General features: G+C 68.5%; 55 protein-coding genes and 3 tRNA genes (1 of these 58 only partly in view). 26 read left to right on the top strand and 32 right to left on the bottom strand.

Going from position 1 to position 56949, the window contains the following annotated elements:
- The 7 genes from BM339_RS42305 to BM339_RS42275 form a co-directional block, all read right to left on the bottom strand.
- Positions 1-822: the 5' portion of a diacylglycerol/lipid kinase family protein gene (locus tag BM339_RS42305; protein ID WP_075024497.1), read on the bottom strand. The gene continues 60 nt to the left of window position 1, outside the view; 822 of the gene's 882 nt are visible here — the first part of the coding sequence; its start codon is at positions 820-822; its stop codon lies beyond the left edge, outside the window.
- 116 nt (positions 823-938) lie between these two features.
- Entirely contained in the window at positions 939-1490 is a 552-nt protein-coding gene (locus BM339_RS42300; protein ID WP_075024496.1) for a copper chaperone PCu(A)C domain-containing protein, read from the bottom strand.
- Positions 1491-1600: 110 nt separating this feature from the next.
- Complete coding sequence (locus tag BM339_RS42295; protein ID WP_033330282.1) at positions 1601-2386, bottom strand: class I SAM-dependent methyltransferase; 786 nt, start codon at positions 2384-2386, stop codon at positions 1601-1603.
- A gap of 43 nt (positions 2387-2429) precedes the next feature.
- Positions 2430-3608, bottom strand: coding sequence for a sulfotransferase family protein (locus tag BM339_RS42290; RefSeq protein WP_075024495.1), 1179 nt, complete (start codon positions 3606-3608; stop codon positions 2430-2432).
- 13 nt (positions 3609-3621) lie between these two features.
- Positions 3622-4407 carry an SDR family oxidoreductase gene (locus BM339_RS42285; RefSeq protein WP_075024494.1) on the bottom strand — a complete coding sequence of 262 codons (786 nt, stop codon included), beginning with the start codon at positions 4405-4407 and terminating at the stop codon, positions 3622-3624.
- The gene (locus BM339_RS42280) at positions 4407-5627 is read right to left on the bottom strand and encodes a hypothetical protein (protein ID WP_075024493.1); all 1221 of its coding nucleotides are present in this window, start codon (positions 5625-5627) and stop codon (positions 4407-4409) included. Before BM339_RS42280 ends, BM339_RS42285 begins: the two co-directional genes overlap by 1 nt.
- Positions 5628-5734: 107 nt before the next feature.
- Positions 5735-6196, bottom strand: coding sequence for a nuclear transport factor 2 family protein (locus tag BM339_RS42275; protein ID WP_021592665.1), 462 nt, complete (start codon positions 6194-6196; stop codon positions 5735-5737).
- A 77-nt stretch (positions 6197-6273) separates the two neighbouring features.
- Here BM339_RS42275 and BM339_RS52050 point away from each other — a divergent pair, with 77 nt between their 5' ends.
- On the top strand, positions 6274-6405 hold the full coding sequence (locus BM339_RS52050) for a hypothetical protein (protein WP_256255790.1): 132 nt from the start codon (positions 6274-6276) through the stop codon (positions 6403-6405).
- Here BM339_RS52050 and BM339_RS42270 read toward each other — a convergent pair.
- The 6 genes from BM339_RS42270 to BM339_RS42245 form a co-directional block, all read right to left on the bottom strand.
- Positions 6392-7267 carry an endonuclease/exonuclease/phosphatase family protein gene (locus BM339_RS42270; RefSeq protein WP_218163907.1) on the bottom strand — a complete coding sequence of 292 codons (876 nt, stop codon included), beginning with the start codon at positions 7265-7267 and terminating at the stop codon, positions 6392-6394. The genes BM339_RS52050 and BM339_RS42270 overlap by 14 nt on opposite strands.
- A 206-nt stretch (positions 7268-7473) precedes the next feature.
- The gene (locus BM339_RS42265; protein ID WP_143118818.1) at positions 7474-8169 is read right to left on the bottom strand and encodes a hypothetical protein; all 696 of its coding nucleotides are present in this window, start codon (positions 8167-8169) and stop codon (positions 7474-7476) included.
- Between the two features lie 49 nt (positions 8170-8218).
- A complete protein-coding gene (locus BM339_RS42260) occupies positions 8219-8590 on the bottom strand; it encodes a hypothetical protein (protein ID WP_075024491.1) in 372 nt (123 codons plus the stop codon).
- A gap of 330 nt (positions 8591-8920) precedes the next feature.
- Positions 8921-9301 carry a hypothetical protein gene (locus tag BM339_RS42255; protein WP_143118817.1) on the bottom strand — a complete coding sequence of 127 codons (381 nt, stop codon included), beginning with the start codon at positions 9299-9301 and terminating at the stop codon, positions 8921-8923.
- A gap of 201 nt (positions 9302-9502) precedes the next feature.
- Positions 9503-10045, bottom strand: a complete 543-nt coding sequence (locus tag BM339_RS42250) for a cupin domain-containing protein (protein WP_021592659.1) — start codon at positions 10043-10045, stop codon at positions 9503-9505.
- Between the two features lie 36 nt (positions 10046-10081).
- Complete coding sequence (locus BM339_RS42245) at positions 10082-11689, bottom strand: long-chain fatty acid--CoA ligase (protein WP_075024489.1); 1608 nt, start codon at positions 11687-11689, stop codon at positions 10082-10084.
- Between the two features lie 306 nt (positions 11690-11995).
- On the opposite strand from BM339_RS42245, the gene BM339_RS42240 reads away from it, so the two are divergent.
- On the top strand, positions 11996-12643 hold the full coding sequence (locus tag BM339_RS42240; RefSeq protein ID WP_021592656.1) for a TetR/AcrR family transcriptional regulator: 648 nt from the start codon (positions 11996-11998) through the stop codon (positions 12641-12643).
- A gap of 67 nt (positions 12644-12710) precedes the next feature.
- Here the strand turns inward: BM339_RS42240 and BM339_RS42235 are convergent, their stop codons facing one another.
- Genes BM339_RS42235 through BM339_RS42220 form a run of 4 tightly spaced genes read right to left on the bottom strand, consistent with a single transcriptional unit; the run spans position 12711 to position 17300 of the window.
- Positions 12711-13739 (bottom strand): ABC transporter permease, encoded by a 1029-nt coding sequence (locus BM339_RS42235; protein ID WP_075024488.1) that lies wholly within the window; start codon positions 13737-13739, stop codon positions 12711-12713.
- On the bottom strand, positions 13736-14767 hold the full coding sequence (locus BM339_RS42230) for an ABC transporter permease (protein ID WP_075024487.1): 1032 nt from the start codon (positions 14765-14767) through the stop codon (positions 13736-13738). The genes BM339_RS42235 and BM339_RS42230 overlap by 4 nt, the downstream gene beginning before the upstream one ends.
- Positions 14764-16290 carry a sugar ABC transporter ATP-binding protein gene (locus tag BM339_RS42225; RefSeq protein WP_177287909.1) on the bottom strand — a complete coding sequence of 509 codons (1527 nt, stop codon included), beginning with the start codon at positions 16288-16290 and terminating at the stop codon, positions 14764-14766. The genes BM339_RS42230 and BM339_RS42225 overlap by 4 nt, the downstream gene beginning before the upstream one ends.
- The gene (locus BM339_RS42220; protein ID WP_075024486.1) at positions 16287-17300 is read right to left on the bottom strand and encodes a sugar ABC transporter substrate-binding protein; all 1014 of its coding nucleotides are present in this window, start codon (positions 17298-17300) and stop codon (positions 16287-16289) included. Before BM339_RS42220 ends, BM339_RS42225 begins: the two co-directional genes overlap by 4 nt.
- 621 nt (positions 17301-17921) lie before the next feature.
- Here BM339_RS42220 and BM339_RS52795 point away from each other — a divergent pair.
- The 10 genes from BM339_RS52795 to BM339_RS42170 all read left to right on the top strand — a co-directional run bounded on the left by BM339_RS52795 (position 17922) and on the right by BM339_RS42170 (position 28928).
- Positions 17922-18101, top strand: coding sequence for a DUF397 domain-containing protein (locus tag BM339_RS52795; protein ID WP_083598484.1), 180 nt, complete (start codon positions 17922-17924; stop codon positions 18099-18101).
- A 219-nt stretch (positions 18102-18320) separates the two neighbouring features.
- Positions 18321-18668: a hypothetical protein gene (locus BM339_RS42210; protein ID WP_152563845.1), complete on the top strand. Its 348-nt coding sequence runs from the start codon at positions 18321-18323 to the stop codon at positions 18666-18668.
- Positions 18669-18811: 143 nt separating this feature from the next.
- A complete protein-coding gene (locus tag BM339_RS42205) occupies positions 18812-19474 on the top strand; it encodes a hypothetical protein (RefSeq protein ID WP_075024485.1) in 663 nt (220 codons plus the stop codon).
- Between the two features lie 146 nt (positions 19475-19620).
- Positions 19621-20397 (top strand): glutamate ABC transporter substrate-binding protein, encoded by a 777-nt coding sequence (locus BM339_RS42200; RefSeq protein WP_161790971.1) that lies wholly within the window; start codon positions 19621-19623, stop codon positions 20395-20397.
- Positions 20398-20437: 40 nt separating this feature from the next.
- On the top strand, positions 20438-21079 hold the full coding sequence (locus tag BM339_RS42195; RefSeq protein WP_075024535.1) for a hypothetical protein: 642 nt from the start codon (positions 20438-20440) through the stop codon (positions 21077-21079).
- Between the two features lie 16 nt (positions 21080-21095).
- A complete protein-coding gene (locus BM339_RS42190) occupies positions 21096-22133 on the top strand; it encodes a helix-turn-helix domain-containing protein (protein ID WP_021592646.1) in 1038 nt (345 codons plus the stop codon).
- Between the two features lie 193 nt (positions 22134-22326).
- A complete protein-coding gene (locus BM339_RS42185; RefSeq protein ID WP_021592645.1) occupies positions 22327-23193 on the top strand; it encodes a helix-turn-helix domain-containing protein in 867 nt (288 codons plus the stop codon).
- Between the two features lie 130 nt (positions 23194-23323).
- On the top strand, positions 23324-25258 hold the full coding sequence (locus BM339_RS42180) for an ABC1 kinase family protein (RefSeq protein WP_256255788.1): 1935 nt from the start codon (positions 23324-23326) through the stop codon (positions 25256-25258).
- A gap of 42 nt (positions 25259-25300) precedes the next feature.
- Positions 25301-25918 carry an alpha-ketoglutarate-dependent dioxygenase AlkB gene (locus BM339_RS42175; RefSeq protein ID WP_075024484.1) on the top strand — a complete coding sequence of 206 codons (618 nt, stop codon included), beginning with the start codon at positions 25301-25303 and terminating at the stop codon, positions 25916-25918.
- Positions 25919-25988: 70 nt separating this feature from the next.
- A complete protein-coding gene (locus BM339_RS42170; protein ID WP_075024483.1) occupies positions 25989-28928 on the top strand; it encodes a right-handed parallel beta-helix repeat-containing protein in 2940 nt (979 codons plus the stop codon).
- Here the strand turns inward: BM339_RS42170 and BM339_RS42165 are convergent.
- Positions 28918-29796: a LysR family transcriptional regulator gene (locus BM339_RS42165; RefSeq protein WP_021592641.1), complete on the bottom strand. Its 879-nt coding sequence runs from the start codon at positions 29794-29796 to the stop codon at positions 28918-28920. The two genes, BM339_RS42170 and BM339_RS42165, sit on opposite strands and share 11 nt — an antisense overlap.
- A 78-nt stretch (positions 29797-29874) precedes the next feature.
- On the opposite strand from BM339_RS42165, the gene BM339_RS42160 reads away from it, so the two are divergent.
- Both BM339_RS42160 and BM339_RS42155 read left to right on the top strand, forming a co-directional pair.
- Positions 29875-30540 (top strand): SDR family oxidoreductase, encoded by a 666-nt coding sequence (locus tag BM339_RS42160; protein ID WP_021592640.1) that lies wholly within the window; start codon positions 29875-29877, stop codon positions 30538-30540.
- A 12-nt stretch (positions 30541-30552) separates the two neighbouring features.
- Positions 30553-31380 carry an NAD(P)H-binding protein gene (locus BM339_RS42155; RefSeq protein WP_075024482.1) on the top strand — a complete coding sequence of 276 codons (828 nt, stop codon included), beginning with the start codon at positions 30553-30555 and terminating at the stop codon, positions 31378-31380.
- A 46-nt stretch (positions 31381-31426) separates the two neighbouring features.
- On the opposite strand, the gene BM339_RS42150 is transcribed toward BM339_RS42155, so the two are convergent.
- The 5 genes from BM339_RS42150 to BM339_RS42130 all read right to left on the bottom strand — a co-directional run bounded on the left by BM339_RS42150 (position 31427) and on the right by BM339_RS42130 (position 36344).
- Entirely contained in the window at positions 31427-32998 is a 1572-nt protein-coding gene (locus BM339_RS42150; protein WP_075024481.1) for a caspase, EACC1-associated type, read from the bottom strand.
- Positions 32962-33342: an effector-associated constant component EACC1 gene (locus tag BM339_RS49265; RefSeq protein WP_075024480.1), complete on the bottom strand. Its 381-nt coding sequence runs from the start codon at positions 33340-33342 to the stop codon at positions 32962-32964. Before BM339_RS49265 ends, BM339_RS42150 begins: the two co-directional genes overlap by 37 nt.
- 310 nt (positions 33343-33652) lie before the next feature.
- Positions 33653-34717, bottom strand: coding sequence for an alpha/beta fold hydrolase (locus tag BM339_RS42140; RefSeq protein ID WP_075024479.1), 1065 nt, complete (start codon positions 34715-34717; stop codon positions 33653-33655).
- 286 nt (positions 34718-35003) lie between these two features.
- Positions 35004-35216 (bottom strand): DUF397 domain-containing protein, encoded by a 213-nt coding sequence (locus tag BM339_RS42135; protein WP_021592635.1) that lies wholly within the window; start codon positions 35214-35216, stop codon positions 35004-35006.
- Between the two features lie 255 nt (positions 35217-35471).
- A complete protein-coding gene (locus BM339_RS42130; protein ID WP_021592634.1) occupies positions 35472-36344 on the bottom strand; it encodes a helix-turn-helix domain-containing protein in 873 nt (290 codons plus the stop codon).
- An 866-nt stretch (positions 36345-37210) separates the two neighbouring features.
- Between BM339_RS42130 and BM339_RS42125 the strand changes: the two genes are divergently transcribed.
- Positions 37211-38596, top strand: a complete 1386-nt coding sequence (locus BM339_RS42125; RefSeq protein ID WP_075024478.1) for a Crp/Fnr family transcriptional regulator — start codon at positions 37211-37213, stop codon at positions 38594-38596.
- A gap of 139 nt (positions 38597-38735) precedes the next feature.
- Here BM339_RS42125 and BM339_RS42120 read toward each other — a convergent pair whose 3' ends face one another.
- Positions 38736-40061, bottom strand: a complete 1326-nt coding sequence (locus BM339_RS42120; RefSeq protein WP_075024477.1) for a sensor histidine kinase — start codon at positions 40059-40061, stop codon at positions 38736-38738.
- A 192-nt stretch (positions 40062-40253) separates the two neighbouring features.
- Between BM339_RS42120 and BM339_RS42115 the strand changes: the two genes are divergently transcribed.
- The gene (locus BM339_RS42115; protein ID WP_075024476.1) at positions 40254-41135 is read left to right on the top strand and encodes a LysR family transcriptional regulator; all 882 of its coding nucleotides are present in this window, start codon (positions 40254-40256) and stop codon (positions 41133-41135) included.
- Here the strand turns inward: BM339_RS42115 and BM339_RS42110 are convergent, their stop codons facing one another.
- The 3 genes from BM339_RS42110 to BM339_RS42100 all read right to left on the bottom strand — a co-directional run bounded on the left by BM339_RS42110 (position 41136) and on the right by BM339_RS42100 (position 45354).
- Complete coding sequence (locus tag BM339_RS42110; RefSeq protein ID WP_075024475.1) at positions 41136-42065, bottom strand: glycerophosphodiester phosphodiesterase; 930 nt, start codon at positions 42063-42065, stop codon at positions 41136-41138.
- Positions 42066-42219: 154 nt separating this feature from the next.
- Entirely contained in the window at positions 42220-43863 is a 1644-nt protein-coding gene (locus BM339_RS42105) for an adenylate/guanylate cyclase domain-containing protein (protein ID WP_083598492.1), read from the bottom strand.
- Positions 43864-43938: 75 nt separating this feature from the next.
- A complete protein-coding gene (locus BM339_RS42100; RefSeq protein WP_075024474.1) occupies positions 43939-45354 on the bottom strand; it encodes an amino acid permease in 1416 nt (471 codons plus the stop codon).
- Positions 45355-45594: 240 nt separating this feature from the next.
- Here BM339_RS42100 and BM339_RS42095 point away from each other — a divergent pair.
- The 3 genes from BM339_RS42095 to BM339_RS42085 all read left to right on the top strand — a co-directional run bounded on the left by BM339_RS42095 (position 45595) and on the right by BM339_RS42085 (position 46796).
- Positions 45595-45672: transfer RNA gene (locus tag BM339_RS42095), tRNA-Asp, on the top strand.
- Positions 45673-45692: 20 nt separating this feature from the next.
- A tRNA-Phe gene (locus tag BM339_RS42090) sits at positions 45693-45766 on the top strand.
- Positions 45767-45851: 85 nt separating this feature from the next.
- On the top strand, positions 45852-46796 hold the full coding sequence (locus tag BM339_RS42085; RefSeq protein ID WP_083598481.1) for a tyrosine-type recombinase/integrase: 945 nt from the start codon (positions 45852-45854) through the stop codon (positions 46794-46796).
- Positions 46797-46851: 55 nt separating this feature from the next.
- Here the strand turns inward: BM339_RS42085 and BM339_RS42080 are convergent, their stop codons facing one another.
- Positions 46852-47082 carry a hypothetical protein gene (locus tag BM339_RS42080; protein WP_083598480.1) on the bottom strand — a complete coding sequence of 77 codons (231 nt, stop codon included), beginning with the start codon at positions 47080-47082 and terminating at the stop codon, positions 46852-46854.
- Positions 47083-48952: 1870 nt separating this feature from the next.
- Between BM339_RS42080 and BM339_RS42075 the strand changes: the two genes are divergently transcribed.
- From BM339_RS42075 to BM339_RS42065, 3 genes are all read left to right on the top strand, one after another.
- Positions 48953-50230 (top strand): hypothetical protein, encoded by a 1278-nt coding sequence (locus BM339_RS42075; protein WP_244938498.1) that lies wholly within the window; start codon positions 48953-48955, stop codon positions 50228-50230.
- Between the two features lie 178 nt (positions 50231-50408).
- Positions 50409-51836, top strand: coding sequence for a NucA/NucB deoxyribonuclease domain-containing protein (locus BM339_RS42070; protein WP_177287908.1), 1428 nt, complete (start codon positions 50409-50411; stop codon positions 51834-51836).
- 629 nt (positions 51837-52465) lie between these two features.
- Positions 52466-52663: a hypothetical protein gene (locus BM339_RS42065; RefSeq protein WP_075024471.1), complete on the top strand. Its 198-nt coding sequence runs from the start codon at positions 52466-52468 to the stop codon at positions 52661-52663.
- A 128-nt stretch (positions 52664-52791) separates the two neighbouring features.
- Here BM339_RS42065 and BM339_RS49255 read toward each other — a convergent pair whose 3' ends face one another.
- Entirely contained in the window at positions 52792-53031 is a 240-nt protein-coding gene (locus BM339_RS49255) for a hypothetical protein (protein ID WP_143118816.1), read from the bottom strand.
- A 126-nt stretch (positions 53032-53157) separates the two neighbouring features.
- Entirely contained in the window at positions 53158-53727 is a 570-nt protein-coding gene (locus BM339_RS49250; protein ID WP_143118815.1) for a DUF6461 domain-containing protein, read from the bottom strand.
- Positions 53728-54076: 349 nt separating this feature from the next.
- Between BM339_RS49250 and BM339_RS50420 the strand changes: the two genes are divergently transcribed.
- The 4 genes from BM339_RS50420 to BM339_RS42050 all read left to right on the top strand — a co-directional run bounded on the left by BM339_RS50420 (position 54077) and on the right by BM339_RS42050 (position 56004).
- Positions 54077-54214: transfer RNA gene (locus tag BM339_RS50420), tRNA-OTHER, on the top strand.
- 520 nt (positions 54215-54734) lie between these two features.
- A complete protein-coding gene (locus BM339_RS50975) occupies positions 54735-55043 on the top strand; it encodes an IS5/IS1182 family transposase (RefSeq protein ID WP_075024470.1) in 309 nt (102 codons plus the stop codon).
- 14 nt (positions 55044-55057) lie between these two features.
- Positions 55058-55483 (top strand): transposase, encoded by a 426-nt coding sequence (locus BM339_RS50970; RefSeq protein ID WP_218163901.1) that lies wholly within the window; start codon positions 55058-55060, stop codon positions 55481-55483.
- Between the two features lie 77 nt (positions 55484-55560).
- The gene (locus tag BM339_RS42050; RefSeq protein WP_218163900.1) at positions 55561-56004 is read left to right on the top strand and encodes a prefoldin domain-containing protein; all 444 of its coding nucleotides are present in this window, start codon (positions 55561-55563) and stop codon (positions 56002-56004) included.
- A 24-nt stretch (positions 56005-56028) separates the two neighbouring features.
- On the opposite strand, the gene BM339_RS42045 is transcribed toward BM339_RS42050, so the two are convergent.
- Entirely contained in the window at positions 56029-56529 is a 501-nt protein-coding gene (locus tag BM339_RS42045; RefSeq protein WP_075024469.1) for a hypothetical protein, read from the bottom strand.
- 133 nt (positions 56530-56662) lie between these two features.
- The coding region (locus BM339_RS42040) for a transposase (protein ID WP_143118814.1) at positions 56663-56949 on the bottom strand (287 nt) is incomplete at its 5' end.

Here is a 56949-nt window from a genome sequence, read left to right as displayed (position 1 = left end):
CCTCGTGTAGGGGCCGGACACCTCGCCGTCGCTGTTGATCCGGAAGTCCTCGCCGCTGAGGGTGACGCTGCACGCCGTGCTGTGCAGGACGTCGTCCCTGAACCGGTGGGTTCCCTTCCGCAGGTGCAGGGCGTAGGCGACCCGCGCGAACGGTCCGGTGGCGGCCGAGACGACCAGTTCGAGCTTGCCGTCCCCGGGGTGGCCGTCCGCGGCGAGCTGGGCCGTACCGCCGGCGATGCCGGACGCGTTGCTGAGCGCAACCATCAGGAACTTGCCCTCGGCGACGGGCTCGCCGTCCGCCTCGACCTTCAGCCGCCATCCGGAGTGGCGGAGGCCAGCCAGAGTCGCGCCCAGCGGGAAGGCGGCGGCCTTCAGGCGCGACTTGAACCGCGTGGCGCTCGCTGCGGCGGCCGCCCCGATGCCCGCGTGGACGGCGTTGAGCGTCGCGCGGCCGTCCTCGTCCACGATCAGGTCCAGCTCGCGCCGGCCGCCGTCCAGCAGGAGGCGGGCGGCGTCCTCGGGGTCGAGCGGGACGCCGAGGTTGCGGGCGAGGTCGTTCCCGGTGCCCATCGGCACCAGCCCCACCGTCCGGTCGAGCTCGCCGCGCCGGTACAGGGCGCCGACCAGGCGGTTGATGGACCCGTCGCCGCCGGCGGCCACGGCGACCGCGTCCCGGTCGCCGTCCAGAGCCTGGTCGAGGTCGCCGGACGACGCGGACGGGCAGACGGTCACGTCCCGCCCGGCGTCCCGGAGGAGGCCGGCGACCTTCTCCACGGTCTCAGCGTCATGGGTGCCGGCGTTGGCGTTGGTGAAGAGAAGCATGGTCCCTCTGGTCGGCGGACGGAAACCTCCGGGAGGCGTTGCGGGCCGGAGGTCGCGGGGGGTGCCCACGCCCCCGATGCCTTCCCCTTCAAGTCCGGAAAATTCCGGCACCGCCCTCAAGGGGCCGGGGAGTAGCTCTCCAGATCGCCCTCACGGGCCTGGACCGGGACGTTCAAGGACCCGCTGCCGGACCGCTCGAAACGGAAGGTGATCGGGACGAACTGCCCGGACTGCACGGCCTGCTTGAGCCCGCGCAGGACGATCGTGGGCTTGGGCCCGATTCGCACGTTCCCGCCCGCGGGGAGGCGGACCGTCCCGCCGACGATCTCCGCGGAGGCGGCCTGGGGCGACGAGACCGCCGTCAGCCGGTCGGTGCCCGCGCGGGGATCGGGGCTCCCGGACGCGTCGAGGCTCTCGGCGTCGCTGGGCGAGTCGACCAGCGTCATGTAGACGGGCACCGACCCGCCCCGCTGGATCGTCTCGCCCTCCTGGCCGCCAAGGACGAAGAGGTCGCGGATGTCGACCGCCCCGATCTGCCCCGAGATGCCGGCCGCGGGCGACACATCGGTCTCGGTCGGGTCGTCGCCGCATCCCGCGAGGAGCGCGCCGGCCAGCAGCGCCGCCACCGCCGGGGCGGCGAAGGCGCGGGCGAGCTGAGCGACGTCCATCGTTCCCCCGACCTCAGATCTCTCCGAACTGGCGAAGGATTCCTCGCCGCCGTGTCGATCAAACCCATGCGCGCGTAAAGGCGAATCCACGGGCGGCGGCGTCGCCGGCGTCAGGTTTCGCGGTGGGTGACGCGGATTTTCGACTGGCCGTGCGGGAGTTCTTCCCAGTCGTCCATGAAACGGGCGCTGAATCCATGGCGTTCGGCCAGCGCGAGGAGCGTTTCGGTGCGGTAGTAGAAGTCCTCACGCAGGACGTGGTGCTCGGTTCCCTCGGTCCGGTCGAAGGTGAAGTCGAAGAAGCCGTCGGGAGCCAGAACGCGTCCGACATGGGCGAGGCATTCGTCGATGACCTCGATGGGCGAATGGCTGAACACGCTGTGCGCGTGCACGATGGTGAAGTGCCGGGAAGGCAGGAACTTGAGCTTCAGGTCGTCGACGAGCATCAGGTGCGGGAGCTTCTCGCCCAGGTCGTGGCGGACGAGGGTGTTCTGCGCGGCGAGCAGGATGTCGGGCGAGATGTCGATGCCGTAGTAGTTCCCGGCGTCGAGGTGGTCGATGAAGCGCCAGCCGGCCCGCAGGTTCCCGCAACCGATCTCCAGGATCCGGTCGTCCGGCTTGAGGCCGTGTTTGAGCAGGTAGTCGAACTGCATCTGGCCGAGCGCGAGCCAGCGTTCGTGGGAGCGGCTGCCGACAGCGGCCTCCGGGTCCCGCGCCGTGTCGGACTTCATGACGGCCCGGTAGTAGGCGATGTGGTTCCGGCTGGAAACGCGGAATTTCAGATCGCGGGCGACCCGCGACAGATACGACCTGATCTTGTCCGGGTTCCGTGCGGCATATCGGATCTTGTAGGCCAGGCTCGCGCGATTCCTGCGGGTGGGCGGCAGCGGTCCGGTCATCAGGCTCATCCCCCATGAGCACCCTCGGTGAGTGCTGGGTGCCCTACCCCGGCGCCGCGTCCGGCAAGCGCGGGCTCGCGGAATAGTCGGCGAAACGGTCGTCGATCTGGGACGCGGTAAGGCCGAAGTCTTCCAGGGAGTACCGATGTGCCGGTTTTGCGGCGCCGGTGGCGCTCGCGTTGTGGAGCTCCGTCATGGCGGTCCGGGCCTCGTCGGTGAAGGGCAGGCCGAACCGGGTGTATACGCCTTCGACCGTTCCGATGGGATCGCGGACGAAATCGTCGTAGTGGACGTCCGCGAACTGCGCCGGATCGTGCCGGGCACGTTCGGCGCGGAACCGGTCGAGGCCCCGGCTCCACAGGTCGAGCTGGTCGCGGCCGATCGTGGCGCCGGTGAACACGTCCGACCATCCGGCGGTGGCGTGCGCGGCGAGGCTGCACATCGACGCCATCGCGGTGCGCGGAGAGCGGTGCGTCTGGACGATCAAGGCGTCGGGGTAGACGTCGAGCAGCGCGTCCAGCGCGAACAGGTGGCTGGGGTTCTTCAGCACCCAGCGGCGCCCCGCGTCGTTGAGGCCGATGAGCTGGAGGTTGCGCCGGTGGCGGCGGTAGGCGTCCGTCCAGTCCCGCCCGGCGAGCCACGCCGAGTAGGTGGGCAGGTGGGCGAGGCATTCGAACGAGATGGACAGCATGCTCTGGCGCAGGAGCTGCCAGCATTCCTCGACCGAGTCCGCCGAGATGTAGTGGACGCCCATGAACTCCGGGTTCTCGACGTGGTGCCGACGGTATCCGGCGTCGATCGCCTGGAAGACGGGATCGTCCGCCCAGGTCTCGCGCGGGGGGCGGGGCTGCGGCACCTCCGCGAGCCACAGATCGAGGCCCTGGTGGGCCGGGTCGGCGGTGAGCAGCCGGTGCAAGGCGGTGGTGCCGGTGCGGGGCAGGCCGGTCACGAAAACGGGCCGCTCGATGGGAACGCCGGCGTACTCGGGATGACGCCGCCAGGCCGCCTCGGAGAACTGGCGCGCCGCGAGAGCGCCGCGCAGCATCGCCCGCTGCGCCTTGTTGCCGAACGGGGTGAGCCCCGCGTCCTTGACGAGCGACTCCACGAGGACGCGCAGGCCCTCCATGTACTCGTCGCCGCCGAAGTCGTCCATGCCGGTGACTTTCCTGGCGGAGGCGTGCAGGTCCTCGACGGTCCCCACGCTGTCGCGGCCGTTCGCCATCGGTGCGCCCTTCCTAGTGGTGCCACTCGCCGGAATTGACGTCCAGGCATTGGCCGGTGACGGCGCGGGCCAGCGGCGACAGCATGAACACGACGGTGTCGGCGACCTCGTCGGGCTCGGGCAGTTTCCGCAGGTCGGTGGTCGCGGCGTTCTCGTCGTACACCTGCTGCGGCGGGACGCCGCGTTTCTCCGCGAGGTGGTTGAAGTACCACTTGAGGTTCGGAGCCCAGATGTAGCCCGGCGCGATCGTGTTGACGCGGATGCCGCGCGGGCCGAGCTCGGTGGACAGGTTCTGCGCCATGGCGAGCAGCGCGGCCTTGGCCATCTTGTAGGCGCCGAACGTCCGCCTCGAATGGCGCAGGACGGCCGAGTTGACCATCACGACCGAGCCGCCGGTCTCTTCCAGCGCCGGGACGAACAGCCGCGTGAGGTGCAGCGCGGCCAGGACGTTGGTCTCGAACCCGGCGCGGACCGCGTCGATGTCGACCGTGGTCAGATCGGTCAGCGGCGGCGTCGCGAAGGCGTTGTTGATGAGGCCGTCGACACGTCCGAACGCCTCCTTGGCCGTCTCGACGAGCCGTTCGCAGGCGTCCGCGTCCCTGATGTCGGTCGGGACGGTGACGGCGCGGCGGCCGATCTCCTCGACCTCTTTGGCGACCTCCAGGAGGCGCTTCTCCTTGCGGGCGGCGAGCACGACATCGGCGCCGGCGACCGCGCATTGGAGCGCGAGGCCGCGTCCCAGCCCGGGGCCGACCCCGGATACGACGACGACCTTGTCCTTCAGCAGGTCTGTGCCCATCAGCCGAGCATCCTCTTCGCGACGGCGGTCTGGCGCGCGGCTATCTTCTCCGCCCATTCGTCCTTGCCTATGCGCTGCCCGTCGTGGAAGGGCAGAACGTTCGGCAGCTCGTCGAACGGCACCACCTCGACGCTCGGGCCGTCTTCCGGTTTGAGGTCGCGGGTGAGGCGTTGCCAGCGGAATTGCAGATAACCGCGGCGATGACCTGTGCGTTCGATCCAGTTGGCGAGGCCGGGATCGCGCTCGCTGACCACGTATCGGATCATGCCGTCCTCGTCCACGCGGGCCTGGTCGGCGGTGAGGCTCGTCTGGTGGTTGATGTAGTCGAGCGAGATGTACCACATGCTGCCGAGCTGGAATCCCTGGTAGGGGGCCACGTCCTTGGCGGCGGCCGGAGCGGTGATGACCATGACCTCGTCGTCGTCCAGGTCGTAGTGGCCGACGGACGAGAACTGCGTGGCGAGCCCGCCGGGTGTCGGCCGCGGCTCGGTCAGCGTGTTGACCGGCAACTGCAGGTAGTGCCATTCGGGAAAGGCCAGGAAGGTGCGGATCCTCGACACCAGCATCTTCCCCGCGATCTCGTACCGCCGGGCCATCCGATCGGACGGCGTGGGCAGCGGGGACGTCCCGAGCGTGTCGGCCCGGTGGATGCGGATCTCGCCGGGCCTCTCGTTCGGCCAGTCGCTGAACACCTCCCGGACGATCAGCATCGCCGATCCGGGGGCGAGCGCGACGTAACCGGGGCCGGCGTCCTCCTTCGCCGGGCCGAAGCGGACCTGGAACGTCCCGTCCGCGGCGATGTCCAGCTCGCGGTCGTCGAAGGCGGTGAGGCTGTCGGGCGACTCGGTGGGCGAGTAGTCGCCGTTCATGATCTGGAAACTGAGATCGGCGGTCGTGCCGCGCCGACCCGTGACCACGTACTCGGCGTCGTCCCTGATGTACGCGTGGAAGTAGAGCGTGTCGGGATTGTCGAGCCCCAGCTTGGTGTAGGGGCCGGTGGACGACGCGAAGAACGGATAGTCCTGCTGGTAGGCGCCCACCATGTGCAGCGACGCCTTGATGCTGCCGGCCAGGTAGTCGAGGCCCTCGGCCAGGTCCTGGTCGGTCTTGACGTGCGGCGCGGTGCGGATGATCCGCTCGGCCTCCAGGACCGCGTCGGCGAACGAGCGCGCGGCGGCTGCGGAACGGTCGGTCGTGCCTGCGGCTGAGTCGGTGGCCACCGGGCTCTCCTGGGATCGCGGGTGAGGAGCTTAGCCGTGCTCGTGATCGCGACTGGCGTGACGCACGCTAGAACTCGTTCTAGGCGGAGGTCAACGCGAGGTCCCGGTCAATGGGAGGTGGTGAACTTCAGGCTCGGGGCGTCGTCCAGCGACACCATGTACTCGTAGGTCCGCCGGTGCCCGGTCTTCTCGACCCGCCACGTCCCGTCGTCCCCGCGCCGGTAGGTGTCGTAGTAGAACGCGGCACCCCGGATGAGCAGGTTGTGCCCGGGGATGATGATCGTGTCGTCCAGCGACCAGACGCCGGTGGCCCGGTCGCCGTCCAGGTCGATCTCCGGGCAGCCCGCCGTGTGCGTCGAGATCTTGTCCGGCCCGAGGTTCGAGCGCATGTAGTCGAGGATCGCGTCCCGCCCCTCCAGCCGGAGCGTCTTCTTCAGGACGGGCGTGTCGTACTCGGCGACGGCGTCCTCGGTGAACACCTCGGCGAACTCGTCCCACAGCTTGAGGTCGACGCAGCGCAGGTAGCGGTACTTCAGCCGCCGAATCTCTTCCAGGGCAACCAGATCCATGCGACACAGCCTGCTCGCTCCACCGCGATAAGACAAGAACAGGTTCTACCCCCGGCCGCCGCGAGTCAGTGCGTAACGTGAGCACCGGGGCGTCGCTCGTCATGACCGGCGACGACGAAGGCGAGGCCGACGACGGCACGAAGATCCTCGTGAAGCGCGGCACCCTGCCCGAGCCCGGCGAACGCCCCTGGCATGTCAATCCGGCGTGACCCGTGCGGCGATCGGCAGGTGATCGCTGCCGGTGGCGGGCAGGGTCCAAACGTGACGGACGGTCGCCGACCGCGCCATGACCTGGTCGATGCGAGCCACCGGCAAAGACACGGGGAAGCTGAAGGCCAACCCGCGCTCGGCCACGTTCATCCGCGATGTCAGCGGTCCTAGCCCACGATCATCGACCGTCCCGTTGAGGTCGCCCAGCAGGATCACCGCCTTTACCTCCTCCGCGGCAACGGCATTGCCCAGCAGTCCGGCACTCTCATCACGCCAGGCCGACGCCAGACCACTCGCCCTTACGCGGACGGACGGCAGATGCGCGACATACACGGCGAGTTCACCGTGCGGCGCGGAGACCACGGCCCGCAGCCCGCGGTTCCACTCCTCCGTGATCCCGTCGGGCTTGATGTCCAGCGCCCTGACACCGCTCAGCGGATGCCTCGACCAGAGCCCGACGGTGCCCTGAACCGCGTGATACGGGAAATCCGCCGCGAACGTCCTCTCGTAAACCGGCACCGCCGAAGGCACCAGCTCTTCCACCGCGATGAGATCGGGTTCGGCCTTGGCCAGTGCGCGAGCCGTCCCCGCCGGGTCGGTGTTCTCGTCGCTGACGTTGTGCTGCACGACGACCAGGTCGTGCCCGCCAGGCTCGCCCACGGGCAGCAACAACCCGCCGAAACCGTATATCCACGCCGCCACCGGCAGGACCAGGGCCACGAGCGCGGTAGCCGAACGGCGAACCACCGCCAAGATGAGCAGCACCACCACGGCCAGACCGAACCAAGGCAGAAACGCTTCGACCAGACTGCCCATCGAATCGGGCAGGACGCTGTGGAACGCGAACAGCCCGGCGGTCATCACCGCGAGCGCCGTGAGCACCCGCCCCCGCGCCCAGGTCGACCGGCCCTTCTCGTCCCCGTCCGACGCCGGACGTCGCGCCCACCGCGACACCGCCGCCTTCGCCGCCGCACCGCCCGCCACGCGAATCCGCTCCACCCAGGCTGCCCTCACCGTCCCTAGGACGCCCTAACAAGCGACCCGGTTTGCTCGGGGGCAATTCGGCTCTACCTCAAGACAAGGCGCTTACCTGCCCCGAACCGGTCGATGGCGCGCCCCAACTCATCAGGCGGCACGGCCAGCTCAATGACGTAACGCTTACCGCGCAACCTCGGCACAGGAGGCTGAGCCATGACGACCATGGCCGCCAACGGAGTCGCCGAGCCGGAATCGTCAATCGCCCTGGTCGGAAAGATCTCCACGAACGGCGGCGAAGCCTCCACCGCGGGCACCGTAGTGGGCGCGTTCTCCGCCACGACATGAATCGCGGCGATCTCCTGCCACCCGAGCCCATCCCGAATACGCCCACCGAAGACGGGCCAGACCCCGTCCGCATCCACGGCCAGGTACGGACGCATGACCCGCTGCCGAACGAACGCCCAAACCGCGAATCCGAGAATCAGGATCCAGGGAATCCAGATCCCCAATGCCTTGAACTTGTCCCCGGCCGAAAGGGGCCCCTTCTCATCGACGAGTCCCGGCACGCTCGTGCCGAAGAGGACGTACAAGGGCGGGTAGACGGTCAAGGCGACAACGAAAAAGAGAACGACCGCGACGAGCGGCCCCGCCACGATCCATTGCGCCTGGCCCATCCGCCCCAAGGCCCGCCGCCCCAGCGCACGCCGGCGTTCCCGCGACGGCCGCTTGATCGCCACCAGAACGGCCTCGTCACCAGGCTTGCGCACCCGTTGATCACCCGACACCCAACGAACGATAAAGCGCTCAACTCAACGGCGCGACTACCCCGGCGGATCAGCCGAAGGAGTTCAACCGGGCGGCGACCCTCTTCGCGAGGCCGTCCACTTGCGCCCTCTCCTCAACGCCCGGCTGGTCATGGGTACGCGCCGAAACGTCCACAACGGCGTTGGACACCCTGAACTTGGCGTGCACATCGAACACCTCGACGCGAGCCACGATGACGACGTAGGTCGCCTTGTCGGTGACCCCGTAGCCCCTCTCTCCAACGCCGACCGGCGTTACCCGCGCACCCCGGCGAACACGGTTGTCGTACCAGTTCTGCAGCGCATCGGCGGCGACTTCAGGGCCGGTCCGATCCGTGGCCGCATGCTTCGTCTGGACGTGAACACGCACCGTCCGGAACGGCCGGTCGATCCCCGCCGGCACGCTGCTCCATTTGCACTCTGACCAGGTATCCCCGCCCCATCCAAGAAACGACCGAGGCTTGGACGCCCCAGGCTCTCGCCGCCCGTTCGAAACCAACGGCGCAAGGACTCCCGCTTCAGGCATGAGCGCGCACGCGTCCAGATCCTCGAACCGTCCATCCGAGTTGAAGAGCCCGAGCCGCCAGGCGGCCACCACCCCGCCCCCACCCACCACGGCAACAAAGGCACACGAGATCGCAACCCCGACCCGCCACCGCACCCACCCAGACAAACCCCCACCAACCACCCACCCAGCGTGACACACCCGCCACACCAACATGACGACCGAAGGTCACGGGGAACTGAGCGCCGCCGTGATCTGCTTGCGATCTCCCGCATGGTGGGTCCTCGCCAGCAACCGCCGCAGCGCCGCGGAATCCGAATAAGGCTCCTCTGGCCACAACACCACGCACAGCGCCGCGGCGCGCAGGGCGGCGTCGTCCGCCTTCTCCAGCCGCCGAGCGACGTCCTCCTTGATCCGCGCCCGGGTGGCCCAGCACTCGTCCCAGTCATCCTTACGCTGAGTCCTCACGGCAAGCGCCGTGGCAGCCCGCTCGTCGCCAATGTGATCCACAAGCCAACGACCAAGCTCCACCGCCGAACACCGAACCTGATCAAGCCCGTCACCCCGACGAAGGCTCCGCTTCAACTCCCCCAACTCGTCCTCGCGCATAAAGCGCACCCTGCCCCCCAACCCCGACAACCGCACCACGAGAACCCGAACCGACCCGCGAACGGCCACCCAGATAGGGCCCGCTTCTCGCTCCCGAAATCAGTCCCCGCCACGATCCATCGCGCGCCCCCACCCGCCCCAGAAGTCGGCGATCATGCCGATGATGGTCAGGCCCTTGCCGTCGTCGAGGAGATCCTTAGATCAGGAGTCGCGGTCGGCGCCGATGAGGACGTAGCACATCAGGGCCGGCTTGTCGCTGCGGTTGTGCCAGGCGTGGCGGGTTCCCTGCTGGACGACGCAGGCGCCGGGGGTGAGCTTGACCTCTTCGCCGTTGTCCAGTTCCAGGTGTAGTTCGCCTTCGAGGCAGATGCCGTAGTCGATCGTGTCGGTGGTGTGCATGCCGGGGTGGTCGGGTTCGAACACGTCCATCAGGCCGGGGAGTTTGTCGGTGGCCTCGGCCGCCAGTTCGTCCGGGTCGCCGAGTTGTTCTGGGGCGGAGGACTCCGGCGCCCACCGCAGGAACAGGATGCGGGTGCCCGCGGTACCGGGGAAGAACGGGACGAGTTTCGGCTGCCGGGGTTCGGTGCCCACGGTGGCGCCGCCGTCCTCGGTGCCCCACAGCAGGTAGAACTCCGAGCCGGGGATGGCGCCGACGGTGATCGGTTCGCCGGGCTGGTCGGTGACCAACACCGAGGTTCCGTCGGCCTCGCGGCCCGTGACGATGAGACGGGGTTCAATGGCCATGATCGCGGCTCCTTCGTGGGGTGGTCGGGTGCTGGCCTACCGTTGGTGTCCTGCTCGTAGTTGCCGTTTGGAGAACTTCCCGGTGGCGGTCTTGGGGATCTCGGGCACGAAGACCACCTGTTCGGGGATCCACCAGCGGGCGACGTGGTCGGCCAGGTGCTCGCGCACGTCGTCGGCTGTGAGCTCGGCTCCGGGTCTCGGGACCACGTAGGCGACCGGCCGTTCGCCCCATCGTTGGTCGGTCACCCCGATCACGGCGGCTTCGGCGACCCGGGGTTCGGCCATGATCGCGTTCTCCAGCTCGACGGAGGAGATCCACTCACCGCCGGACTTGACCAGGTCCTTGGTCCGGTCGACGATCCGTACGTACCCGTAACGGTCGATCGTCGCCACGTCCCCGGTCCTGAGCCAGCCGTCTTCGGTGAAGGCCGGGCCGGGCTCGGCCTCCCCGAAGTACCGCCCCGCGATGGTGGGCCCCATGACCTGGAGCTCTCCAGGCCTCGCCCCGTCCCACGGCACTTCGGCGTCGTCGTCACCGATCAGACGCACTTCGGTCAACGGAATCGCCGGGCCCGGGGACCCGATGACCGCGCGCCGGGCGTCGGCGTCCAGGCCGTCGTGCACGGTCGCCAGCCGCGAGGTGGTCACCACCGGGCTGGTCTCGGTCATCCCCCAGGCATTGGTGAGCGGTATCCCGATGGCCTTCTGGTACGAACGAGACAGCGCCTCGTCGACCGCGCCGCCACCGCAGACGATCATCCGCACGCTGGACAGGTCATGGCCGGCGAGGTACGGCTCCATGCCCCGCCATACGGTGGCCACCGCACCGGAGAAGGTGACACGGTGCCGCTCCATCAGCGAGATCAGTCCGGCGGGATCGGTCACCGGGCCGGGCAGGACCAGATCCGCGCCGCTCAGCATCGCGGCGTACGGCAGCCCCCAAGCGTTGACATGGAACATCGGCACGACGGGCATGACCACATCGCGCTCATTGATCCCGAAATTGTCGGTCATCAGCAGCAGCAGCGCATGCAGGACCACCGAGCGATGGCTGTACAAGACGCCCTTGGGGTTCCCAGTCGTCCCCGAGGTGTAGCAGAGCGCCGCCGCGGTGTTCTCATCGGGCACGGCGAACTCTTGACCGACGGGCGCGGCCTCGGCGATGAGGGTCTCGTAGTCCAGAATCCGCGGATCGTCCGGCAGCGGCACATCGGCACCATCGTCCATGACCACCGCGTACCGCATGCCGGCCGAGGCGGAGACCACCGGCCAGACGATCGCCAGCAACGAACGATCGATGAAGATCACATCGTCGGCGGCGTCCTCGACGATGTAGCCGATCTGCTCGCCGAACAACCGGTGATTGATGGTGTGCAGAATCCGGCCGGAGCACGGCACGGCCAGATACAACTCGACATGCCGCTGGCTGTTCCACCCGAACGTTCCAACCCGGGCCTGATGCGGAACCTCCAGACGATCCAGCACCGCCGCAAGACGGCGCGTCCGCTCACAGACCTCACTCCAAGCCACAACCGTCTCCCCCGCGGCATGGCCCGACACCACTCGCTTGTGCCCGAAATACCGCTCAACCCGCCGGAAGACCAGGGGAAGGGCCAGGGATCGTTCCTGCATCAAGCCGTGCATCCGGTCGGCGTCCCTCCTCGCAGGGATACTTACTAAGCGCATAGTTAGTGATATAGTGCCTGGCTGTCAACACCCGGAAGAGGACTTGACGCCCACCGTGCACGAAAGTAACTCTGCGTCCAGTAAGTGTGTGGGAGCGCGACGGATCAGGGAGCCCGGCATGCGCAAAGGCATCGTGGTCACGGCGAAGCCCAGAGTCGAGGGCCTCGCGGCACTGGCCGGGGAGCGGGAGATGACCGGCTCCGCGCGGGTCTTCTGAGCGGCATGGTGGCCAAACGTGGTCCACGGCGCCGTGCCAGACCGGCGATGATCCGGCTCGACGACGCGTCCGAGCAGCTGTGGGACGCCGAACTCGGCGACGTGGCGAAGGCCCTGCTCAACTCCGCGGTCCTGTGCTTCTCGGCGAAGGAGTTCCACGCGACCACGACGCGGGACATCACGGCGAAGATCGGGATCTCCCCCGGAGCCCTCTACGTGCACTTCGAGTCCAAGGAAGAGGTGCTGTACGAGATCCTCCGCATGGGCCACACCCGGGTCTTGGAGGACCTGCGCCGGCTGCCTGCCGGCGAGGACGCACGCGCAGACCTGTGCCGCCTGGTCGCGGCGTTCGTGTCCTGGCACGCCAGGCACCACACGGTCGGCCGGATCTGCCAGTACGAGCTGGGGCCGCTGGGACCCGAGCACTACGACAAGATCCTGGCGCTGCGCGGTGAGATCAACACGATCTTCCGGGACGCGGTCCACCGGCACATCGAAGACGCGCGGATCTCCGATGTGCCGGTGTCCGACGGGGACGTCAACAAGATCGCACGGGCGATCCTGTCACTCGGGGTCGACCTGGTGCGCTGGTACCGGCTCGATGGCCCCGACACCCCCTCGGAGCTCGGGGAGTTCTACGCCAGGCTGGCAATCAAGATGACCGAGGTCGCGCAGGCGGCAACGCCGACGAGATAGGAGACCGGTGAGCCCGGCTTGATCTCGTGCGTGCTCCGTCCACCTTCACCCACGGTCGTCGCTTCCGTTATTCTCGTCCTCCCTTGACAGCGCTGACCGTTTCCGTCGGCGGGTGAAGCATCGCGTCCGCGCGGTGGGCTCGGAGCCGGTCCATCGCCTGATGCAGTCCGGGGCTCTCGATGGCCACGATCGCTCCGAGCAGGGCAGCGTAGAGCAACTGGGTGAAGTAGTCGGGCATGGCGGTGACCGCGACGACCTGTGCGAGCAGGGCCACCGACAGCGCACCGGCCAGCAGCCCCAGCGGGGCTCCGCGGCCGCCGGCCAGGGACACGCCGCCCACCAGGGCGGCCACGGCGGCAAGGATCAGCGGTTGCAGGCCCGGGTCGGGGTTGGCCGACGCGAGGCTGTAGCTGAGCAGGGCACCGCCCAGAGCGGCCAGCGTCCCCGACAGCGCGAAGATCCCAACGATCCGCCGGTCCACGTTGACTCCGGCGACGCGGCTGGCCCGGCGGTCGCTGCCGATGGCGCGCAGTTCGCGTCCCAGCTTGGTGTAGGCCAGGACGAGCGCGGCGATGAGGAAGGCCGCGAGCGTGATCAGGCTCCGGGGCGAGAAGATCCCGGCGATGGTCTGGTCGACCCACAGCGTCGCACCGTCGTTGGCGAAGGTCTTGCTCTGGCCGCCGGACATCGTGTAAGCCAGCCCCAGCAGCGCGATGTAGGTCGCGAGCGTGACGGGGATGGACGGGATCCGGAGCCGCGCGATCAACCCGCCCTGCAACGCGCCGATGGCGGCACCCGCGGCCACGGCCGCCAGCACACCCAGGACGGGGGCCGTCCCGCCGACCTGGACGGCGAGCATGCCACCGAACGCGTAGGTCCCGGCGACCGACAGGTCGAACTCGCCCGCGATCATCGTGATCCCGAGCGCGAGGGCCAGCAGACCCAGCTGGGCGAAGCCCTGCAGCGCGTTGTAGACGTCGAACGTCTCCAGGGCCTCGCCGCTCACCATCGGCGAGCACGCGAACAGGACCAGCACGGCGAACAGGGAGACCGCGGGGATCAGACGGTCAGGCGCGGCAAGCCGACGGCGGGTCATCGGCGGCCCTTGGTGGCGCGCAGGTACACGAAGGTGACGACGGCGAGCACGAGGATTCCCTTCACGAGGATCTGCACGCCGGTGGAGAACCCGCGCAGCAGAAGCACGTCCGAGATGACGGAGATCAGCACCGCGCCGCCCAGGGTCTGCAGGGCGGTCCCTCGTCCACCGGCGATCGCGGTACCGCCCAGCAGCACCGCCGCGATGGCATCGAGCGAGAGCGTGCCGCCCAGCGTCACCGTGGCGGAGGTGTGGAACGAGGCGAGGAACACCCCGGTCAGCGCGATGCACGCGCCGAAGAAGGCCCACGCGATCACGGTCACCCGCCCGGCGGGCAGCCCGGCCGCGCGTGCCGCGTCCCGGTTCTCCCCCACCAGGTACATCTGCCGCCCGGCGGTCGTGCGGCGCAACGTCCACTCCGCGAGGACGGCGACGGCGAGCAGAACGTACACGGCCAGGGGGAGGGCCAGCGGTGTGGCGTTCAGCGCGTCGAACGCCTTACTCTCCGGGTAGACCGTCGTCCCGTCGCTGAACCAGGTGGCGGCGCCGCCGAGCGCGAACCCGGCGGCGATGGTCAGCACGATCGGGTTGGCGTTCCAGTAGCCGATGACCGCGCCCTGCAACGCGGTGAGCGCGACTCCAGCCGCGAGCGCGATCAGCAGGGAGACCGCGAGGCCCAGTTGCTGCGTGCTCAGGAAGAGCATCGCCACGACGGTCGCGGTCTGCGCGGTGGCCAGCGACACCACGGATCCGGAGATCATCACCAGGGTGGCGCCGATGGCGGTGATGCCGACGAAGGCCGATGAGGCGAGGATCGCGCGGACGTTGTCGGCGCTGAAGAACCGCGGTGTCGTCATGGCCAGCGCGACGAGCAGCAGCACCAGGACGGCGGGGCCGATGTCGAACGCGCTCGGCCGCCACCTCCCGGACACGCCCGTGACCGGCGCGGGATCGGCGGCGCCATCGGGCCGCCGCGGGTCCGGCGCGGCCGTCGCCGCGCCGCCGGAGGGGTCGTCAACGCTCCTCATGCTTCCCCTGCTCCGTAGGTCATGTCGCGCATCAGCTGCGCGCTCTCGGCGTCGCCCTGGTAGCGGTTCACCGTCCGGCCGTCGCGCATCGTGACGATCACATCGCCCAGTTCGAGCAGCTCCTCCAGCTCGGTGGACGCGAAGATGACCACGAGCCCGGAGTCGGCGGCCTGGCGGAGCAGCCGGTGGATCGCCGCCCGTCCGCCGATGTCGACGCCGCGGGTGGGCTCGTCCAGCAGCAGGGCACGGACGTCCTCGCGTTCCAGGCACCGGCCGACGAATGCCTTCTGCTGGTTTCCGCCGCTCAGGGTCCCCACGCGATGGCCGAGCCGGTGCCGCGGCAGGCCCGACCGCTCGGCGAGCGACCGGGCGGCGAGGCGCTCACGCCGTGGCCGCAGGACGCCGCCCCTGCCCAGGCGGGGAAGTCGGGTCGCGACGAGGTTGGACGCGACGGACTTGTCCAGGAACAGGCCCTCGGACTTGCGGTTGTTGGACACGAAGGCGATGCCGCCGCGCGCGGCGCCGACCGGGTCGCGGAACGGAACCGGCCTGCCGTGCAGCTCGACGGTTCCGGTCGCCTTGGGGTGAAGGCCCGCCAGGGCGCGCAGGACGTCGGACGCGCCGCTGCCGAGCTGGCCTGCCAGTGCGTAGATGACGCCCGCCTGCGCGGTGAGGGCGAAGTCGCCCAGGCGTCCGGGCACGCGCAGGTGCTCGACCCGCAGCGCGTGCGCGAGGTCCCGGGCGGGCTCGCGCACGGCGGCGGGACGGTGAGGCGCCTCGCCGAGCATCTGCACGATCAGCTCGTCCACCGTCAGGTCCTTCGCCGGGGTCGTGGCGACCTCGCGGCCGTCGCGCAGCACGGTCACCGAGTCGCACAGCTCCAGCACCTCCGACAGCCGGTGCGAGACGAAGATGACCGAGCAGCCGGTGGCTGCGACCCGCCGGATCGCCGCGAACACGAATGCGCTCTCGGCGTCGCTGAGCGTGGCCGTGGGCTCGTCCAGGATCACCAGCCGGGCGTTCTGGCTCAGCGCCTTGGCGATCTCGACCAGCTGCCGGGTGCCGATGCCGAGCGCCGAAAGCGGCTGGTCAGGGCTGATGTGCTTCAGGCCCATGTCGTCCAGGATCCGGCGGCAGCGCGCCGCCGCCTTGCGCCTCCGGTTGACGAAGGGTGCGTCGATGTCGCCGAGGAGCACGTTCTCCAGCACGGTCAGCGCCGGGACGACGCTCAGCTCCTGGTCGACGAGGGCGACACCCGCGCGCTGGGCGGCCTGGCGGCTGCGCAGCACGACCTCGTCCCCGCCGATGACGATGCGTCCGGCGTCGGCCGCCAGTTCTCCCGACAGCATCCGCACCACGGTGCTCTTGCCCGCGCCGTTGTGGCCGCACAGGCCGTGGATCTCGCCAGGCCCGACGGTGAAGGAGACGTCCTGGACCGCGGGCACGCCGTTGAACGAACGGGCCAGGCCTTCGACGCGCACCTCGGTGCCGCCGGAGGCCCGCCCCGTTTCCGCTCCGCTCACGCGTGGCTGCACTTCTCGGCCTGCTGGGCCACGTTCGCGGCGGTGATCCGTTCCTCCTTGACGATCTCCTGCCGCGGCGGGTTCTTGTCCGTCAGGAACCGGACGACGTAGTCGGCGGTCTGCGCGGCGATCGTGCCGGGATCCTCGGTGGCCGTGCCGTAGAGCCGGCCCGCCTTGATCGCGTCAATACCGGCCTTGAAGCAGTTGCTGCCGGTGACGACCAGTCCCTTCTTGCCGCCGACCGGAAAGCCCGCCTGCGTGGCCGCCTGGATGATCGGCAGGGCCATGTAGTCGGCCATGCCGTACGCGGCCTGCACCCCGTCCTTGCCGTGCTTGGCGAGGAGTTGCCGGGCGATGGTGCCGGAAAGCTGCGGGTCCCAGTTGGCGTCCTGCTCGTCGACGACCTTGTACTGCGGCGCGGTCGCCATCACGCGGTTGAAGCCCTTCATGCGGTCCTGGGTGACGAGCATGGACTTGGTGCCGGTGAGGACGATGATGCTCCCTGAAGTGCGGCCCTGCGCCTTCAGACCTTCGATGATGTTCTGCGCGGCGAACTCGCCGAGCTTCTCGTTGTCGGAGAGCACCGCCATGACGTCGCCGGCGACCGCGGGGTCGGGACGGCCGTCGACGGCGAGCACCGGGATCCCGGCGGTCTTCGCCTTCTTGATCGGCACCACCATCGCCTTGGTGTCGAGCATCGCGGTGACGATCAGATCCGGCTTCTGCGCGACGGCCTGGTTGAACTTCTGGACCTGGGTGCCCGGGTCCATCGTGGTCAGGTCGTTGATCTTGACGCCGGTGGACGCCAGCCGGTCCCCGAACACCTTGTTGTAGTAGGCGCCCCACGGATTGGACTTCCCGTAACCGACCAGAGCGATCGTCTTGCCCTCAAGCGACTTCCCCGAGGTGCCTGCGGAGCCCGACTGGCCCCCGCACGCGGTGGCCAGCAGGGTCAGCCCGAGCACGCCGGCGGCGAGACCGGCGCGGAGCGAAGTGGTGATGCGGAACATGGGCTCCTCGACTCTTGATAGAGGGAGACCGATAACTGAATAAGCGCATAGTCACCAACGCGGATGGCTGTGTCAAGGCTCACAGTGCTCACACGACGGCACGGCATCCTGCGAGGTGGAGTCGGTTGGCGCCGCTGTACGTCCACTTCCGGTCGCAGGAAGCGCTGTGGGTCAGGGGCAGAGGGATCATCGCCGTCTGACCCTGCTGATCTGGTCACCGACGGCGCCAAGCCGCCACCGGCATCGCCTACGCCGCTCTCGCCACGAAGATCATGCGGCACTCCAGCCCGCCTCGCGAACGGCCGGCTCACCCGTCCCGCCCAAGCGGGCGAGCCGGAGCCGACATGAACAGGACGGTCATCTCATGCTCCGCACGCGGCGCGGACGGTTGTCGACGCGACGCGGACCGCGGTGATGGCGTGGGCGGTGGCGGCCACCGATACGGGGTGAGGGCCGCCGACATGGCCCTTGTCGGCGTAGCAGTACAGCCGGTCGCCCGCACCGGAGAGCCGGTCGATCGGCGCGAGTGTGCATCCAAGATGAGGTGGGTCTTGTACCGCGCGACGGGCAGCGCTTGCAGCGCAGGTACACCAGCGCCAGGCTCGGCGGAAATGCCCCCGTATGGCGCAAGAGCACGAGGGGCACCGACCAGGGCGGCGACCAGGGCGGCGAATGTGTGGAGGTCGCGCTTTTGCGGGCGTAGTTAAGGTGCGGGACGGCAAGGATCCCGATGGCGGCCATCTGACTCTCACCAGTGAGGCGTTCGCCGCGCTCGTCCGGGACCTTGGGAAGCTGCGCTGAGACGCGGGTCAGGGGCGGTATCGGTCGCGCCATAGGTGCGCGTCGTGGTGCACACCGGACGCATCTTTCACCGTCCAGAAGTGAGGCGTCCACATGACCTCGGGCGCTTCCGGTGTTGGGAGTTCTGGGGGCGGGTGGTTGGGTGGCGCGGCATTCTTGGGCGTTGAGGTTGGTCGGAGGGTGGCGACCGGTGACTGGCCGCTCCCAGCGTCTTGAGGTGTGGTTGCTGTGGTTGAGAGTGCTCTTGAGGACGTCCCGGCGAAGGATGGCGAGGGCCCGGACGAGGTGAGGGCGGAGGCTTCGTGGTTGGGGCGCGGGGTTGCCTTGTTCACTCCTGTGTTCGCCGTTGCGGCCGGGTGGCTGGCCGGGGTCGTCGCGCAACTTGTGCCCGGGGCGGATCTTGATGAGACGCAGGTGACCACGTTCATGGTCGCTGCGACCACGGCGGCTTTCGGGTCCGGGTGGAAATGGCTTCAGGGGTGGCAGCAGCATGAGCGGTTCGTCGCGGAGGGCAAGGCCGCACCGGTTAAGAGCGTGCAGCGGCGGCGGAGTCGCAAGGCGAAGTGAGAACGGCCACGCCGCCGAAATGGAGGGGCGGCGGGCGTAGAGGTAGAGATAAGTCCACCTGAAAGAGGGGGGCATGCCCACGGACGGGGTTATGGACGTCCCGGCAGAGTGTTCACGCAGATACCGACTCGGAAGGGTTTCTCGTGGACACGGTTCTTGCTCGCCGCCTCACCGGATGGTCGTGCCTCGCCGCCGCCGCGGCATTCATCGTCGAGGTTCCGCTGTACTTCGTTTACTCGGGGCCGCCGCCGGATGCCAATGTTCTCAGCCGGCTCCTGATCGGGATTCTCGCGCTGGGATTCCTGCTCATCTTCGTGACCGGCTTCCGGGAGTTCGTCAAGAGCGTCGACCCGCGGTACGAGTGGGTCGGGAATCTCGCGTTCACGACCGGAGTCGCCTACGTCGTCGTCACTCTGGTGTCGAGTGGGCTGGAGGCCGGCGCCGTCATCGAGGCCGATCAGGCGATCGACCCCACGATCATCGTCAGCGGGACTTACATCCTGTACGGATCCATTGGGCGGATGCTCCTGGGGTTCTTCCTCGTCGCACTCGGATATGCCGTCATGAAGACCGGTGCGCTGCCGCGCTGGACCGGGACGTCCGCCTACGTGCTGGCGCTCGTCAACTTCGCCTTCATCCCGTCGCTCTTCTTCGGCAACGAGCCTTCGTTCTTCTACGCCGCCAATGGGTGGGGGACGACGGCCTCGATGGGCGCCATCCTCAGCTACTGGCTGCTCATGATGGGCATCGTCACGCTCCGAGGCAGGCGAAGTGCCGTTCCGCTGCCCCAGGGCGCGCGGAGCTGAGTGGACGCGGGGGCGTCGGATGGCCGTCGCGGGCGAAAGCCTGCGGCGGCCACCAGGCCTTTGGCCGATAGGTTCACCTGACGTCGTTCCGTGTTCATCTGGTGGCCCGACCGCGGCGTTAGCCATGGGGTGTGCGTGCCATTCTCGTGCTTCTGCTCTTGTCCTTCGGTGTTGTGGCGTGCGCGAACGCCGGGGCCTCGATCGGCGGAGGAGAGGTCATCGTCGTCGGGGTGAAGGCCGACCAACCCGGACTCGGGCTGAGGAAGGACGGGGTTTTCCAGGGATTCGAGGTCGATGTGGGCCGCTACATCGCCCGGCATCTCGGTGCGTCCCGGGTCGAATTCCGGGAGGTCAGGTCGGACGACCGGGAGCGGAAGCTCAAGGATCACGTGGTCGACCTCGTCCTGGCGTCCTACTCGATCACCCCCGATAGGGCCAAGCTCGTGACGTTCGGCGGGCCGTACTACGTCGCCCATCAGGACGTCATGGTGCGGCGTGGCGAGGCTCGGATTCGGGGGGTGCGCGATCTCGCGGGGCGGAAGATGTGCGAGGCGAGCGGGTCGGTGTCGACCGAGCGTGTGGTGACCGGGTTGAGCGTTCCGGCGCGGCTCGTCCCCGGGTCGTCCTACAGCGACTGCGTCGCGAAACTGCGGGGCGGGGCGGTCGACGCGGTGTCCACCGGAGATCTCGTGCTGGCCGGGTTCGCGGCGCCGGATTTGAGAATCATCAACGCGCCCTTCACGGACGAGCGTTACGGCGTAGGAATGCGGAAGGGCGATGTCGAGGGGTGCGAGCGGGTGAACCACGCCCTCACGACGATGTATCAGGACGGGACGGCCGGCCAATTGCTCAAGAAATGGTTCGGGCGCAGCGGGATCACGCTGGTCGGAACCGTCCCGCAGTTCGAGGGCTGCACGGAGTGACCCCGCTGGAGTGTCGGTGGCGGTCGTTAGGGTCGAGGGTATGGCTGAGGAGCAGGTTGTCTGGGGAGAGTTGCTCCAGGTGGGGTTTCTGCACGCGCTCCGGGAGGCCCACCGCGAAGCGACGCTGGCCGTGTTCGGCGGGCTGAGCCGGGCGGCGGGGTTCACGGAGCGGTCCTACGGGGTCAGCGCCTTCGACGTCCTCACCTCGCAGATAGACCGGATCTTCGAGGGCGAGCCCCTGGTAACGCGGGACGATCTGAACGGGTCGCCCGGGTGGCGGTACGGGCGCTACCGCGTCCTGCTCAAGCACCACGAGTTCGGCAACGTGCGGGGCATCCGGTGGGATCGCGACAGCCCCACCAAGCAGTCCGTCGCGCAGCAGAGCTACCTCGACGACCCGCAGCTGGCGCTCCCGCTCGGAATCGGCCACAGCGACACGCCCGGCGTGGTGACGCTCGTGCTCGCGCACAGTGCCAGTGAGGAGCCGCTGGAAATGGAGCTCTTCCTGGGACGTCCCAGGTGGAACGCGGACGGCGGCACGGCCTGGCACTGGGTGAAACCTCTGGACGACACCATCGGCGCCGATCCACGTCGTAAGCTCGTCGAGCGGACGATGCCGCTCTGGGGCGACGATGAACGAGACGTGCCCATGCGGCTTCGCGGGGAGACGAGAACGGCCTAGCAAAGGGTGGCGCAGGGTGCTGTTCGACTGCGAGCGGCTGACGCTTGCCCGGCGCCTCCGGGGGCTGCGCAAGAACCAGCTCGCCATGGCCGTCGGGACGACGCCGAAGGCGATCGGGCAGTACGAGGCGGGCGTCCAGAAGCCCGAGGAGACGACCCTGCGGCGGCTGGCGATCGCGCTCGGCGTGCCGGTCGAGTTCTTCCACACCGGGCGCAGCCCCGTCTCCATGGACGGTGCCCACTTCCGGTCACTGCGATCGACCAGCCAGATCGAGCGCGACCAGGCGCTGGCCTACGGGCGGATCGCCACCGACGTCGTCGCCGCCCTGGAGGAGCACGTCGACTTCCCCGAGGTGGCCCTGCCCGAGTACCCGGTCTCACCGGACGAGATCGCCGGTCCCGGTCCCGTCGAGGCGGCCCGGCTGACCAGGAAGGCCCTGCTCGACCAGCCGGGCCCGGTGCCGCACGTCGTCAGGCTGCTGGAGTCGCACGGCGTGATCGTCCTCGTCCTGCCGGAGGCCGCCGAGCGGGTCGACGCGTTCAGCGTGGGCGTCCACCCGCGGCCGATGGTGTTCTTCAACCCGGCCAAGGGCGACTACTGGCGGAACCGGTTCGACGGGGCCCATGAGCTGGGCCATCTCGTGATGCACGCCGACGCCGAGCCCGGAGAGAAGATCGTCGAGGATCAGGCGCACCGGTTCGCCGCCGAGTTCCTCATGCCCGAGGAGGGCATCGCCGCCGAACTCCCGCCGACGCCCGACTGGGAGCGGCTGGCGTCGCTGAAGAGCACCTGGGGTGTCAGCATGGCCGCGCTCCTCTACCGCGCGCGGACGCTCGGGATCATGAAGGAGACCGCGTACCGGAACGCGATGAGCGCGATGAGCGCGCGGGGCTGGCGGCGGCGCGAGCCGGGCCCGGCCCGGGGGCTGGAGCGGCCGACCATGCTGACCCGCGCGATCGAGATCGTCGGCCAGGCCGGGGTGGACCGGGACGAGGTGGCCGAGCGCTCCCGGGTGACCCGGGCCGATCTCGACCTCCTGGTCCCGCACCGCTGAACCCGGCAGCCCCTGCCGTCTCTGGGTCAATGGAACGGTCCTTTAGGAACCCGTTTAACACGATGATGTGATTTGTACAACGCGCACACCGAGTTATATATCTCTGTCCGGAGGTCTCCTGCACACTCGCCATTAGTTGTGAGACCCTCCCGGGGAGTCGCCGGGACGGACGTATGCGGACGCTGGAGATCTTGTGCTGGACAATCGGGAGGCGGGCCCGACCGCGCTGCGCATGCAGATCGGCGCGCGGTTACGACGCCTGCGCGAGGACAGGGGCCTCAGCCGGGTGGAGGCGGGCGAGGCCATCCACGGGTCGGCGTCCAAGATGAGCCGACTTGAGCTGGGACGACACGGCTTCAAGGTCCGGGACGTGCTCGACCTGCTCACCCTCTACGGCGTCGACGACGAGGACGAGCGCGCGAGTTTCGTCGAGCTCGTCGAGGAGGCGCGCAAACCCGGCTGGTGGCAGAGCTACAGCGATGTCGTGCCGAGCTGGTTCGAGCAGTATCTCGGCCTCGAACAGTCGGGGGCGACAATTCGCTGTTACGAGGTGCAATATATTCCGGGCCTGCTGCAAACGCGCGATTATGCGCGCTCCGTAATCGGGCTCGAATACCACGACGCGGCGTACGAGGGTTTCGAACGGCGTCTCGACGTGCGGATGCGGCGGCAGGAGATCCTGCACCGGCAGACCGGCGCGGCGACCCTGTGGGCGGTGATCGACGAGGCGGCGCTGCGGCGGCCGATCGGCGGGCCGGACACGATGCGCGGCCAGATCGAGCACCTGATCGCGGTGTCGGAGGGCATGCACAACGTGAAACTCCAGGTGCTGCCGTTCTCCGCGGGCGGGCATCTGGCGCTGGGCGGTCCGATCACGATCGTCCGGTTCGCCGAGCACGACCTGGAGGACGTGATCTACCTGGAGCAGCTGACCGGCGCGCGCTACCCGGAAGGCGAGGAGGCCTTCCGCTACCAGCGGATCATGGATCTGCTCGCGATCCGCGCGGCCCGTCCCACCCGCACCGCCTCGTTGCTCCGAGGTCTCCTGCGCGACCTCTGACCGCGCGCCGCCGCCCGGCCGGTGATCACCCGCCGGGGCGAGCGGGCTCCCCCGCGGGCGGGAGGCGGGCCCGGTTCCCCGCTCCGTAGCGTCGCCGCGACGGGCAAGCGATTCTGCGGGCGGTAGGAAAGTGAACAGTTCGGCGGCGGTCGTCGCGTTCATCAGCGGAACGGCGATCAACACGTGGGTCATGGCGTACGGGGCGAGGCGGCTCCTCAACGTCCGGTTCTCCCCGTTCAGGACGGTGGTGGCCGGCGCGCTCGGGCAGGGCGTCGCGAGCCCGATCATCACGGCGCTGATCGGCGACCTCGGCGACCGCCGTGAGGTGACGCCGCTGCTCTGGTTCGTCTGCCTCGGGTTCGCCTGCGCGCTGCTGGTCTCGATGACGACCCTGGTGCTGTGGGAGGCGTTCGTCCCGTCCGGGACCGTCCCGTCCCCGCTGGCGTGGTTCGGCGGCGTCCGGTCGCGGATGGCGCGGACGCGCCGGTACCGGCGGATCTCGTTCATCTTCCTCCGCCACGGCCTCGGCCCCTACCTGCGGGGACGCGCCAAGCCGAACCCGCACACGGCGCGCTCGTTCACCCATGCCCTGGAGCAGGGCGGTGTCGTGTTCGTGAAGCTCGGGCAGGTCCTGTCGACGCGGCGGGACGTCCTGCCGGCGGAGTTCGTCCAGGAGCTCGGGCGGCTCCAGGACCGCGCGACGCCCGTCCCGTGGCCGGAGATCGAGCGCGTGCTCCGGCGGGAGCTGGGCGACCCGGGCGAGGTGTTCGCCGCCTTCGACCGCACGCCGCTCGCCGCCGCGTCCGTCGCGCAGGTGCACGCGGCCACGCTCCGGTCGGGCGAGGAGGTCGTCGTCAAGGTCCAGCGGCCGGGCGTCCGCGCGGTCGTGGAGCGCGACCTGGACATCGTCGGCCGCCTCGCCCGGACGCTGCACGACCGCGCCGGATGGGCCAGGGCGTTCGGCGTCGTCGATCTCGCGCACGGGTTCGCCGAGGCGCTGCGCGAGGAGCTCGACTTCCGCGTCGAGGCGCGCAACATGGCGTCCGTGGCGGCGACCGCGCGCGGCGGCGACGTCGTCATCCCGCGCCCCTACGACGACCTGTGCACGAGCCGCGTCCTCGTCATGCAGCGCCTGGACGGGGTCGCGCTCGGCAAGGCGGGCCCGCGCATCGACGCCCGGGGCGTGGACCGGACGAAGCTCGCGAACACCCTCCTCGACACCGTCCTGCGGCAGATCGTCCTGGACGGGGTGTTCCACGCCGACCCGCACCCGGGCAACATCCTGCTGCTCGACGACGGCCGCCTCGGCCTAATCGACTTCGGGTCCGTCGGGCGGCTCGACAGCGAGCTCCGCGGCGGCCTGCAGCGGATGCTCATCGCGATGAACCGGGGCGACGCGGTCGCGGTGACGGACGCGTTCCTGGAGTTCACGGCCCGCCCCGACGAGTTGGACGAGCAGGCCCTCGCCCGCGCGCTCGGCGCTTTCATGGCCCGCCACCTCGGCCCCGGCACCACCCCGGACATGACGATGTTCACCGACCTGTTCCGGCTGGTCGCGCGGTTCGACCTGGCCGTCCCGGCGGAGATCGCCGCGGTGTTCCGGGCGCTCGCGACGCTGGAGGGCGGGCTGACGGAGCTGGCGCCGGGCTTCGGCATCGTCCAGGAGGCGCAGGCGTTCGGCGAGACCTACCTGCGGGAGCGGCTGCGGCCCGCGTCCCTCCAGGAGGCCGCGAGCGACGAGTTGGTCAGCCTGATGCCGATGCTGCGCCGGCTCCCGCGCCGCCTCGACCGCATCGCGGCCGCCGCGGAGGCCGGCCGGCTGACCATGAACGTCCGGCTGTTCGCGGACGAGGCGGACCGGCGGACGGTCACCGGCCTCCTCCAGCAGGTGCTGCTCACCGTCCTCGCCTCGACGGCCGGGGTGATGGCGGTGATGCTGCTCGGCCTGGACGACGGCCCGGCCATGACGCCGGAGGTCTCCCTGTTCCAGTTCTTCGGCTACTGCGGGCTGGTGATCTGCTCGGTGCTGTCCCTGCGCGTGCTGGCGGTGATCTTCCGCCGGTGACATGATCGAACACATGTTTGACCCGCTGGATACAGTGGGGGCATGTTCCAAGGGTCGCTGCTGGACGACACCGACGAGCGCGGACCTCGCCCGCTGCGGTCGGCGCGGCGGACCCGGCTGGCGCACGGCGCCTGGGTGGACGTCCTGCCCGCCTGGATCCCCGCGGCGGACGCGCTCTTCGAGCGTCTCCTGGACGGTGTCCCGTGGCGCGCGGAACGCCGGCGCATGTACGAGAAGGTCGTGGACGTCCCTCGCCTGCTGGCGTTCTACGACGAGGACGACGAACTGCCCGATCCCGTCCTGGACGAGGCGAAGGCGGCGCTCAACGAGCACTATGCCGAGGAGCTCGGTGAGCCGTTCCGCACGGCCGGGCTCTGCCTGTACCGGGACGGCCGCGACAGCGTGGCCTGGCACGGCGACAGGATCGGGCGGGGCGCGACGCACGACACGATGGTGGCGATCCTCTCGGTCGGCACGCCGCGGAGCCTGCTGCTGCGCCCGCGCGGGGGCGGCCCGACGATCCGGCACGAACTCGGCCACGGCGACCTCATCGTGATGGGCGGGAGCTGCCAGCGGACGTGGGAACACGCGATCCCCAAGAGCACCCGCGTGAAGGGCGCCCGGATCAGCGTCCAGTTCAGGCCGCGCGGGGTCCGCTGAAGCCGGGAGGGGAAACGGGCGAGGGCCCGCCGCCTCATGGCACCATTACGGTGATTCGTGAGGAGGGCCGTTGCTGCGTCTGGTCGTTTCACAGACCTCCCCCGGGGCGTATCGGACGGTGCTGGACGCGCTGCAGGCGCCGCTGCCCGTGTACGGTCCGGCCGGGCGGCACATCCTGATCGAGCCGGGGCTGTATCCGAACACCGGCTTCCACAGTTCGGGCGACTTCGTCCTGACGGCGGTGGGCGGGCCCGGCACGGTGACGCTGGACGGCGCCACCGACGCCACGATCGAGGTCACCGGGCAGGTGACGCTGCAGGGGCTGATCGTCCGGAACTGGAGTGCCCAGGGCCTCGCGCTGGAGGTCGCGGAGGGCAGCGTCCTCGCGGAGCAGTGCGAGTTCGTGAGCCGGTCCGACCTCGCGGTGCGGGCGGCGCAGGGCGCGCGGCTGGCGCTGCGGGAGTGCCAGGTGCAGGACGGCGCGGTCGTCTACAGCGCCGCCTCCGGGGTCATGGAGGGCAGCTCCGTCTCCGGCACGGACGGCAACGCGGTGGCGATCCGCAGCGGCAGCACGGTGACCATCCGGTCGTGCCGGGTGACCGACGCGGGCCAGCACGGCATCTGGGTGACCGAGGGGTCGCGCCCGCTGATCGAGCAGTGCACGATCAGCAACCCGGCGAGCGCCGGCATCCGGGTCGACGACCGCGCGGACGCGGCCGTCCGCAACTGCGCCTTCCACGACTCGGGCGAGTCGTCCCTGATCGCCGTGGAGAAGGGCAACGCGGTCGCGGAGGACTGCCTGATCGCCGGCGCCGGGGCGGACGCGCTGTGGGTCGCGACCGGCGGTTCGCTGACCGCCCGCCGGATCACGATGGACGCGCCGCGCCGCACCGGCGTGGTCGTCGAGAGGGGCGTCGCGCTCCTGGAGGACTGCGAGATCGTCGGGGCGTCGACCAACGGGCTGTCCTTCACCGACCAGGCGAACGTCACGGTCGTCCGGGGACGCGTCGCCGACTCCGGGAGGGTCGGCGCCGGGCTCGGCGCCGGAGCGCGCGCCCTGCTGGACGGGACGACGATCACCGGCAGCGGGCTGGCCGGGGTGAGCGTGGAGCCGGGCGGCGAGCTGACCGTCCGCCGCTGCACGGTGGTGGAGAACAGCGGAGCGGGCGTCTTCGTGTCCCGCGGCGCCGCCGTGGACATCGACGGGCTGACGAGCGACCGCAACGGCCGGCCCGACCAGCTCGACCCCGACAACCCCAGCACGGTGACCACGCAGGTCAGCGAACCCGCGGCACCGGTCGAGAAGACCCCTGAACCCGCCCGGACGCAGACCGGCGGCACCGCGTCCGCGGACGTCCTGCTGGCCGAGCTGGACGCGATGATCGGGCTCGCCGGCGTCAAGCGCGAGATCCGGAAGCTGACGAACCTGCAGAAGGTCGCCGAGCAGCGCCGCCTCGCGGGCCTGCCGCCCGGCCCGGCGATCGGCCGCCACATGGTGTTCGCGGGCCCGCCCGGAACGGGCAAGACGACCGTCGCGCGGCTGTACGGCGGGATCCTGGCGGCGCTCGGTGTGGTCGAGAAGGGCCAGGTCATCGAGGTGAGCCGGGGCGACCTCGTCTCGGAGAACGTCGGCGGGACGGCCCTGAAGACGACCGAGGCGTTCGACCGCGCCAGAGGCGGCGTGCTGTTCATCGACGAGGCCTACACCCTGGCCCGCGCGACGACCGGCACCGACTTCGGGCAGGAGGCCATCGACACCCTCGTCAAGCTGATGGAGGACCACCGCGACGAGGTCGTCGTCATCGCGGCCGGATACTCGGCGGAGATGCGCGAATTCCTCGCCGCCAACCCGGGTCTGAAGTCGCGGATCTCCCGGACGGTCGAGTTCGAGAACTACAGCCCGGCCGAACTCGTCCAGATCACCGCGGCGCAGGCGGAGAAGGACGGCTACCGGCTCGCCGACGACGCGCGGCAGGCGATCCTGGAGCACTTCGCGTCGGTGAAGCGGGACGCGACGTTCGGCAACGGCCGGGCGGCGCGCCGGACGTTCGAGGCGGCGGTCGAGCGGCAGGCGCAGCGCTTCGCCGACATGGACGAGCTGCCCTCCGGCGAGGAGCTGTCCCTGCTGCTCGCCGAGGACCTCGACGTCGAGACCGGCCTCGCCGCCCGGTTCGGGGAGGCGCGGGACCCGGGCCAGGTGCGCACCGTCCTCGACCGGCTGACCGCGATGACCGGCCTGGACGAGGTGAAACGCGACATCGGCGACCTGCTGGACCTGATCGCCTCGGCCCGGCGGCGTCGTGCCGCCGGGCTGGAGGCCGAGCCGTTCACCGGACACCTGATCTTCGCCGGTCCCCCGGGAACAGGTAAGACGACCGTGGCCCGCCTGTACGGGGAACTGCTCGCCGCACTCGGCGTCCTCGCGCAGGGGCAGGTCGTCGAGGCCGCGCGGGTGGACCTGGTCGGGCAGTACGTCGGGCAGACGGCGCAGAAGACGGCGGAGGTCTTCGAGCGCGCGCGGGGCGGTGTGCTGTTCATCGACGAGGCGTACTCGCTGTCGCGTCCTTCGGGATCGGGCCACGATTTCGGCCAGGAGGCCATCGACACGCTCGTCAAGCTGATGGAGGACCACCGCGACGAGGTCATCGTCATCGCGGCCGGATACACGTCCGAGATGGACGGATTCCTCGCCACGAACCCCGGTCTCGCCTCGCGTTTCGCCCGGACGCTGACCTTCCACCCCTACAGCGTGGACGGCCTCGTCTCGATCTTCCTGGGCAAGGCCAAGGCGGCGGACTACCGCGTCCCGGACCCGACCAGGCAGGCCCTCACCGTCCACCTGAAGGCGAACCACGACCGGTTCCGGCAGGGCAACGGCCGCGAGGTCGACAAGCTCTTCCGCGCCGCCGTGACCGCCCACGCCCGCCGAACCGAGCAACTCGCCAACTCCGGTGCGGAGCTCACCACGGAGCAGCTCGCGACACTCCTGCCGGAGGACGTCAGGTCTTAGCGGTGTGGAGCAGGTCGCGGATCACGTTCCTGTGGTCGCCGGCACGCCACGCCAGAGCCAGCCGGCTCGGAGACAGTCCCGTCACCGGGATCGCGGTAACTCCCGGGCGCCGGTAGATGTCGACGTTGCCGGACGCCATCAGCACTATGCCGCTGCCGTCCTCCAAGGCGGCGAAGGTCTCGTCGGCGTTGGAGGCGGTCGCGCCGACCCGGACGGGCCTTCCGTCGCGCTCATCCAGAGCGAGCCAGAAGTCGCGTAAGGGGCCGGCGGTCTCGGGAAGCGCGATGAAGGGTTCGTCCAGGAGTTCTTCGAACGCGACGGTCGCGCGTCCGGCGAGCGGGTGGTCGTCCCTGAACGCGACATAGCGCGGCTCCTCGGCGACCACCTGGATGTTCAACGTCTCCTGGCGCGGGACCGGCAGCCACACGAACGCCACATCGACATCACCGTCCGCCAGGCCGGCCGTGGGGTCGTCCCAGTTGACCTGGCGGAACCGGATGCTCCAGGTGGGACGGCGCTCCGCGAACCGCTCCCGCATGTCCGCGATCAGGCCGCGCCCGACGCTGGTGGACATGCCCACGGTCAGCACGGACGCCTCCCGCGCCGCCGCGTCGCTCACCGCCCGCTGGACCTCGTCCCAGCCGCAGAGCATGTCGCGGGCCGCGGGGAGCAGGGCCCGTCCCGCCGCCGTCAGCGCGACGGCCCGCCGGTCGCGATCGAACAGGCGCACCCGCAGCTGCTCCTCCAGCTGCCTGACCTGCTTGCTCAGCGCCGGCTGCGACACGAAGAGCCGCTCGGCCGCCCGGGTGAAGGACAACTCCTCGGCGACCGCCACGAAGTACCGCAGATCCCGCAGATGCGCATCCATAACCGATGGTAATCACGGCCGCCATTGGACGCGCGACGGTCACCCGAGCAAAGATCGTCGCGACGGGGGAGGTACGGCATGACGGTCTCGCTGGTCACCGGAGCGAACCGCGGCATCGGCCGCGAGGTGTGCAGGCTGCTCTCGGCGCAGGGCCACGACGTCCTGCTCGGAGCACGCTCGCCGGAGGCGGCCGAACACGCCGCCAAGGAGGTCGGTGCGACACCGGTCCGGCTGGACGTCACCTCCGCCGCGGACATCGAGCGGGTCGCCGCCGAGATCGGCGCGCTGGACGTCCTGGTCAACAACGCCGCGATCACCTACGACACGTGGCAGCGGGCCTCGACCGCGGACCTGGCCGTCGTCCGGGAGGCCGCCGAGACCAACCTGTACGGCCCGTGGCGGCTGACACAGGCGCTGCTCCCCCTCCTGCGGCGCAGCCGGCACGGACGGATCGTGAACGTCTCCAGCGAGGCCGCCTCGCTGACCAACATGGGCGGCGGCACCCCCGCCTACACCGCGTCCAAGGTCGCGCTCAACGCGCTGACCCGCATGCTCGCGGCCGAACTGCGCGCCGACGGCGTCCTCGTCAACGCGGTCTGCCCCGGCTGGGTCGCGACCGACATGGGCGGGCCCGGCGGGCGTCCCGTCGCCGACGGGGCGGCGAGCGTGGTGTGGGCCGCGACCCTCCCCGACGACGGCCCGACCGGCGGGTTCTTCCGCGACGGCCGCCCCCTCCCCTGGTGAAAGGACACTGACATGATCGTGGTCGCCGGTTCCACGGGAAACATCGGCTCGGAGCTGGTCTCCATCCTCGCGTCGTCCGGCGAACCGGTGCGGGCGCTCGTCCGCAAGGTGCCGCCGTCCACCCTCGACGGCGTCGAGTACGTGACGGGCGACCTCGACGACCCCGCGTCCCTGGCACCCGCGCTGGACGGGGCCTCGGGCGTCTTCCTGCTCCCGGGCTACCGCGACATGCCGGGCGTCCTCGCCGAAGCCCGGCGTGCCGGAGTCGAGCGCGTCGTCCAGCTTTCTGGTGGTTCGGCGGGCAGCGGCGACATGTCGAACGCCGTTACCCGCTACATGGTCGTCACCGAACGGGCCGTCCACGACTCCGGCCTGCCGTGGACGATCCTCCGGCCGAGCGCGTTCATGTCGAACGCGCTCCGCTGGCTCCCGCAACTACGGGCCGGCGACACCGTGCGGCTGCCCTTCGCGAACGTCCGGGCCGCCGTCGTCGACCCGCACGACATCGCCGCCGTCGCCGCCACGGCCCTGCTGGACGACGGCCACGAGGGCCGGACCTACTACCCGACCGGCCCGGAATCCCTCCTCCCGTCCGACCAGGTCACGATCCTCGGCGAGACCCTCGGCCGCGACCTGCGCTTCGAGGCGCAGCCGGACGACGAGGCCCGCGCCGAGATGACCGGCCAGATGCCCGCCGAGTACGTCGACGCGTTCTTCGACTTCTACGTCAACGGCTCCCTGGACGAGTCGGTCGTCCGCCCCACCGTCCAGGACGTCACCGGCACCCCGCCCCGAACCTTCGCCGACTGGACCAGAACCCACATCACCGCCTTCGCGTGACGGCCGCGCCCCGGCACCGGCTTGACCGGCCCCGAGGCGCGGCCCCTCAGGTCTGCGACCACCGGTACGGCGACTGGAACATCTCGGTGGCACCCTGCGGTCCGTAGACGACCCGGCGCGCCAGGGTCCCGAGGAACTTGATCCGGGCCGTCCCCTTCCGAGCGAGCTGGACCAGGCAGTAGCCGCGCAGCACGCAGGGCGTGAGGAGCAACGTCACCGTCCAGGCGATGAAGGGGACGTCTCCCCCAGGCACCGGCTCCGTGCCGTACCTGATATCCGCGTAGATACCGAGCGGGAGCACCGTGAGGACGACGTAGACGGTCGTCACCGCGTCGATGAGCCCGCACTGCACCGCGTGGTACCTGACGTTCCGGCTCCGGCTGAAGACGAGCAGCAGGCTCGCGAAGAACGGCAGCAGATAGGCCAGCACCGATCCACCACGCAAAGGCTCCTCCCAACCCTGCGCCGGCGGAGCGACGGGAGCGGCCGGCGGCGGGGGCGGCCACGGTCGAGACGGCGGCCCCGGCGGCCTCCAGGCTCCTCCGGACTGGAAGGGACCCGGGGGCGGGGGCGCCGTCACCCGCCGACGCTCCTCGAAGGGCCGTACCCGGTCGACCTCCGCCATGGCCTCGCGGGCGCCGGTCGCCACCATGCGGCTGTCGTCGCCGAGCAGCGTCCTCAGCCGTTCGTAGGCGAGCCGCCCGGCCTCGTCCCCGGCCAGCGCCAGGTCCTTCAGCGTGGTCACGGCGGCGGCGCGCACGGACGTCAGCGGATGCCCGACCGCCGAGGAAACCTCCTCCGGCAGCGCCGGCGGGCGGGCCGTCCCGGGACTGAACGCGACGATCAGCTCGCCGCTGACGTCGGAGAACTTGGTCGGCGTCTGGTTCGGGTTCGCGGCGGTGACCTCGGAGTACGTGTAGTCGTACAGCTCGTCGATGGAGATCCGCCCGTCCCGGTTCCGATCGGCCTCCCCGGTGGTGAGGCCGCGCACGAGCGCCTCGGTGAAGACCGACGGCCCGCCGCTCTCGTCCTGGGACGGGTAACGCGAGATCTCCTTGGTCACCCGCCGCCGGTCGAGTTCGAAGGCGTACTCCAGCGCCGAGGACGACGACAGGATCGCCCGTCCGGAGCCGCTCAGCCGCTCGTTGATCCCGACACTCCCACCACCCCGCACGACCATGCCCTCGACGAACGCCCCGCTGTAGCAGCAGTCCAGCAGCAGGATGATGTTGCGCGACATGCTGTGGGACATCTGCTCGCTCACGAACGTCGACGCGATCCCGGTCGATCCGAGCCTGTTCACCCGGGTGTTGGACGTCGCGAAGTACAGCCGCCCCGCGTCGTCCTTCACCCCGTGGGACGAGACGTAGAGCAGGAGCACGTCATCGGGCCGCCGGTCGCAGAAGAAGTCCTCGATCGCGGCGTTCACCTCGTGCGCCGGCCGGTTGAACACGTCGTCCACCTCGAACCCGCCGATCCTCGGGTCCGCCAGCGCGGCGGACAGGGCCCGCACGTCATGGGCGGGTGAGCGCAGCGAGCCGAGCCCCGGATCCTCGTAGCGGTCCGAGGCCAGCAGAAGCGCTAGTCTCCGCGCCCGTCCCGCGTTTCCTCGTCGCATGTCAGCAGCCATTCGAGCAGTTCCCGCCGTTCCCCCGGAGTCGCCGCGGACAGTTCCACCGACCTGTCACCGCAACTGATCTTGATGTTTCCTCTCCGCGGACCGAGCCAGCCGAAGATCCCATTCACGAACGCCTTCATGGCCGGCGTGCCGCCGAGGCCGACGAGGAGCGTCGCGATCGCCACCGCCGATCCGGACTTCGCCCCCGCGGGCGCCCGGACGGCCCGCCGCTCGGCCTGCACTCCGACTCTCCGCAGGTCTTTCAGCAGATGACGGCTGAGCTGGTCCAGCCGCACCGGATCGGCGCCGCGCTCGTGGATCTCGACCAGGACGGTTCGCGTCATAGATCACTCTTTCGCCGAATTACCATTGCTCTCTTCCCTCGTGTCGCGCCCTCATTAAATTGACGCGCCCCCATCCACGCGGGAGGGCACCCTCCAGGTCTCGATTTGGAATACACCACCGAGTAGCCGCGGGCATTCCACTCATCTTCGGATAATTCACCTGCAATATCGCCACGCGATACGTGGAAAACACGGAATTCCAAGCCCCCCAGAACTGCAAGTGGCCAACTGCTAGGAAGCGCGCGGACTCGACGCCGAGCAAACGAAGGGGCCGACCGGTGGTGGTCGGCCCCTGGGGTGTGTGGGGTGGTCAGGTGGAGGAGCAGGTTTTGGTGGGTGGGGGGAGGGTCGTCTGCCGCATGAGCTGCGCGTACTCGGCGTAGTCGCGGACGGGCAGGCTCCAGTCGGAGCAGAACTGCGCGGTGAACGGGTCCTTGGTGGTCTCCTTGGCCGTCGGCTTCTCGGCGAGCGCGGGCCTCACGGGTTGGGATGCGTTGAGGGCGGCCAGGTTCTTGGCGAGGTCCGACCAGTCGGGGCCGTAGAAACTCTTGTAGGCCATCAGGACCAGGGCGAACTCGGGGAGCGGGGTGCTCGGGTCGGACGGGTCGGGGAGTTCGCCGCGGGCGGCGCGGGCGCGCAGGTCACGCCAGACGGCGCGGACGTCCTTGCCGTGCAGGGCGCAGTCTTTCGTGCGTCCGCACCAGGCGACGAACTGGTCGAAGGAGTCCTGCGCGGCGGCCAGCTCGGAAGTCAGGAAGCGGCGGGTGTCGGGGACGCTGTGATCGTTGACGCTCTCCAGGACCATCGCGCGGACGCGCTTCGGGAAGCTGAGCGTGTCGGCGTGGTCGTACAGGGGTCCGGTGCGTTCGCGGCAGTCGGCGCGGAGGCTGGCGTTGTGGTCGAGCGTCGCCCGGAAGCCCGCGGCGCTCTTGATCATCGGTGAGGGGGCGCTCGCGACGAGGTCGGCCGAGCACGTCACCGGGTTGCTGGCGCCGACCCCGCGCGGGTCGAAGCTGACGATGTCGAAGTGCCGGCGGAGCCGGTCGCTGAACCGGTCGACGCCGTCGGTGACGCGCTGGACGCCGGAGTCGCCGGGGCCGCCGGGCCCGAAGACGAGCGTCCCGACGCGGGCGGACGGGTCGAGGGCCTTGCGGCGGGCGATGGCGAGGCCGAACGTGGGGCCGTCCGGGCGCGACCAGTCGACCGGCAGCCGGAGCGTGGCGCACTCGGCCTTGCCGTCGTCGCCGCAGGGGCGCCAGTCGATGGCGGGCGAGGCCGCGGCCGGGCTCGGCTGGAGGGGAGCGGCGGCGCCGGTGAGCGCCACGGCCCCGGCGGCGGCCGCCGCCCAGAGGGCGAGCCCGTGTTGGCGCAGCATGAATGGCCTTCCCGTGGAGGGGACGTCGGATACGCCGGCTCGTGCGTGCGGGCGTCACGGTCCCCGACCCGGCCGTGGCCGGGGACCTCTGACGATCAAGCTAGGGGCGGTTCCCCCACCGGAACAGGGCGTTCAGGGACGTTTCAGGGTAGGTTCAGGGTTCGCTCAGGGCAGCGCGCGAACTCCTCCGACCCCGCGGGTCCTGTCAAGAGTCGTCGGTCAATACTTCACAGCGTCGTGGTATTCGACAATTCCTGAGATTTACAGGGGAAATGAGTCTGGTGACTCAACGGCCGTCCAGATCTCCGTTCTGGATGGCGTTCAGGAGAGTCCGCCACGCTGCGGGAGCGAGGGTGACGACGCCGGCGGAGCGGTTACGCGAGTCGCGGACCAGGACGGACGGCCCCTGGGCCGCGACTTCCACGCAGTCGTTCGAATCCTGGCTTGCGCTGGCCTTTCGCCAGTTCAGTGCGGTCTCCAGGTCGGACCGGTACACCATTCAGCAACCCTCCATCCATGGTCGGCGGTTGCCGTCACGTCCTGCCGATCGGGCGGGGGCGACCACCGGGCGAGCATCAAGTTGGGCACAACAAACCACGACCTTGTGGATAATTTCCCGATCAAGAGTGTAAACGGTTCTAGTTATCCCGCCTACAAGGGAACACAAGATCACTCAGAGTGTTATGACGGCCACTCGCCTTGGGGATGCTGGTGCCGCGGTCACCTCCCGGTTGAGTTACGGTCCGGTAGTCAGTCAGGCCATGAGGTCTTCCGCGCACTGGCGCATCAGGGCGATCGACTCCTCGGCCGACAGCGCCTGCTCCAGCAGCAGCTCGAAGCTGTCCCGGTACTCGGGGATCCGGGGGTCGTCACCGGTGATCATCAGACTGGCGCCCTGCCGGCCCTCCAGGTAGAGGATGTCGCCGAGGTCGCCGTCGAACTCCAGGACGCTGAAGGGCCCCTCCAGCCCGAGGTGCGCCCCGGCCTTGAACGGGAGCACCCGGACGGTCAGCAGGTCGTTGCTCTCGGACGCGTCGGCGATGTGGTTGAGCTGCGCCGGCATGATCGCCGGGTCGATCTTGATGCCGACGTGCCGGCGGATGACCGCCTCGTCGATGATGTAGTGCTGGCGGGGCGGGTTCTCGCGCTTGGCCAGCTCCTGCTGGCGCTGGATGCGCAGCTTAGCGGCGAGCACGCGTCCCGTCTCGGACGACTTGCCGGTCGAGAGCACCTCGGCGTACTCGGGCGTCTGGATCAGCCCGGGGATGACCGTCCCGTGGAACTGCCGGATGTAGGCCGCACCGGCCGAGTAGCCCACATAGGCGAGGAAACTGGGATCGAGCTCACTGCGGTACTGGTTCCACCAGGCGGGCTCGCGTGCACCGCGGGCCAGTGCCTGGAGCCGCTCCTGACGCCCTTCCGAGTTCACTCCGTACACCCTGAGGAGCGCTTGCAGGTCCGTCCTGGTGATGGCGTTCTTACCGCCCTCCACACGGATCAGCTTCGACGGAGACCACTCCAGTTCCCGCGCCACCTGCTCTTGCGTCAGGTTCTTCTCCTTGCGCAGGCGTACCAGCTCGGTGCGCAGCAGTGCGCTCTGGACTATGGGCCCCTGGTCACTGGTCATCGTTATCGCTCACTGTCCGTAGTTGATGCCACCAACCTGGATGCTACATGGCATACCGGGACCTCACATCCCACATGACGTCACTGCGCTATATGTCCCGGTAAAGCGATCTTCACTGTGGGCATCAGACCCCGTCATATCGCCCGAATCTCGCATCTAGAGCTTCCAGACTGCTGCATACCTTGAGACCATGTACTAAAGTGCTAGGTAGCAGAATAGCAGAAGACTAGTTGCGACCGAACGCGGTGCAACGTATCGTCAGGGTCAACACTGACTCAGAGTGAGGGCCTCGGGCGGGACGCGCGCCCGGTCCGCACTCCACCGGCGGCCACGGGGCCAGGGGCGCCGCCGGCGCAGAACGAACGACGGACCCGGCGCGCGCCGGACGGGAGGGCACGACGGAGCACATGACTTCGGCAGAGCCGGAAGCACACCCACGAACACTGTCAGAGGCGAAAAACAGAGTCGCCCGCCGCTTCCCGACGATCACCGGTCTGGCAGCCAAGACGATCGCGGGAGAGCGGAGAGCGACTCCCAGGGCCGCACGAGAACGTCCGGGCCGGTCTGCGCAGACACCTGCGAAGACGCAGAAAGATCCGGGCTGACCTGCCAAAACGTTTCTGCGGACTCACCCAGTCTAACCGCGATCACGCGGTCCGGGCCATAGGTGAAGTGAACATCGGCCGCCCCCGACCGGTGCCGGGCGCCTCCCGGCACCCCCCGACCGGAGGCCGGTGTCACGATTCGAGGCATGGGGTCCCTGTCATGTCAGAGCTGCAGTCTTCTTCCCCGACCTTCGCCGTCCACCCCCCACACCCCACGGGGTCGCCACGTCCCGTCCGGTCCGGCCCGAGGCGGGTGGTTCAGTGAACGACCACGCCCGCGACCACGACCCGGACCAGATGGTCAACTCCGAGCTGATGCCGCGGCCGCGGTCCGCCCGGCCGGCCGAGACCGCCCGCCGGCAGGGGTTCTGGCCGTCCCTGACCACGATCGAGCAGGCCGCGTTCCTCGCGTCCGCGCGCGAGGTCGTGTACCCGGTCGGCGCGGTGCTGTGGGCCGAGGGCCAGTCCGCCGACCAGACCATCGTGATCAAGTCGGGCTCGGTGCGGGTCAGCGTCGAGCGGGACGGCCGCGAGCGGATCATCGCCTTCCGCGGCCCCGGCGACATCCTGGGCGAACGTGCCGCGCTGATGCTGCGCCGCCGCTCGGCCACCGTCGTCGCGATGGACACGCTGCACGCCCTGCTCCTGTCCACACAGGAGTTCGTCGCCTACCTCAGCGACCACCCGCGCGTCGTGGCCGTCCTGGAACACGAGATGTACGACCGGATGACCGAACAGCACGGTTCGGCGCAGCCGCCGCAGTACGCCACCGGACCGATGCACCCGTACGGCCCCGCGGCCCAGTACGGGCCCCCGCAGCCCTACGCGTCGGCGTACGTGCCGGTCCTTCCGCACTACCAGTACGCGATGACGGGGCCCTTCACGGTGGCCGGCGCCTACGCGGTACCCGACCCCCGCACAGGCGGCGCGGCCTACTTGACCAACGCGCCCATGACCAACGCGCCTTTGCCGGCCCACACCATCGGCGCGGTCGTCGAGGCGTCCTACGAACAGCCGACGCAGCCGATGGACTTCCCCCGGCGTAAAGGAGCGTCCTGGGCCGGCCAGAACTGCACCATCGTGTACACCGACGTCGCCGGGTTCAGTTCCCCCGACCGCGACGACGCCGACCGGATCGACGTGCGCCGCGCCATGTACCGGGCCCTCCAGGAGGCCTTCGAGGACTCCGGCGTCCCCTGGGACGGCTGCCACATCGAAGACCGCGGCGACGGCGCGCTCATCGTCGTCCCGCCGCGGGTCACGACCGCCGCGGTGATCGACCCGATGCTGGTGTCGCTCGGCATGCGGCTGCGCCGCCACAACCACCGGTCGAGCGAGGCCGTGCGCATCCAGCTCAGGGTCGCGGTGAACGTCGGCCCCGTGATGCCCGATCCGCCCGGCGTGTCCGGATCGTCGATCATCACGACCGCCCGGCTGCTCGACGCGCCGCCGCTGAAGCAGCGGCTCGCCGCGACCGGCGCCGACCTCGGCGTCATCGCGTCGCGCTTCGTGTACGACTCCGTGATCGTCCACAGCCCCGGCTATGTGAAGGCCACCGAGTACGAGCAGGTCAGCTGCCGAGTGAAGGATTCGGACGTCGAAGGCTGGATCCACCTGCACGGCCTCCCCGCCGAATCGGCGATCTGACCCCCCGCCGGCCCGTCCCCCCGCGCGGGCCGCCGAACCCCCGACCCCGCGTGCACCGGCGCCGCGGGGTTCTTCGCGTCCAGGGCACTGCCGGACCCACTGGTAGGCCGTGCACGATGCCCGGATGGGACGTGGCCGGTCAGGCCGAGGGCGGATCCCGGTGGTCGCGAGGCATCCGCAGGACGAAACGGGCACCCCGGTCGCTGTCCTCGATGGTGAGGGTCCCGCCGTGCAACCGGGCGATCTCCCGGGCGATGGGCAGGCCGAGGCCCGTCCCGCCGGGATCGCGGGCCTTGCTGTCCTCCAGGCGCGCGAAACGCCGGAACACCAGGTGCCGGTCCTGCTCGGCAATGCCCACCCCGTCGTCGAGGACCTCCAGGACGGCGGCACCGTCCTCCCGGGCCACCGTGACGTCCACCCGGGACTCGGCGTGCCGCTCCGCGTTGTCCAGCAGGTTCGTCAGCAGGCGGACGAGGCGGAGCCGGTCGCCCAGCACGATCACGCCCTCCTGCAGGTGCGGGACGATCATCTTCGTCCGCTCCGACCTCGCCACCTCGATGGTGACCAGCGCGCCGAGGTCGACCGGCTCCACGTCCTGCCATGCCGCCGCGTCCAGCCGGGCCAACTGGAGCAGGTCCGTCACGATCGCCTGCAGCCGTTCGAGGCTCTGCAGGACGGCCCGTGCCGTCTGCGGCCAGTCGACCTGGTCGGGGAACAGCAGCGCCTCCTCGATCTGCGTGCGGGCCGCGGCGATGGGGCTGCGCAGATCGTGGGACGCGTCGGAGGTGAAGCTGCGCTGCTGCTCCAAAGCCCTGTCCAGGCGGTCGAGCGTCGCGTTCGCGGCCTCCGCGAGCCGCCTGATCTCGTCCCGGTTCTCCGGCACCGTCACCCGGCGCCCCGACTGGTCGGCGGTGATCTCCGACAGCTCGGCCCGGATCGCGTCCACCGGGGCGAGGGTCTGGTCGACCGTCCCCCAGGCGCGCAGGCACGCCAGCAGGATCACCAGCAGCGAGACGCTGGCCAGGAAGAGGATGAGCCCGCCGCTGACATACCAGGGGACGGTCGGCACGGCGGCGTAAATGATCCAGTCGCCCGCGGGCTGGAACACGCGGAAGCCGATGACCCACTGGCAGCCGCTCAGCCCCGGCGGGGAGCACAGGGTGTCGGCGTCGAACACGCGGAACCTCGACGGATCGAACCGGGCGATCGGCGGACCGTCCAGCGTCGGGCCCGGCGTCCCGGCGATGACCGTCCGGGTCTGGTCCAGCACCTGCACGACGACGCCGTCCGGCGTGACGAGGGGGCCGCTCACCTGCCCGCGCCTGATCTCGTAGGCCGTGCTCAGCGCGGCGGACGTCGCTTTGCTCCGCGAGGAGGTGGTCTCCGCCCCCCGGGCCTCCACCAGGATCAGCGTGGTGACGATGGCACAGATCACGACGGTGACCGCCCCGGCAATGACGGTCATCCGCACCCGTATGGACCATGTGCGCCGTCCGTACACCCGACCTCCCGCAGGTGAGGTAATCACCGCCCGGACCGAAATCAGTCCTCTGAACAGCAGCGACGCCGCCAATAGAGGTCAAAGAAAAGGTTGCCCGGCCGGTCCGTTCCGCAGAAGCGGGAGCGCTGGACCGGTGCCGGATTAGCATGTCCGGTTATGGAGCTGCGCCAGCTTGAGTACTTCGTGGCAGTGACCGAAGAGGCGAGCTTCACCAAGGCCGCCGCCCGGCTGCACGTCGCCCAGCCCGGCGTGAGCGCCCAGATCCGGCAGCTGGAACGGGAACTGGGGCAGCCCCTGCTCGACCGGTCCGGGCGGACCGTCCGGCTGACGGAGGTCGGCGCCGCCGTCCTGCCCTACGCGCGGGCGGCCCTCGCGGCGGTCGAGGGCGCCCGGCGGTCGGTGGACGAGCTGACGGGGCTGCTGCGCGGGCACGTCACCATCGGCACCATCGACTGGATCCGGTCCCTCGACCTCCCCGGCATGCTCGCCGGATTTCACCGCGACCATCCGGACGTGGAGATCACGGTCCTCCAGGAGGACGCCGACACGCTCACCGGCGGGCTCCGTGCCGGGCGGATCGACCTGGCGTTCCTCAGCATCGGCGCCGAACCGCCCGACGGCATCGCCACCAAGGTCGTCATCGAGCAGGACCTCGTCGCGGCGGTGCCGCACGGCCATCCGCTGGCGCGGCGGTCCACGCTCCCGCTGCGGACCCTCGCCGACCAGGACCTGATCTGCCTGCCGAAGGGGACCGGGATGCGGGCCGTCCTGGACGGGGCCTTCGCCGACGCCGGGCTCCGTCCGCGCATCGCGTTCGAGGCCGGCGAGCCGCCCGTGCTGGCGGAGATCGCCGGGCACGGCCTCGGCGTGGCCGTCCTGCCCGAGTCCGCCGCCCGGAGCGTGCCGGACGTCCTGCACGCGATGCCGATCGTCCGGCCGCGGCTGAGCGGGCGGATCGCGCTCGCCTGGCGCGCCGAGGGACCGCGCAGCCCGGCGGCGCGGGCACTGATCGCCCGCGCCCGCCGGGTCACCCCCTGATCAGGCGGCCCGCCTGGCGGTGCCCTTCAGGAGCCGGTCGAGAACGTCCGGCTTGTTGGTGATGATGCCGTCCACGCCGAGGCCGATGGCCTTCTTCATGGCGGCGGAATCGTTGATCGTCCAGGTCAGCACGTCCATGCGGTTGGAGTGCACCGCGCGGACGTAGGACGCGGTCAGGTCATTGTACGTGGGGTTGATCTGGTCGGCGTAGGACGCCAGCTTCCGCAGCTCCCCGGTCTTGGGCGTGCCGAGCAGCCCCGTCGGCACCTTCGGCAGCACCGCGTGGAAGCGCCGCACCGACTCCCAGTCGAACGACTGGACGACGAGGAGCCGCTCGCGCGGGTCGTACCGCAGCCAGGACGGCGAGCGCCGCAGCTCCGCGGCGATCCGCTTCTCGATGCCCGGGTAGAGCGCCGGGCTCTTGATCTCCAGGAGCAGCCCGAGGCCCTTGCCGCGCATCGCGCGGAGCGCCTGCCCCAGCGTCGGGACGCGCTCACCGGCGTACTTCTTCGCGAACCACGACCCGGCGTCCAGCCTCCTGATCTCGGCGAGGGTGAAGTCGGCGACCCTGTAGGGCGCGCGGCCGGGGTAGACCTTCTCGACGTTCGTCGTCCGGCCGAGCGTGGTGTCGTGCATGAGCACGAGCTTGTGGTCCTTGGTCTCCTGCACGTCCAGCTCGAACATGTCCGCGTTCTGGACCTTGGCCAGCCGGAACGCGGCGAGCGTGTTCTCCGGCGCGTACGCGGACGCGCCGCGGTGCGCGACGTTCACGACGTCCCTGGCGGCCGCGGCGGTCGTGGCGGCCCTGGGAGCGGTAGGGGCGGTGGCCCTGGGAGCGGTAGGGGCGGCGGCTTCGGCGGTCGCCACCGGAACGGTGATCGCCGCCGTGGTCACGACGACGACGAGCGCGAGACGATTCCGTCGGTGCATCGGTCACCTTTCGGGAGCCGGACTGTCCGCCCCCACCCTGGGACCTTCTGGTGACGACAGCGTTACGGGTCGGTAGCAGACTGTGTACATCCGGCGACAATACGCATCCGGGGTGGTCCCGGAAGTGCCGGACACGGCGCTTCCGGCGAAAAGATCAGCCGGTGTCGTCCGGTTCGCCGGACTCCCCCGCACGGGCGCTCTTCGCGGCCCGGGACAGCACCAGCGCCCCGAGCACCAGCCGCCGGCTGCGCCGCAGCGGGCGCGGGAAGCGGACGCGGGACCGCCGCGCCGCCGGCCGCGGCTCCGGAAGCGCCGGCCACCGGGGCGTGCCCAGCCGGGTCGGGCGGCTCCGGCCGCGCAGGATCACCGAGCGGCCGATGTCCCACTCGTCCGACTCGGCCAGATGCGCGAGGTCGAGGACGGCGGCCGAGGCGAGCACCCGCGCGTCCTCCCCCTTGGCCAGGTCGCTGAGGCGGGCCGCCTCGTTCACGGGGTCGCCGATCACCGTGTACTCGAACCGCTCCTCGGCGCCGATGTACCCGGCGACGACCGGGCCCGCGGACACGCCGATGCCCGCGTCCAGCATCGGGACCTCGGCGCGCAGCCGCACCGCCAGCTCGCGGGCCGCGCCGAGCGCCCCGCCGGCCGAGTCCTCCAGCTGGGTGGGCGCCCCGAAGATCGCGAGTGCCGCGTCCCCCTCGAACTTGTTGATCCAGCCGCCGTGCCCCGCCACGACCGCCACCACGACGCCGAAGAACCGGTTGAGCAGCCCGACCACCTCGTCCGGGCCCCGCGTGTCGGCCAGCCGGGTGGAGCCGGTGAGGTCGACGAACAGCACCGCCACCTCGCGCGTCTCGCCGCCGAGCGTGATGTCGCCGCGCTCCAGCGCCAGGTCGGCGACCTCCTCACCGACGTGCCGTCCGAACAGGTCGCGCAGCCGCTCGTTCTCGCGGAGCCCGGCGACCATGTGGTTGAAGCCCGCCTGCAGCTGCCCGACCTCGCTCGCGTCGTACACCGCGACCTCGGCGCCGAGATCGCCCCGCTCGACCTGCGCCATCCCGGTGCGCACCGACCTGATCGGGTCGGCGATCGCCTTCGTCGCCATGTAGAGGACGTAGGCCCCGGCGACCAGCGCGGCCCCGCCCACGCCCAGGATCGTGATCGCGAGCTGGGTGACGTTGATGTCCGGCGCGGCCAGCGCGGCGATCGCGACGCAGATCAGCCCGAACACCGGGATCGCCGTCCCCAGCGTCCAGGCGAGCATCACCCGCGTCGTCACGCCGGGCAGCCGGAACCGTTTCGGACGCTCCCTGCCCAGCACCAGCGCCGCCGCCGGCCGCAGCAGCCGCTCCGACAGCAGGTAGACGATCGTGCACGTCGTCGCCGCGCCGAGCAGGCACGTCAGGCCCGTCTTCACGGCCAGCCGCCCGGTGAACAGGACCAGGTCGAGCACCGCCCAGCCGAGCGCCCCCACCGCCCAGAGCGCGCCGACGAGCAGGGTCAGCCGCAGCGGCCCGAGCAGCACCGCCCGGCGCTGCAGCCGGTCGGGCTCCCCGCCGTCCCGGACGAACGTCACCACCGGACGCCACAGCCGGAGCCCCGCGACCAGCGCCACCGGCGCCGCGACGAACGGGTAGCCGAAGAACGCCAGCGCGTTGATCAACCGCACATGGTCGCGGTCGGCCAGCGGAGGATCGGGGATCACGAACGTCGCGAACAGCAGCACGACCAGCGAACCGACGACGTTCGCGACGCCCACCACGACCAGCAGGACCCATCGGACTCGGATCTCCAGCATGCTGGTCACGCGCGCCTCCGGAGGGAAGGAACCGCTCAGGGGGGATCATCCCACGGCAGGAGGGCGCCCTCTCTCTCAGGCGCTCGCGCCCTCCTCGGCCACCGGAACCTCCACCGGCTCGACCCGCGACGCCCTCCGCACGAACGGCCAGCCGACCACGACCAGCGCCGCCCACGCCACCATCACGTACAGCGCGACCCTTGTGTCGGCCTCCCATGCGATCGTCACGGTGACGAACGCGAAGAACGCCAGTACCACCCAGTTCGTGTACGGCGCCCACGGCATCCGGTACGGCGACCGCGGCAGCTCCCCGGCCGCCGACCGCCGCCGGTAGATCATGTGCGCCACCAGGATGACCGTCCAGACCAGCAGGGCACCCCCCGTCGACACCGACGTGATGTACGCGAACGCCTTCTCCGGCACCACCGCGTTGACGATCACGCCGATGCCCATGACCAGCGCGGAGATGACGACGGTCAGCACGGGGACACCGCGCCCGCTCAACCGTCCGAGCACCTTCGGCCCGTCGCCGTTCACCCCGGCCGTCCGCAGCATCCGGGACGTCGAGTAGAGCCCGCCCGCGTTGCACGACGACAGCGCGGCGGTCAGCACCACGAAGTTGACGATGTCCCCGCCGCCCTTGATGCCGATCTGGTCGAACGCCAGGACGAACGGGCTCGCCCCGCCCTTGAACGCCGTCCACGGCACCACCGCGAGGATCACCAGCAGCGACCCGAGGTAGAACAGCGCGAACCGCACCGGCAGCGCGTTGATCGCCCGCGGGATGTTCTTCTCCGGATCCTTCGCCTCGCTCGCCGTCACACCCACCAGCTCGACGCCCAGGTAGGCGAACATCACCATCTGCAGCGTCATGATCGTGGCGCCGTACCCCTCGGGGAAGACCCCGCCGTGCCCCCACAGGTTCCCGACCCGCGCCGTGTCCCCGGCATCGCTGAACCCGAAGACCAGCACCCCGAGCCCCGCCAGGATCATCATCACGATCGCCGCGACCTTGATCATCGCGAACCAGAACTCCAGCTCGCCGAAGAGCTTCACCGAGATCAGGTTCACCACGAACAGGACCAGCAGCGCGACCAGCGCCGTCTGCCACTGCTCGACGCCCGGCCACCACTTCTGGATGTACTGGCCGGCCGCCGTCAGCTCCGCCATGCCGGTCGTCACCCAGATGATCCAGTACGTCCAGGTCGTGGCGTAACCCCAGAAGGGCCCCAGGAACTCCCGGGCATACCCGGCGAACCCACCCTCCGTCCGGCGGTACGTCAGCAGCTCACCGAGCGCCCGCAACACGAAGAACAGCGCCAGCCCCGCCACGGCGTACGTCAAGACGAGACTCGGGCCGGCCTTGGCGATGTTCTCCCCGGCCCCGAGGAACAACCCCGTCCCGATCGTCCCGCCGATCGCCAGCATCTGGATCTGGCGAGTACCAAGCCCTCGCTGATACCCCTGGCCCGCTGGGAGCTTCGCGACCACCCGTCCCCCTCACACACCAAACGCCACTAACCAGACACGCACGGTAACGCACCCCGGACAGGCCAGGGCGCCCGTCACCCGGTATCAGCCCGATCCCCCTCCGTCACGATCTTGCCCCGCTCGCCCCGCGATAACCGAGTTGGCGCGCCCCTCGGCCATCGCGTATGCTCTCGGACGTCGCCAAGCGCCGGGCCACCCGGCCGAGACACCCCTCCGAAGCCGTTAAGCTCGGAGCAGCAAGGTCCTGTGGAGCAGTTAGGAGTGCTCGCCACCCTGTCAAGGTGGAGGCCGCGGGTTCAAATCCCGTCAGGACCGCCAGACGTGCGGATGCACGTCCTGGGCAGGTAGCTCAGTCGGTACGAGCGTCCGCCTGAAAAGCGGAAGGTCGGCGGTTCGACCCCGCCCCTGCCCACCTGGTCCTCTGACCAGCGAGAACAGCGGTAACGGATTGATCACCGTCGGTGTACACCGCTTGAACAGAGGAAAACTATCTCCCGATGGGTACCGCCCGTACGCGGCGCCCGAAGGACCTCCGAGCAGGTACCTTCCAGCCCGCGATCAACTCGTTCACCCTCCACCTCAACGCCGAGGGGAAGTCCCCGAAGACCGTCCGCACCTACGCCGAAGCGGCGCAGTGGTTCGCGGCCGAGCACCTTCGACGCAACACCGACCACACCGACTGGGACGACGTCACCCCCGACGACGTCCGCGCCTGGACGGTCTGGCTCCTCAACACCTACTCCGACAGCTACGCCAACAACCAGTACCGGGCACTGCAGCAGTTCTTCAAGTGGTGGTCCACCGACGAAGAGCTGCCCAACCCCATGGCCAAGCTCCGTCCGCCCGCCGTCGGCGAGAAGGTCGTTCCCGTCTTCACCGACGAGGAACTCGCCAAGCTCCTCAAGCACTGCGAGGGCAAGACCTTCACCCAGCGCCGCGACTACGCCATCCTCACGCTCTTCAAGGCGACCGGCCTGCGGCTCTCGGAACTCGTCGGCATCGTCTACGACGCCGATGACTCCGAACGCAGCGACCTCGACCTGATGCGCCGCGAACTCCTTGTCACCGGGAAGGGCAACAAGCAGCGCATTGTTCGGTTCGGGCATCCGTCCGCCCGAGCGCTCGACCGTTACATTCGGGTCCGCAACAAGCACACCAACGCTTCCAATCGTCACCTCTGGCTGGGCAGCAACAACCGCCCGCCCATGACCGCCAACGGCATCTACCAGATGGTCGTCCGCCGCGGCGGAGAATGTGGCGTGATCGTCCATCCGCACAAGTTCCGCCACCACTTCTCCCACACCTGGCTCGACAAGGTCGGCGCCGAAGGCGACCTGATGGAGCTCAACGGCTGGTCCTCACCCCAGATGCTCCGCCGCTACGGCCGCAGCGCCGCCAGCACCCGAGCCCGCCGCACCTACGACCGCATCATGGAGGATTGAAGGCCCGCCCACAAAAAGGGCCCTGGCGCTGACGCGCCGGGGCCCTTTTCTGAACTCAGCCCTTCTTCCTCACCTGCGCCGACCGCTTGGCCAGCCGCAGCATGTAGGCCCGCTTGGCCAACTCGGCCCGCCGCCGTCGCTCCTCCAGCGGAAGCACACCCTCCGGGTCAACCTCTCGCTCAAACCGAGCCAGGAAGGCGTCCCTCCCCGGCTTCGTGCGCTGCTTCCGATCCCGGGTCTTGCTCCATGACACAAGCACAGCGATCCGCTTGTCGATCTCCGCCACGGTCCCCCTGTTCCACGTCGGCGATTGCTCAGATCGTCGCCCTTCCTGCCGCCACACTCTTCTTCATCAGCCGAGTAACGCATTTGCGTCACTTCGAGCTACTTTGACAGAAATGTCATTACTTTCAGGCCACTCTCTCGACGATGCATTGCACAACAGTGATAGTCAATTGCCGCAAGGTCAAGGCGTGTTGCCTCATCACCGATGGATGCCTATCCGACATGCCCTTTATGGCGTCGTCTGCCTGGCCTGCCTGGCCTGCCGGGGCGGCGACCGAGCCGTCCGCGAGAGGGCCGGGCTCCGTCCGGTCGTCCGCCTCCCGGCGGACGGAAGTCCGGGGCGCCGGACCAAGCGGCGGCGGGGGCTCGGTCTCCCGGCCGCACTACGGCGAAGCTTGGTCTGCTATGTCCCGCAGAGGGACGCCGCCACGCCTCTGTTCCGCATCGGCTGCGATCACGCTCTTGGGGAGAACGACAGTTTCAGCGCCCTGTCCTGCCGCCAGTATCGAGGCTGGCTTGCCCATCTGCGGACACCATGGCTTCCGGGATCGCGCCCGATCCCGCGCCTCCCAGCACTGGACCGCGCTCGGTCCATCCACGAAAAGGGCACGATATCCATATCTTGCCCCGCGGAGCCTGTGGCAGGCAGACATCAGCCATCCCCTGGAGTAGTGCAAGCATCATCGCCGCACCCGGGCGGAGCAAGATATGGAAATCCTAAGGATTTCCAGCAGAACCGGGCGCGGTTCCGTTGCTGGCGCTCTCCGGGCGCCCCGACGAACTCGCCGTGCTGCCCCGCTCGGGGCAGTGCTTCGCATCATGGTGCGCCCGCCACGCGTGCGCCCGTCCCGGACGCCAACCGTGGCGGGACCGGACGCGCACGAGCCTGGACGACCACGGGCAGGACGTGAGCTGATGCGGGGACCCGCCGAAGGGCCAGGGCGTCCGGTGGTACGGCGCTGGTCCTTGGCGCAGTCGTGCGCCTGGTCGGCGCTGCCGGGAGTACCTCGGCCACTCATCCAGAGACCGAGCCGAACAACGTCCGCCCCACCCATCCTCGTCATCGCGGCACGAGTTCTCGCACGCGCAGAATCTCGTTCGCCCGCCGCAGTTCCCGGTTCTCGCGCTCCGGTTCCGCGATCCATTGCGCGTCGCTGGTCATCGCCCCCGGACGCCGCCCGCCATCGAACTCGGCCAGGTCCGCAACGCCTCCCGATGCCCTGAAGCTGGTCGGCGACCCTGGCGATCGTTCCGGTCCTCGCATCTGTCTGCCTACGCAGTTCAAAACCACTCGGACCGCGCGCTCACGCGGCTCGACGGGGGTACTTCATCGGGATTGCCACCCCTCCAGGTATCAGAGCCTTCACCCCACCCGAGGCGCTCGGTTACCAGCGCAAACGCTCCGAGGGCAAGAATCGCAAAGAAGCCCTGACCAGCCTGAAAGATGCCTCTGCGACGTCGTCTATCGAAGTTCCTCCGCTTATGCTCACATAGCGTCACGGCCTGTCTATGCTCGACGAGCATTAATCACCTCGGCCGCGTACCGTCGACACCAGAAAAGCTGTCTTCATAGTGTCCGAAAGCGGCCACAGGGATGCTTTGCCGTCACACTGCGGTAGTGCAGGTCAGACAGCGTTTCATCAAATCTGTGACATGGACTGACTCACTTGTCAAGCCCTTGATCACCGAAGTTGATCACGATAGAAAGATCGCGTCCGGATTATTCCTCACCAGATCCCGCTTTGAATGGACGAAAGTCAGCGACGTATCTATCACCCAACACTGCGAGTCCTCCCACGTCTTCCTTGGTGAAGTTTCGCGAAGGGTTGATCTACATGAAAAAACGAAGTTCTGTGTGCAGGCTGGCGGCAATGAGCGTAGTTGCCACTGCCGCCATCCAGATGAGCCTCGCAACGGCGCACCTGCATGCCGACATACTGCACGCAAAGGTGGTGAGTGAAAACCCGGTCGACCACACTCCACATGTGCTGGACGGAACGGTATACGCACTTGCGGTCGTCGGTGACAAGGTGGTCGTAGGTGGAAACTTCACCCAGATTCAGGAGGCTGCCGCCGGCTCTCCAGTGATGAATCGCAAGAACCTGTTCGCCTTCGACATCAACACAGGAAAGGTCGACGCCGGTTTCGTGCCAGAGGTGGACGACGTAGTTCGGTCTCTTGCACCCGGCGGGGACGACACGGTCTATGTCGGCGGGGACTTCAAGACCGTTAACGGTGCGCTGATGAGGAGACTGGCTCGGCTCAAAATCGCCGATGGCGTTGCGCACCCGAGCTTCACACGGGTGCAGATCAACTGGGGCAGGCTCCAGACGATGACCCGTCGTGGCGATCACCTGTACATAGGCGGATCTCTGGACACCATCACCGATTCGGTCACCGGTATCACGCGCAAGGCTGTGGCCAGGCTCGATGCGGAGACCGGTGCAATCGATCCGGCCTTCGACATCGTGGTGAGCGAACCGCGTGCCGAGGACGCCTCGTTGACCGTGAAGAATCTGGCCGTCAACCCCGCTGATAGCAAGATGGTCATCAGCGGAACATTCACGGTGGTCAATGGGCAGAGCAGATCGCAGATTGCGTTGATCGATCTCGGAACCGCTCCACAATTGTCAAGTTGGGCGACTGAAAAGTTCACCCCCACATGCAGCACTCAGTACGACACCTACATGCGCGGTATGGACTTCTCGCCGGACGGCCAGTACTTCGTCATCACAACGACCGGTGGCGCCGGTTATGGTACGTCAACAATGTGCATGTCCGCGTCCCGCTGGGAAACTGACCGCATTGGCCCTGGCCAGCAGCCGACATGGACGAACTACACCGGTGGAGACACCCTCTTGTCGGTGTCGGTTACTGGAGCAGCAGTCTATGTGGGCGGTCACCAACGCTGGATGGACAATCCTCGTGGCAACGGCAATGCCGGCCCCGGTGCAATCGAACGGACTGGCATCGCCGCCATCGATCCAGACTCCGGGAAGTCAAGCGACATCCCATGGAACCCGACCCGAGACCGAGGCGTAGGCGTAGAGGCACTGGTGGCCACATCCAATGGCCTGCTGGTCGGCAGTGACACCGATCAACTGGGCCACGAGTACCACGGTCGCGTGGGGATGTTCCCACTGGACTGACCAGAACACCGCTTCTCCTGTCTACCACGATGTGGCAGCCGAGGCCGGACCAGGCGTTCCCGAACGGTCGGGCGGCACCACCGCATGCCCTGCCAATTTACCCACCACGGTGAAGTCGGCACTGCCAACTGAACGTCAGCGAGGGAGTGAAGCAAAGATGCGACCATTGCGGCGAGCAATGGCCATCGCCGCGACATTGATCGCGGTACTGGCCTGCACCGCTCAAATCCCTGCCCTGGGGGCAGCGGAATCAGACATCCGGACGGTAGTGCTTCCACCTGGCGCAGAACTTACGCTGGCCAACATAGAAAGGTATCCGGAGGTGCCGTGGCTCGACGTCGACGAGGTAGAGCGGCGGCGTTACGGACAGTACGGCATCCGCAGTACCGACTCTAAGGAGTTCGCAGACGAACGCGGTCCCGGCATGGCTCGCGTCGCAGATATCTGGACCGAATGCCTCAGTCGGAACTTCACGATCGACGGTCCGGCGGTCCCGTGGGTCCGGGATCATTATGCGATGTGTGCCCGAGGGTACGCCGCAGCCGTGGAGACAGACAACTCCCTCGATGGGATCAAGTGGTCAATTTCGGTGCCGTACACGATCGTCGCGATAGGGTCCAAGACTGAGCGAACCATCGATGTGAACCTGAGAATGCACACGCAAAATATCACGACCAACGGCACGCCTCCTGATCCAGACCCGATCCTGAAGGTAGAGCTGTTCTGCAAGGACCTGCACTTCGACGGGGACGCGGCCGCCGCCAAGACCTGCCAGATCGACAACAACGCTCCTGGGCAGTCACTTGTCATCCAGAAGCGGATCAGTGCATGGCGGGCTGCCCCGGATGATTACGCCTTCCGTGTCACCTCGGACGACTCCGGGACTGGCTGGACCGAACCGCAGATCATACGCGGTGGACCGGAAAAGGTCGTGGTTTCCAACCTCGGGATGAACTTCCATTACCCGATTTCCACCATGACCCCTAACGGACGTAAAGCGTGGCAGACGTCCGCGAGGTTCGACAGCGCCGAATACCTGAAATTTGTGAGCGGGGTAGGCGGGAAGGGAGCGGTCTTCTACGACATCATACCCAGCCTGGTATACCGCAGAAATGATGTGACGACTCCCACTTATGATGGCGTGGCGGAGGTAGCGAAGCACATCTATGATGCGTTCGTCAATCCCGGCATCACCGTCCCCGAAGTTCCCGCCGGATCGCCGGCCAAGGTAGTCCCGGGCGCCTCGAACAATGAGGACGACACTATTCAGCGTCTATATTGGAACGAGGACAAGACCGCGAGATGGGAAGGTCGGATCAACCACAATCGGGAGCTCGCCCGAGCGGAGTGCTTCAAGAGCTGGGGTAATCCGCTCCCCATCGGGATGCAGTGCGACGAATTTCCCTTCGCAACCACTCACCAAGGCGCGGCCGGATCCAGGTACGACGACGCCATACAGCCGTATCGATGGTCGGCCAGAGCCGTTTCGGCAGTCGACAACGGTGAGGCCGGCGACCGCCTGAGCGCGTGGTACAGCCACGACCGCATCCTGGACTGGTCCTACAGCGGAAGGCTCCAGGACGATTTCTTCGTCAGAGTGCCGTAGCCTAATACCACAATAGTAACGCCCGGTTCTCTCGATCGGTGAGGGAACCGGGCGGTAACTATTGCAAGGTGATCTCGAGGTCGCCTGTCTGGGGGTCGTCGCCCGGTGTCCGGATCAACTGCCGCTACGTAGCTGGGACCGAGACGAAAGTCACCTTCCGTCTGTGATCCCGAAGTTTCCACGCTGGACAATCAAGGACTAGAAGGTCACCGATTACAGTTTCGCATGGCTCGGGCTGAGGGTGCGTCGTTGCTAGAGATGCTGGCAGGCATCACCAATCCGCGTCACCCGCGTGGAGTCCGGCACGCGCTGGGGGCGGTGCTGGGGACGGCGGCGATGGCACGCTCGCCAGGGCCACCGGCTACCGGGAGTTGGGATCGAGCGCAGCCGCCCTGCTCGAACGGCTACTGCGGCTGCTGGGCGCCCGATAGGACCAGGCTCGGCGGCGGTTCGCCGCGCCCACGGTGCCACCCTGCGGTGGGTGCTGATCGCGCTGGACTGCAAGGACTTGCATGGGCCCTTAAACACTGAGCGCCGGCTGGTGCTGTTCTCGCCCACCGCGGTGAGCACCAGGACGCCGTGGTGCTGGGACAGGCCCGCTTCCCGAGAGCACGACCTAGACCACCCAGGTGACCGCCGATGCCGCGCGCACCTGCGCCGAAACCGCCAGCCACCTGGCCGAAAACAAGAAGACCGACTACCTTCTGACGATTACGGAACAGGTCGCCGCTGCACGCCACGCCCCCATCACTATCGGTTGCGAGCTGATCAGCACTGATCCGTTCACCGGCACACTAAACGCGGCCATGGACGGATCAAGCCGCTGAACCACCTAGAGCACCGCAGCGGCGAAGGCCTGAGCCCGCAAGGCCTGGTCCGTCACGGCTCGCGGTCATCCGCCAAGACGTCGCCGACCCAGTCGGACCGCCGCTCAGCAAGAAGATCGTCCTTGTCCTCACCAGCTGCGTCCCCTGCGGCCGCCGAGATCATTGCGCACGTCCGGCGACACTGGGGTATCGAGAACCTCGAACACCAGCCACGCGACACCGTTTGGCTTGGGGATGGCCAGCAGGCATACCTGGGCAGCAGTCCCCGCGCCATGGCCGACCTCCGCAATCTGGCTCTCGGCCTGTTCAGTATCAGCGACATCACCAAGATCACGGAATCGCACAGGCCATGCGCCGGCGGCCCACACGCGCGATCCGGCTGATCACACAGCATCACCCCAACCATCAGCAGCCGACTTTGAAATCGCCGTCATACTATTGTGTCCATTGATTGGTGCCGAGGGGCCCCCAGACGGGTAGAATATTCTCGTCATTCACCTGCCACCGCTCGGGTGAGTCATCTGGGCCCAGGCAAAGCTTCCGTTCATGACTTCAGACGTCACGTGTACACCCGTTATCTCATCGGCCAACGTCAATGCACACAGTTCGACGCGCTCACTTGACTCCTTTTTTGATGCTTGCGAGTTGAGCAATCGAGTGAAGCGCTGAACGTAGGGGTTGTTTGTCGCAGGAGGATGTCGAGCGTCGAAATCCGCCAACATGGAACCTGCCGCGTAGTAGGTGAACGTTATGTCGCTGTTCACAGCGCGGTGGACGGACAGGGCTTCCATGTTGGCAAACGATCGGCGTCGCCCGATGCTCGTATCCCTGCTGCTCCATGCGAACACCCAGTCGCCTAGGTCTATGGCTGCAATAATTCGGTCAGAGCCGAATGGGTTGTGCTGGATCATTGCTTCGATGGACATAGGATTTGTGGGATGGGAGGTTCCTAGTTTCTCTAAGGTGGATTCGACACTCCCACCACCCCGAACGAACGAGAAACAAAAGGCATTGCGTAGCCACGACCAAGATTCATCGTCCATCCACTCGTAAGAGATGCTCATCTCACATATCATAGTACGATGACATCTAAAAGTCTATCGGCTCTATGTCGAGGCTGATCCCGTTCTGTGTGGAGCTATTTAGCTAACTAGCGATATTGATTCATGGCGGTTTGGTGAGTGAACGGGCCGGTGGTGTGGGCGTATGTCGGTGAGCAGTGGACTCCGTCGAGGGGGAGACGGTCAACTTCATAGCGAGAAACGGCCGATCAAGGGCTGGACGTGAGTTACAGGGCCCTGTCCTCAAGGTCGCAGGCCCCTGAGGCCGCGGCGGCGGCTTGCGTGACAAGGCAGAGCACCCTCCGCAAGACTTGGCCACTACATGCTTTGGGTAGCTGTCCTGTAGCGCTACGTGGTAGCTTGGCTGGAAAAACAATCCGCTTATCGGCGTCTGGCTCGTGAGCGACCTGGGTTTTCGCAGGTCAGTACAGCGCTCAGACGCTGTGACCTGAAAAGCGGAAGGTCGGCGGTTCGACCCCGCCCCTGCCCACCTCCACATCTCTGACCAGCCGAAACACGGTCAGAGGTGCTTTCATTTCCGGCCCTGAAGCAGCTTTAAGCGGATGCATACCGCTCGATCACCTTCCGCCTGTCGCCCTCGAAGATGATCAGTGCCCAGATCGGCTAACCGATCCACGTCCACCACGCTGGCCACGCCCGTGATCGACTTCACCATGGCAGCCCCCCGGCTTTCGAACGCTTCGCGGCAGAAGAGTGCGTTGTCGCTGACCGGGCTTGGCCGCCCGAAGTAGGTGGAGCATGTACCCCGGGACCCAGGGAGGCTCCTTTCCCTGGGAAGGAAGTGAACCACTGCCGTAGCGGGACAGCGCCAGGGCGATGCGCCGCTCGCGTACTTCTGAGTGAGTTGCCGCTGGTCTTCCGGCTCTGGGGTGTCGTCGAAGACCTTTTAGAGGGCGGTTCGCGAGTAAATGTCCGAGCTGCGTAGTGTGATCGTGTGAATTTGTAGCGTTACGGCCGGTCGGCAGGTTTGGGTGTGCTGGGATGGCGGAGTGAGTGAGCGCAAACCGTACCCGAGCGACTTATCCGACGAGCGGTGGGCCTTGATCGAGCCGGTGATCATGGCGTGGAAGGCCGCGCACCCTTCTGTCAGCGGTCACCAGGGCGGTTATGAGATGCGGGAGATCGTCAACGCGATCCTGTACCAGGGCCGGACCGGCTGCCAGTGGGACATTCTTCCGCATGACCTGCCGCTTCGCAGCGCGGTGTACTACTACTTCGCCAAGTGGCGTGATGATGGCACCGACCAGACGATCCATGGCCTGCTGCGCTGGCAGACGCGGGGAAACGGGGACGATTAGCCGATCCGAGCCTGGTGGTGCTGGACACCCAGAGCGTGCACGCGGCGGCTGGGGTGCCGTCGGAGACCACTGGCAGGGACGCGGGCAAGAAAGTTCCCGGTCGCAAGCGTGGGCTGGCCGTGGACGTGCTGGGCCTGGTTGTCGCGGTGGTGGTGCTGGCAGCCTCTGCGCATGAGAACAGCGCCGGGATCGCCCTGTTGGACCGGGTCTCCGCGCAGACCGGCGCCGTGCGCACGGCGCTGGTCGACCAGGGATTCAAGAACGCGGTCCTCACCCACGGCGCCTCGCTTGACATCGACGTGGAGGTCGTCGAGCGTAACCCGGCCGACAAGGGATTCGTTCCCCAGCCGAAGCGGTGGGTGGTGGAACAGACCTACGGGACACTCGCCCTGCACCGCCGGCTGGTCCGCGACTACGAACACCGTCCCGCCAGCTCCTAATCGCGCGTGTACTGGGCGATGAGCGATGTGATGGCCCGGCGGTTGACCGGCACCTCCAGCCCGTCCTGGCGTCCGGCATGACCGGGCAGGACCCGAACAGGCTCCTGCTGGACAAGATCGACGCGCGTGAGGAGGCCCTGGCCCGCGAGGCCGAGCAGACACGAGCTCAAATCGAGGAACTCACCGCGAGACTGCGTGAACTCGATGAGGCGATCGATCATCTGCGGATCACCCGCAAGACCCTTCACTCACTCGCCGACACCGACGACGCCAAGCCGCCCACGCCGCTTCCCACGCTGCCCGATCACCCCGCCTACCAGCGGATTATGGCCACATTCGCGGATGCCGGCCGGCCTTTGCGAGCTCGCGATCTGTGCCAGGCCCTGGACCTGCCCATCGTGTCGAAAACACCGAGAACATCCGCTCCAAACTCAAACGCCTGGTCACCCGCGGCATCCTCATCGAGACCGAGCCGGGATTGTTCACCCAGCCACGCCCGTAGCTCGGGCAGCGGCCCGTGATCGTCGTCGTTGTCTTTCTGCTCGCTAATAGTCGCGCTCGCAGAAGACACATGCCGTGTAAGCGCGCAGCGGGGTCAGGACACGGTGGCGTGCGCAGCAGAGGGCGACGACCTCCTTGAACACGGGGAAGACCAGGGGATCGGGGACGGCCGTGGACGGGTCGAACATGTTGACCACCTGGCGGAAATCCAGTAGGTAACCTTCAGCGAAGGGCGGATCGTAGCCGAGCTCGTCCCAGCGGTGGCGGCCGAGAGCTAGGCCGATGGTGCTTTGCACGAATTCCCGGTTCACAGCCTGCTTGGCAAGGGAATCCCCCCAGTCGATTTCCTTCAGGTCGAAGCCCACGGCTCCCCTACCGAAGACGGCCTGGTCCTGCAGTGCGATCAATCCGGCGAATCGAAGGTCCCACTCCCGGCTCGCCAGGGCGGACACCGCAAGCATGAGCACCTCGACGAAGACCTCAGTACCCCCGTTCGACATGTAAAGATCGCGGCCGCGGCCGCCGCCGCTGATCGTGTTCCCCATGCGCCCACCTTAAGCAGGAAATTCTGGCTGGAAGTTCCACGCGCCCTGACCAGCTAGCCTCAACCAACCCCAACGGCAAAAAGGACATCAACTCGCGAACCGCCCTCTTAGTGCGTGTTTGAGAAGGATCTTGTTATAGGTATTCGAGGGGGCGCCGGCGTTGACGGACGGCGGGCTGCCCGCCGCGGGCCATGCGGCGGGTCATGAGGCCGATGGCGGCCCAGCGGATCATGGCTTCGCTGGTGGCGGGGTCGCGTTCGTAGTCGCGGGCCAGCCGCCGGTGCGCGGTCAACCACGCCAGAGTCCGCTCTACCGCCCACCGTCTGGGCAGTACGGCGAACCCTTTCTGATCAGCGGGTTTGCGGACGATGTCGATGGTGGTGCGGAGGGTCTGGGCGGACCAGCCGACCAGCCGTCCGG

It is taken from the genome of Actinomadura madurae (genome assembly GCF_900115095.1).
Lineage (GTDB): Bacteria > Actinomycetota > Actinomycetes > Streptosporangiales > Streptosporangiaceae > Spirillospora > Spirillospora madurae.
The sequence above is the reverse complement of the archived record's forward strand: the minus strand, read 5'-3'. Positions and strand labels throughout refer to the sequence as shown.

Excerpts from the sequence above, each read along its gene's own strand:
- BM339_RS42110 (WP_075024475.1), bottom strand. The coding sequence starts at position 42,065 with ATGCACCGACGGAATCGTCTCGCGCTCGTCGTCGTCGTGACCACGGCG.
- BM339_RS42135 (WP_021592635.1), bottom strand. The coding sequence starts at position 35,216 with ATGGTGTACCGGTCCGACCTGGAGACCGCACTGAACTGGCGAAAGGCC.
- BM339_RS42165 (WP_021592641.1), bottom strand. The coding sequence starts at position 29,796 with ATGGATGCGCATCTGCGGGATCTGCGGTACTTCGTGGCGGTCGCCGAG.
- BM339_RS42290 (WP_075024495.1), bottom strand. The coding sequence starts at position 3,608 with ATGGCGAACGGCCGCGACAGCGTGGGGACCGTCGAGGACCTGCACGCC.
- BM339_RS42230 (WP_075024487.1), bottom strand. The coding sequence starts at position 14,767 with ATGAGGAGCGTTGACGACCCCTCCGGCGGCGCGGCGACGGCCGCGCCG.
- BM339_RS42195 (WP_075024535.1), top strand. The coding sequence starts at position 20,438 with ATGGCTGAGGAGCAGGTTGTCTGGGGAGAGTTGCTCCAGGTGGGGTTT.
- BM339_RS42270 (WP_218163907.1), bottom strand. The coding sequence starts at position 7,267 with ATGACCGCCGGGCTGTTCGCGTTCCACAGCGTCCTGCCCGATTCGATG.
- BM339_RS42250 (WP_021592659.1), bottom strand. The coding sequence starts at position 10,045 with ATGGCCATTGAACCCCGTCTCATCGTCACGGGCCGCGAGGCCGACGGA.
- BM339_RS42115 (WP_075024476.1), top strand. The coding sequence starts at position 40,254 with ATGGAGCTGCGCCAGCTTGAGTACTTCGTGGCAGTGACCGAAGAGGCG.
- BM339_RS42245 (WP_075024489.1), bottom strand. The coding sequence starts at position 11,689 with ATGCACGGCTTGATGCAGGAACGATCCCTGGCCCTTCCCCTGGTCTTC.
- BM339_RS42175 (WP_075024484.1), top strand. The coding sequence starts at position 25,301 with ATGTTCCAAGGGTCGCTGCTGGACGACACCGACGAGCGCGGACCTCGC.
- BM339_RS42255 (WP_143118817.1), bottom strand. The coding sequence starts at position 9,301 with ATGCGCGAGGACGAGTTGGGGGAGTTGAAGCGGAGCCTTCGTCGGGGT.
- BM339_RS42070 (WP_177287908.1), top strand. The coding sequence starts at position 50,409 with ATGGCCATCGCCGCGACATTGATCGCGGTACTGGCCTGCACCGCTCAA.
- BM339_RS42155 (WP_075024482.1), top strand. The coding sequence starts at position 30,553 with ATGATCGTGGTCGCCGGTTCCACGGGAAACATCGGCTCGGAGCTGGTC.
- BM339_RS49250 (WP_143118815.1), bottom strand. The coding sequence starts at position 53,727 with ATGAGCATCTCTTACGAGTGGATGGACGATGAATCTTGGTCGTGGCTA.
- BM339_RS42120 (WP_075024477.1), bottom strand. The coding sequence starts at position 40,061 with ATGACCGTCATTGCCGGGGCGGTCACCGTCGTGATCTGTGCCATCGTC.
- BM339_RS42050 (WP_218163900.1), top strand. The coding sequence starts at position 55,561 with ATGACCGGGCAGGACCCGAACAGGCTCCTGCTGGACAAGATCGACGCG.
- BM339_RS42045 (WP_075024469.1), bottom strand. The coding sequence starts at position 56,529 with ATGGGGAACACGATCAGCGGCGGCGGCCGCGGCCGCGATCTTTACATG.
- BM339_RS42105 (WP_083598492.1), bottom strand. The coding sequence starts at position 43,863 with ATGCTGGAGATCCGAGTCCGATGGGTCCTGCTGGTCGTGGTGGGCGTC.
- BM339_RS49265 (WP_075024480.1), bottom strand. The coding sequence starts at position 33,342 with ATGACGCGAACCGTCCTGGTCGAGATCCACGAGCGCGGCGCCGATCCG.
- BM339_RS52795 (WP_083598484.1), top strand. The coding sequence starts at position 17,922 with ATGGCGCAAGAGCACGAGGGGCACCGACCAGGGCGGCGACCAGGGCGG.
- BM339_RS42220 (WP_075024486.1), bottom strand. The coding sequence starts at position 17,300 with ATGTTCCGCATCACCACTTCGCTCCGCGCCGGTCTCGCCGCCGGCGTG.
- BM339_RS42075 (WP_244938498.1), top strand. The coding sequence starts at position 48,953 with ATGAGCGTAGTTGCCACTGCCGCCATCCAGATGAGCCTCGCAACGGCG.
- BM339_RS42300 (WP_075024496.1), bottom strand. The coding sequence starts at position 1,490 with ATGGACGTCGCTCAGCTCGCCCGCGCCTTCGCCGCCCCGGCGGTGGCG.
- BM339_RS42140 (WP_075024479.1), bottom strand. The coding sequence starts at position 34,717 with ATGCTGCGCCAACACGGGCTCGCCCTCTGGGCGGCGGCCGCCGCCGGG.
- BM339_RS42285 (WP_075024494.1), bottom strand. The coding sequence starts at position 4,407 with ATGGGCACAGACCTGCTGAAGGACAAGGTCGTCGTCGTATCCGGGGTC.
- BM339_RS42240 (WP_021592656.1), top strand. The coding sequence starts at position 11,996 with ATGATCCGGCTCGACGACGCGTCCGAGCAGCTGTGGGACGCCGAACTC.
- BM339_RS42275 (WP_021592665.1), bottom strand. The coding sequence starts at position 6,196 with ATGGATCTGGTTGCCCTGGAAGAGATTCGGCGGCTGAAGTACCGCTAC.
- BM339_RS42085 (WP_083598481.1), top strand. The coding sequence starts at position 45,852 with ATGGGTACCGCCCGTACGCGGCGCCCGAAGGACCTCCGAGCAGGTACC.
- BM339_RS42235 (WP_075024488.1), bottom strand. The coding sequence starts at position 13,739 with ATGACCCGCCGTCGGCTTGCCGCGCCTGACCGTCTGATCCCCGCGGTC.
- BM339_RS42130 (WP_021592634.1), bottom strand. The coding sequence starts at position 36,344 with ATGACCAGTGACCAGGGGCCCATAGTCCAGAGCGCACTGCTGCGCACC.
- BM339_RS42160 (WP_021592640.1), top strand. The coding sequence starts at position 29,875 with ATGACGGTCTCGCTGGTCACCGGAGCGAACCGCGGCATCGGCCGCGAG.
- BM339_RS42150 (WP_075024481.1), bottom strand. The coding sequence starts at position 32,998 with ATGCGACGAGGAAACGCGGGACGGGCGCGGAGACTAGCGCTTCTGCTG.
- BM339_RS42295 (WP_033330282.1), bottom strand. The coding sequence starts at position 2,386 with ATGACCGGACCGCTGCCGCCCACCCGCAGGAATCGCGCGAGCCTGGCC.